This window comes from Streptomyces huiliensis (genome assembly GCF_020037025.1).
In the GTDB taxonomy this organism is placed as follows: Bacteria; Actinomycetota; Actinomycetes; order Streptomycetales; family Streptomycetaceae; genus Streptomyces; species Streptomyces huiliensis.
Genome location: NZ_JAIQLH010000091.1, coordinates 1 through 53,823, shown reverse-complemented (window position 1 = coordinate 53,823; position 53,823 = coordinate 1). Strand labels below are relative to the sequence as shown.

The 53,823-nt window shown below is 73.8% G+C and carries 51 protein-coding genes and 5 pseudogenes; 18 read left to right on the top strand and 38 right to left on the bottom strand.

Features of this window, described 5'->3' with window-relative positions:
- Together arsB and JNW98_RS18185 are read left to right on the top strand one after the other, a co-directional pair.
- A partial coding sequence (gene arsB, locus JNW98_RS18190; RefSeq protein WP_223769301.1) for an ACR3 family arsenite efflux transporter occupies nucleotides 1-971 on the top strand: 971 nt, incomplete at its 5' end.
- Entirely contained in the window at nucleotides 964-1,383 is a 420-nt protein-coding gene (locus tag JNW98_RS18185; RefSeq protein WP_223769300.1) for an arsenate reductase ArsC, read from the top strand. The genes arsB and JNW98_RS18185, both read left to right, overlap by 8 nt.
- 157 nt (nucleotides 1,384-1,540) lie before the next feature.
- Here the strand turns inward: JNW98_RS18185 and JNW98_RS36900 are convergent.
- Nucleotides 1,541-1,891, bottom strand: a pseudogene (locus tag JNW98_RS36900) (hypothetical protein); the annotation flags it as partial.
- Between the two features lie 50 nt (nucleotides 1,892-1,941).
- Between JNW98_RS36900 and JNW98_RS18175 the strand changes: the two are divergent.
- Nucleotides 1,942-2,142, top strand: coding sequence for a hypothetical protein (locus JNW98_RS18175; protein ID WP_223769299.1), 201 nt, complete (start codon nucleotides 1,942-1,944; stop codon nucleotides 2,140-2,142).
- Nucleotides 2,143-2,243: 101 nt separating this feature from the next.
- Entirely contained in the window at nucleotides 2,244-3,242 is a 999-nt protein-coding gene (locus JNW98_RS18170) for a PLL family lectin (protein WP_223769298.1), read from the top strand.
- Between the two features lie 104 nt (nucleotides 3,243-3,346).
- Here JNW98_RS18170 and JNW98_RS18165 read toward each other — a convergent pair whose 3' ends face one another.
- Complete coding sequence (locus JNW98_RS18165; protein ID WP_223769297.1) at nucleotides 3,347-3,532, bottom strand: hypothetical protein; 186 nt, start codon at nucleotides 3,530-3,532, stop codon at nucleotides 3,347-3,349.
- Between the two features lie 256 nt (nucleotides 3,533-3,788).
- Here JNW98_RS18165 and JNW98_RS36630 point away from each other — a divergent pair, with 256 nt between their 5' ends.
- From JNW98_RS36630 to JNW98_RS18150, 3 genes are all read left to right on the top strand, one after another.
- Nucleotides 3,789-3,992 (top strand): methyltransferase, encoded by a 204-nt coding sequence (locus JNW98_RS36630; RefSeq protein WP_308015625.1) that lies wholly within the window; start codon nucleotides 3,789-3,791, stop codon nucleotides 3,990-3,992.
- 68 nt (nucleotides 3,993-4,060) lie between these two features.
- On the top strand, nucleotides 4,061-4,957 hold the full coding sequence (locus JNW98_RS18155) for a LysR family transcriptional regulator (RefSeq protein ID WP_223769296.1): 897 nt from the start codon (nucleotides 4,061-4,063) through the stop codon (nucleotides 4,955-4,957).
- 162 nt (nucleotides 4,958-5,119) lie between these two features.
- The gene (locus JNW98_RS18150; RefSeq protein ID WP_223769295.1) at nucleotides 5,120-6,178 is read left to right on the top strand and encodes a tartrate dehydrogenase; all 1,059 of its coding nucleotides are present in this window, start codon (nucleotides 5,120-5,122) and stop codon (nucleotides 6,176-6,178) included.
- Nucleotides 6,179-6,211: 33 nt separating this feature from the next.
- Here JNW98_RS18150 and JNW98_RS18145 read toward each other — a convergent pair whose 3' ends face one another.
- Nucleotides 6,212-7,147, bottom strand: a complete 936-nt coding sequence (locus JNW98_RS18145) for an alpha/beta hydrolase (protein WP_223769294.1) — start codon at nucleotides 7,145-7,147, stop codon at nucleotides 6,212-6,214.
- Between the two features lie 109 nt (nucleotides 7,148-7,256).
- On the opposite strand from JNW98_RS18145, the gene JNW98_RS18140 reads away from it, so the two are divergent.
- Both JNW98_RS18140 and JNW98_RS18135 read left to right on the top strand, forming a co-directional pair.
- Entirely contained in the window at nucleotides 7,257-7,697 is a 441-nt protein-coding gene (locus JNW98_RS18140; RefSeq protein WP_223769293.1) for a hypothetical protein, read from the top strand.
- Entirely contained in the window at nucleotides 7,694-8,167 is a 474-nt protein-coding gene (locus tag JNW98_RS18135) for a hypothetical protein (RefSeq protein ID WP_223769292.1), read from the top strand. Before JNW98_RS18140 ends, JNW98_RS18135 begins: the two co-directional genes overlap by 4 nt.
- A 55-nt stretch (nucleotides 8,168-8,222) precedes the next feature.
- Here JNW98_RS18135 and JNW98_RS18130 read toward each other — a convergent pair whose 3' ends face one another.
- The 4 genes and pseudogenes from JNW98_RS18130 to JNW98_RS18115 form a co-directional block, all read right to left on the bottom strand.
- Nucleotides 8,223-10,151: an Ig-like domain-containing protein gene (locus JNW98_RS18130; RefSeq protein WP_223769291.1), complete on the bottom strand. Its 1,929-nt coding sequence runs from the start codon at nucleotides 10,149-10,151 to the stop codon at nucleotides 8,223-8,225.
- Between the two features lie 53 nt (nucleotides 10,152-10,204).
- Nucleotides 10,205-11,260 (bottom strand): glycosyltransferase family 4 protein, encoded by a 1,056-nt coding sequence (locus tag JNW98_RS18125; protein ID WP_223769290.1) that lies wholly within the window; start codon nucleotides 11,258-11,260, stop codon nucleotides 10,205-10,207.
- A 1,166-nt stretch (nucleotides 11,261-12,426) separates the two neighbouring features.
- Nucleotides 12,427-13,275: an IS5 family transposase gene (locus JNW98_RS18120; RefSeq protein WP_308015624.1), complete on the bottom strand. Its 849-nt coding sequence runs from the start codon at nucleotides 13,273-13,275 to the stop codon at nucleotides 12,427-12,429.
- A gap of 24 nt (nucleotides 13,276-13,299) precedes the next feature.
- Nucleotides 13,300-14,231: pseudogene (locus tag JNW98_RS18115) on the bottom strand (DUF6192 family protein); the annotation flags it as partial.
- A gap of 524 nt (nucleotides 14,232-14,755) precedes the next feature.
- Between JNW98_RS18115 and JNW98_RS18110 the strand changes: the two are divergent.
- A pseudogene (locus JNW98_RS18110) lies at nucleotides 14,756-15,019 on the top strand (sensor histidine kinase); the annotation flags it as partial.
- Nucleotides 15,007-15,659 (top strand): annotated as a pseudogene (locus JNW98_RS18105) (response regulator). The pseudogenes JNW98_RS18110 and JNW98_RS18105, both read left to right, overlap by 13 nt.
- Before the next feature lie 126 nt (nucleotides 15,660-15,785).
- On the opposite strand, the gene JNW98_RS18100 reads toward JNW98_RS18105, so the two are convergent.
- From JNW98_RS18100 to JNW98_RS18085, 4 genes are all read right to left on the bottom strand, one after another.
- Nucleotides 15,786-16,223 carry an SMI1/KNR4 family protein gene (locus tag JNW98_RS18100; RefSeq protein WP_223769289.1) on the bottom strand — a complete coding sequence of 146 codons (438 nt, stop codon included), beginning with the start codon at nucleotides 16,221-16,223 and terminating at the stop codon, nucleotides 15,786-15,788.
- Nucleotides 16,224-16,573: 350 nt separating this feature from the next.
- A complete protein-coding gene (locus JNW98_RS18095; RefSeq protein ID WP_223769288.1) occupies nucleotides 16,574-17,593 on the bottom strand; it encodes a hypothetical protein in 1,020 nt (339 codons plus the stop codon).
- A 76-nt stretch (nucleotides 17,594-17,669) separates the two neighbouring features.
- Entirely contained in the window at nucleotides 17,670-18,272 is a 603-nt protein-coding gene (locus JNW98_RS18090) for an isochorismatase family protein (protein WP_223769287.1), read from the bottom strand.
- 97 nt (nucleotides 18,273-18,369) lie between these two features.
- Nucleotides 18,370-19,359 (bottom strand): GlxA family transcriptional regulator, encoded by a 990-nt coding sequence (locus JNW98_RS18085; protein ID WP_223769286.1) that lies wholly within the window; start codon nucleotides 19,357-19,359, stop codon nucleotides 18,370-18,372.
- A 184-nt stretch (nucleotides 19,360-19,543) separates the two neighbouring features.
- On the opposite strand from JNW98_RS18085, the gene JNW98_RS18080 reads away from it, so the two are divergent.
- The 3 genes from JNW98_RS18080 (at nucleotide 19,544) to JNW98_RS18070 (ending at nucleotide 23,347) form a co-directional block, all read left to right on the top strand.
- A complete protein-coding gene (locus JNW98_RS18080; RefSeq protein ID WP_223769285.1) occupies nucleotides 19,544-19,918 on the top strand; it encodes a nuclear transport factor 2 family protein in 375 nt (124 codons plus the stop codon).
- 97 nt (nucleotides 19,919-20,015) lie between these two features.
- Nucleotides 20,016-21,824: a hydroxysqualene dehydroxylase gene (locus JNW98_RS18075; RefSeq protein ID WP_372459270.1), complete on the top strand. Its 1,809-nt coding sequence runs from the start codon at nucleotides 20,016-20,018 to the stop codon at nucleotides 21,822-21,824.
- Between the two features lie 170 nt (nucleotides 21,825-21,994).
- Nucleotides 21,995-23,347, top strand: coding sequence for an NAD(P)/FAD-dependent oxidoreductase (locus JNW98_RS18070; protein WP_223769283.1), 1,353 nt, complete (start codon nucleotides 21,995-21,997; stop codon nucleotides 23,345-23,347).
- Between the two features lie 33 nt (nucleotides 23,348-23,380).
- Here the strand turns inward: JNW98_RS18070 and JNW98_RS18065 are convergent, their stop codons facing one another.
- On the bottom strand, nucleotides 23,381-24,046 hold the full coding sequence (locus tag JNW98_RS18065; protein WP_223769282.1) for a DUF1345 domain-containing protein: 666 nt from the start codon (nucleotides 24,044-24,046) through the stop codon (nucleotides 23,381-23,383).
- Between the two features lie 178 nt (nucleotides 24,047-24,224).
- Between JNW98_RS18065 and JNW98_RS18060 the strand changes: the two genes are divergently transcribed.
- Nucleotides 24,225-24,896: a TetR/AcrR family transcriptional regulator gene (locus JNW98_RS18060; RefSeq protein ID WP_223769281.1), complete on the top strand. Its 672-nt coding sequence runs from the start codon at nucleotides 24,225-24,227 to the stop codon at nucleotides 24,894-24,896.
- 114 nt (nucleotides 24,897-25,010) lie between these two features.
- Here JNW98_RS18060 and JNW98_RS18055 read toward each other — a convergent pair whose 3' ends face one another.
- The 6 genes from JNW98_RS18055 to JNW98_RS18030 all read right to left on the bottom strand — a co-directional run bounded on the left by JNW98_RS18055 (nucleotide 25,011) and on the right by JNW98_RS18030 (nucleotide 33,819).
- Nucleotides 25,011-26,231 carry a cytochrome P450 gene (locus tag JNW98_RS18055; RefSeq protein WP_223769280.1) on the bottom strand — a complete coding sequence of 407 codons (1,221 nt, stop codon included), beginning with the start codon at nucleotides 26,229-26,231 and terminating at the stop codon, nucleotides 25,011-25,013.
- Nucleotides 26,232-26,287: 56 nt separating this feature from the next.
- Nucleotides 26,288-27,532, bottom strand: coding sequence for a cytochrome P450 family protein (locus JNW98_RS18050; RefSeq protein ID WP_223769279.1), 1,245 nt, complete (start codon nucleotides 27,530-27,532; stop codon nucleotides 26,288-26,290).
- On the bottom strand, nucleotides 27,529-30,639 hold the full coding sequence (locus tag JNW98_RS18045; RefSeq protein WP_223769278.1) for an amino acid adenylation domain-containing protein: 3,111 nt from the start codon (nucleotides 30,637-30,639) through the stop codon (nucleotides 27,529-27,531). Before JNW98_RS18045 ends, JNW98_RS18050 begins: the two co-directional genes overlap by 4 nt.
- A 63-nt stretch (nucleotides 30,640-30,702) precedes the next feature.
- Complete coding sequence (locus JNW98_RS18040; RefSeq protein ID WP_223769277.1) at nucleotides 30,703-31,215, bottom strand: pyridoxamine 5'-phosphate oxidase family protein; 513 nt, start codon at nucleotides 31,213-31,215, stop codon at nucleotides 30,703-30,705.
- A gap of 333 nt (nucleotides 31,216-31,548) precedes the next feature.
- Nucleotides 31,549-32,130, bottom strand: a complete 582-nt coding sequence (locus JNW98_RS18035; RefSeq protein ID WP_223769276.1) for a DUF6417 family protein — start codon at nucleotides 32,128-32,130, stop codon at nucleotides 31,549-31,551.
- A 363-nt stretch (nucleotides 32,131-32,493) separates the two neighbouring features.
- Nucleotides 32,494-33,819, bottom strand: coding sequence for a DUF2252 domain-containing protein (locus JNW98_RS18030; RefSeq protein WP_223769275.1), 1,326 nt, complete (start codon nucleotides 33,817-33,819; stop codon nucleotides 32,494-32,496).
- A gap of 203 nt (nucleotides 33,820-34,022) precedes the next feature.
- Between JNW98_RS18030 and JNW98_RS18025 the strand changes: the two genes are divergently transcribed.
- A complete protein-coding gene (locus tag JNW98_RS18025) occupies nucleotides 34,023-34,613 on the top strand; it encodes a hypothetical protein (RefSeq protein ID WP_223769274.1) in 591 nt (196 codons plus the stop codon).
- Nucleotides 34,614-34,646: 33 nt separating this feature from the next.
- Here the strand turns inward: JNW98_RS18025 and JNW98_RS18020 are convergent, their stop codons facing one another.
- Complete coding sequence (locus tag JNW98_RS18020; RefSeq protein ID WP_263420914.1) at nucleotides 34,647-35,057, bottom strand: cupin domain-containing protein; 411 nt, start codon at nucleotides 35,055-35,057, stop codon at nucleotides 34,647-34,649.
- 70 nt (nucleotides 35,058-35,127) lie between these two features.
- On the opposite strand from JNW98_RS18020, the gene JNW98_RS18015 reads away from it, so the two are divergent.
- On the top strand, nucleotides 35,128-36,099 hold the full coding sequence (locus tag JNW98_RS18015; protein ID WP_223769273.1) for a GlxA family transcriptional regulator: 972 nt from the start codon (nucleotides 35,128-35,130) through the stop codon (nucleotides 36,097-36,099).
- Nucleotides 36,100-36,111: 12 nt separating this feature from the next.
- Here the strand turns inward: JNW98_RS18015 and JNW98_RS18010 are convergent, their stop codons facing one another.
- The 19 genes and pseudogenes from JNW98_RS18010 to JNW98_RS17915 form a co-directional block, all read right to left on the bottom strand.
- Nucleotides 36,112-36,327 carry a hypothetical protein gene (locus tag JNW98_RS18010; protein ID WP_223769272.1) on the bottom strand — a complete coding sequence of 72 codons (216 nt, stop codon included), beginning with the start codon at nucleotides 36,325-36,327 and terminating at the stop codon, nucleotides 36,112-36,114.
- A 32-nt stretch (nucleotides 36,328-36,359) separates the two neighbouring features.
- Nucleotides 36,360-36,986 (bottom strand): hypothetical protein, encoded by a 627-nt coding sequence (locus JNW98_RS18005; RefSeq protein ID WP_223769271.1) that lies wholly within the window; start codon nucleotides 36,984-36,986, stop codon nucleotides 36,360-36,362.
- A gap of 132 nt (nucleotides 36,987-37,118) precedes the next feature.
- Nucleotides 37,119-38,018, bottom strand: a complete 900-nt coding sequence (locus tag JNW98_RS18000) for a TIGR03621 family F420-dependent LLM class oxidoreductase (protein WP_223769270.1) — start codon at nucleotides 38,016-38,018, stop codon at nucleotides 37,119-37,121.
- Nucleotides 38,019-38,191: 173 nt separating this feature from the next.
- Nucleotides 38,192-38,851: pseudogene (locus JNW98_RS17995) on the bottom strand (dioxygenase family protein); the annotation flags it as partial.
- Nucleotides 38,852-38,989: 138 nt separating this feature from the next.
- Entirely contained in the window at nucleotides 38,990-39,892 is a 903-nt protein-coding gene (locus JNW98_RS17990) for a helix-turn-helix domain-containing protein (RefSeq protein ID WP_223769269.1), read from the bottom strand.
- 193 nt (nucleotides 39,893-40,085) lie between these two features.
- Complete coding sequence (locus tag JNW98_RS17985; protein ID WP_223769268.1) at nucleotides 40,086-40,895, bottom strand: alpha/beta fold hydrolase; 810 nt, start codon at nucleotides 40,893-40,895, stop codon at nucleotides 40,086-40,088.
- A 100-nt stretch (nucleotides 40,896-40,995) separates the two neighbouring features.
- Nucleotides 40,996-42,582, bottom strand: a complete 1,587-nt coding sequence (locus tag JNW98_RS17980) for an alpha/beta hydrolase (protein ID WP_223769267.1) — start codon at nucleotides 42,580-42,582, stop codon at nucleotides 40,996-40,998.
- 537 nt (nucleotides 42,583-43,119) lie between these two features.
- Nucleotides 43,120-43,578, bottom strand: a complete 459-nt coding sequence (locus tag JNW98_RS17975; RefSeq protein WP_223769266.1) for a MarR family winged helix-turn-helix transcriptional regulator — start codon at nucleotides 43,576-43,578, stop codon at nucleotides 43,120-43,122.
- A gap of 49 nt (nucleotides 43,579-43,627) precedes the next feature.
- A complete protein-coding gene (locus tag JNW98_RS17970) occupies nucleotides 43,628-44,014 on the bottom strand; it encodes a 6TM ABC transporter family protein (protein WP_223769304.1) in 387 nt (128 codons plus the stop codon).
- A gap of 105 nt (nucleotides 44,015-44,119) precedes the next feature.
- Nucleotides 44,120-45,928 (bottom strand): ABC transporter ATP-binding protein, encoded by a 1,809-nt coding sequence (locus JNW98_RS17965; protein WP_223769265.1) that lies wholly within the window; start codon nucleotides 45,926-45,928, stop codon nucleotides 44,120-44,122.
- Between the two features lie 4 nt (nucleotides 45,929-45,932).
- The gene (locus JNW98_RS17960) at nucleotides 45,933-46,349 is read right to left on the bottom strand and encodes a lasso peptide biosynthesis B2 protein (protein ID WP_223769264.1); all 417 of its coding nucleotides are present in this window, start codon (nucleotides 46,347-46,349) and stop codon (nucleotides 45,933-45,935) included.
- A 52-nt stretch (nucleotides 46,350-46,401) separates the two neighbouring features.
- A complete protein-coding gene (locus JNW98_RS17955) occupies nucleotides 46,402-46,659 on the bottom strand; it encodes a lasso peptide biosynthesis PqqD family chaperone (RefSeq protein WP_223769263.1) in 258 nt (85 codons plus the stop codon).
- Between the two features lie 4 nt (nucleotides 46,660-46,663).
- Nucleotides 46,664-48,526, bottom strand: coding sequence for a lasso peptide isopeptide bond-forming cyclase (locus JNW98_RS17950; RefSeq protein WP_223769262.1), 1,863 nt, complete (start codon nucleotides 48,524-48,526; stop codon nucleotides 46,664-46,666).
- Nucleotides 48,527-48,602: 76 nt separating this feature from the next.
- Nucleotides 48,603-48,710, bottom strand: coding sequence for a keywimysin-related RiPP (locus JNW98_RS17945; protein ID WP_223769261.1), 108 nt, complete (start codon nucleotides 48,708-48,710; stop codon nucleotides 48,603-48,605).
- A gap of 493 nt (nucleotides 48,711-49,203) precedes the next feature.
- The gene (locus tag JNW98_RS17935; RefSeq protein WP_223769260.1) at nucleotides 49,204-50,016 is read right to left on the bottom strand and encodes a M15 family metallopeptidase; all 813 of its coding nucleotides are present in this window, start codon (nucleotides 50,014-50,016) and stop codon (nucleotides 49,204-49,206) included.
- Nucleotides 50,017-50,165: 149 nt separating this feature from the next.
- The gene (locus JNW98_RS17930; protein ID WP_223769259.1) at nucleotides 50,166-50,999 is read right to left on the bottom strand and encodes an SAM-dependent methyltransferase; all 834 of its coding nucleotides are present in this window, start codon (nucleotides 50,997-50,999) and stop codon (nucleotides 50,166-50,168) included.
- A 10-nt stretch (nucleotides 51,000-51,009) separates the two neighbouring features.
- A complete protein-coding gene (locus JNW98_RS17925; protein WP_223769258.1) occupies nucleotides 51,010-51,468 on the bottom strand; it encodes a hypothetical protein in 459 nt (152 codons plus the stop codon).
- Nucleotides 51,469-51,552: 84 nt separating this feature from the next.
- Nucleotides 51,553-52,101, bottom strand: coding sequence for a hypothetical protein (locus tag JNW98_RS17920; RefSeq protein ID WP_223769257.1), 549 nt, complete (start codon nucleotides 52,099-52,101; stop codon nucleotides 51,553-51,555).
- Between the two features lie 33 nt (nucleotides 52,102-52,134).
- A complete protein-coding gene (locus tag JNW98_RS17915; RefSeq protein WP_223769256.1) occupies nucleotides 52,135-53,052 on the bottom strand; it encodes an RNA polymerase sigma-70 factor in 918 nt (305 codons plus the stop codon).
- A gap of 196 nt (nucleotides 53,053-53,248) precedes the next feature.
- Between JNW98_RS17915 and JNW98_RS17910 the strand changes: the two genes are divergently transcribed.
- Nucleotides 53,249-53,731, top strand: a complete 483-nt coding sequence (locus JNW98_RS17910; protein ID WP_223769255.1) for a carboxymuconolactone decarboxylase family protein — start codon at nucleotides 53,249-53,251, stop codon at nucleotides 53,729-53,731.
- Nucleotides 53,732-53,823: the final 92 nt, after the last annotated feature.

Here is a 53,823-nt window from a genome sequence, read left to right as displayed (position 1 = left end):
TGGCGAGGGTGACCGTCACCGGCGTCTCGCTGCCGATCGCCCTCGGGCTGCTGGTGATGATGTACCCGGTGCTGGCCAAGGTCCGCTACGACCGCCTCGACACGGTCGCTCGCGACCGCCGCCTCCTCGTACCGTCGCTGCTGCTGAACTGGGTGCTCGGCCCCGCCGTGATGTTCACCCTGGCCTGGCTGTTCCTGCCGGACCTGCCCGAATACCGCACCGGCCTGATCATCGTCGGGCTGGCCCGCTGCATCGCGATGGTGATCATCTGGAACGACCTCGCCTGCGGCGACCGCGAGGCCGCCGCCGTCCTCGTCGCCCTCAACAGCGTCTTCCAGGTGATCGCCTTCGCGGGCCTGGGCTGGTTCTACCTGTCCGTCCTGCCCGGCCGGCTCGGCCTGGAGACCACAGCGCTCGACGCCTCGGTGTGGGAGATCGCCCGCAGCGTGCTGATCTTCCTGGGCATCCCCCTCGCCGCCGGCTACCTCACCCGCCGCCTCGGGGAGAAGGCCAGGGGCCGCACCTGGTACGAGACGCGGCTGATCCCCCGCATCAGCCCGTTCGCCCTCTACGGACTGCTGTTCACCATCGTCGTGCTCTTCGCCCTCCAAGGCGACGCCATCACCTCCCGGCCGCTCGACGTGGCCCGCATCGCGCTGCCCCTGCTCGTCTACTTCGCTGTCATGTGGACCGGGTCCATGGCACTGGGCCTCGTGGCCGGCCTGGACCACCCGCGCGCGACCACCCTGGCGTTCACCGCCGCGGGCAACAACTTCGAGCTGGCCATCGCGGTGGCCGTCGCCACTTTCGGCGCGTCCTCCGGCCAGGCCCTCGCCGGGGTCGTCGGCCCGCTGATCGAGGTGCCCGTGCTGATCGGCCTGGTGTACGTCGCCCTGGCCGCCCGCCGCTTCTTCCCGCCGTCCCCCGCCGGCCGCCCGGCCGCCGCCCCGGAAGGTTCCGCCCGTGTCTGAGTCCCCCAAGCCCTCGGTCCTCTTCGTGTGCGTCCACAATGCCGGCCGCTCCCAGATGGGCGCCGCCTTCCTCACCCACCTCGGCGCGGGCCGCGTCGAGGTCCGCTCCGCAGGCTCGGCTCCCGCCGAGACGGTCAATCCGGCCGTCGTCGAGGCGATGCGCGAGGTCGGCGTCGACATCTCCGCCCGGACCCCGAAGCTGCTGACCACCGACGCCGTCCGGGCGTCCGACGTCGTCGTCACCATGGGCTGCGGCGACGCCTGCCCCGTCTTCCCCGGCAAGCGGTACCTCGACTGGAAGCTCGCCGACCCCGCCGGCCAAGGCGTCGACGCCGTCCGCCCGATCCGTGACGAGATCGAACGCCGCGTCCGCGCGCTGCTCTCGGAACTCGGTGTCGAGGCGCGGGGGTGACGGGGCTTCCGGCCGGGGAGCCCCCGGCCGTGACCGCTCGGCGGGCGCGGCGGTGCCGGCGGGCCCTTCCGGCCGGGCCCCGAACCGTGTCCTGACGGCGCCGCTCCGCCCCCGCCCGCCCGGCGCCGCGCCGGGGCTGTGACCGGCGTACGGTCACCGCGCGGCGGATGCCGTACGCGGTGGCGCCGGAAGCGAGCACCGCGACCCCCAGAGCACCGGGGCCGGCGGGAGGGCGAAGGCCGACGCCCGGCAGCCGGCCAGTCCCAGGGCCGGGACGATCCGAGCCGGGCGGCCCCCCTCCGGGGTGAGCGGCCCTCCTCCGGGGTGAGCGGCCCCCCTCCGGGGTGAGCGGCCCCCCTCCGGGGTGAGCGGCCCCCCTCCGGGGTGAGGGGCCCTCCTCCGGGGTGAGGGGCCAGGCAGGGGTGCCGGCGATCGCGTAGTACGCCGGCACGCCGAAGGAGGAGAAGCCGACCGCCCCGCGCACGTCGGCCGTCGCGGCCACCGACGCGCCGCCGGTGCAACGCGTCCGGCGCCCCGGCGGGGGTCGGCGGTTCGCTCATGACCCGCTCCTTCGGCGGTCCACCGCGGGTGGACGGGCTCGCCACCGGCAGACGGTACGCGAACGGCGAGCGGCCCGTGCCGCACTGCCGGCCGGCCACCGGCGGCATGCGCCGCGGCGGCCCCGTCGTCGCCGTATCCGGCCGGAAAGCGCTCCGGCAGGGGGCGGGGTGCTGGGCGGGGGCGCGGGGCCGGCTGTAGCGTGCGCAGCGTTTCACACCGGAACGACCATGTCCCCAACTCCGTTATTTCGCAGCGCTGTTGATCGGCTCCGTTTCCCGACAGGAAGGGACAGTCGAGCAATGAGACCACTGAGAAGGCCGGAACGGCCGCGAAGACGGCGCGGGCGCCTCGGGCGGCTGCTCGGCGCCATGGTGGCAGCCGTCGCGGCCCTGGCCGCCGTGGGCGCCGCGCCGGACCCCGCGGCCGCGGACCGGCAGGTCCGCGCCACCGTCTTCGGCTCCTCCATCGCCGCCGCCCGCAACTACGACGGGCGCCTCGAGCTCTTCGGCACCAACAGCGGGGACGCCGTCTTCCACCGCTACCAGGGCCGCCCCGGGACCGCGTGGACGCCGTGGTACCAGTTCGACGGCGGACTGCGCGCGGTGGCCGCCGAGACCAACGCCGACGGCCGCATGGAGCTGTTCGGCGTGAACGGCGCCGGCAACATCTACCACCGCTGGCAGACCCCGGCCACCGGCACGCCGTGGTCGAACTGGGAGCAGTTCGACGGCAACCTCACGTCGATCGCCGCCGCCCGCAACGCGGACGGCCGGCTGGAGATCTTCGGCAGCAACGCCGCCGGCAACGTCTACCACCGCTGGCAGACCGCCATCGGCGGCCCCTGGTCGGCCTGGGAGCAACTGGACGGCCTGGTGACGCAGGTCGCCGCCGAGACCAACGCCGACGGCCGCATCGAGCTGTTCGGCGTCAACAGCAACGGCGCGGTCTTCCACAAGTGGCAGACGGTGCTGGGCGGACTGTGGTCCCCCTGGGAGCAGTTGGACGGCACTCTCACCTCCATCGCCGCCGCCCGCAACGCCAACGGCCGGCTGGAGATCTTCGGCACCAACGGCGCCGACCAGATCTTCCACCGGGCGCAGACCGCGATCGGCGGCCCGTGGTCGGGCTGGCAGCAGATGGACGGCCTGCTCACCCAGGTCGCCGCCGAGACCAACGCCGACGGCCGCGTCGAACTCTTCGGCGTCAACCGCGGCGGCGCCCCGTACCACCGCTGGCAGACGGCTCTCGGCGGCCCGTGGTCGGGCTGGGAGCAGTTCGACGGCCTACTGAGGCCCTGACGCACCGTCACATCCGCACTGTGTGCCGCCGGGGCGAGGGCCTCGGCGGCACCTGTCCGCCGGCGCCGTGGAGTACGCGTTCCCTTGGCCGTTCACCCCCGCGCTCACGCACCGTCGGCCGCACGGTCTCCGGCCGCGAGCAGGCGCCGGAGGCGGCGGACCTCCTCGACGAGCCGGGGGACGTCCTGGCGTGCGTGGGAGATGAAGTCGGCGTTCTCGTCCCACCGTTCGTCCGCCACATCGACGTACCGAGGTCGCTGGACGGACGCGCCGGTGTCCGTACGGTCCACGGTGCCGATGCTCTCCGATCCGACGATGCGCCGGCCCGGAGGACGGCGGCTCGGTATTCGGCCACATCGTCGGCATGCCGTATCTTCGGCCACTTCACGCGTGACACGGAGGGTGTGCCCATCGCCGACGCGTACGCGTACCCGCCGGGGGCGACCGTCGTCGACATGGGCGGGGGAAGGGAGGGGCGGGCCGCTGCCGGCCGTTCCGGAGACGGCGGGGCGCCGGCTGCTCGCGGACGGCGGCTTCTTCGCCTCCGTGCCCGCCGGAGACCTCCGCTTCCTCAAGCGGACCCTGCACGACTGGGACGACGGGCGGTGCGTCGCCATCCTGCGCGACTGCCGTGCCGCCCTGCGGCCCGGCGGCCGCGTCCTCTTCGAGGCGGCCGGTCTGCGGCTGTCCCGGGTGGTGCCCACGCCGTCCGTGCTGTCGATCGTGGAGGGTGTGCCGGCCGGGGCGTGACGGCCTTGTGAGAGGCTGCCCGCGCGCGGGGTGTTCCGAGGGGGCTCGGGCCGCGGGGAGGAGGGGGCGTGGACGTCCGGCGGCTGGAGTACTTCCTGGCGGTCGTCGACCGCGGCGGGTTCCACCGGGCCGCCGCGGCCCTGTACGTGGCGCAGCCGTCGTTGTCGCAGGCGGTGCGGGCGCTGGAGCGGGAGCTGGGGACGGAGCTGTTCCACCGGATCGGGCGGCGGGTCGTGCTGACGGAGGCGGGCCGCGCGCTGGTCGGGCCGGCGCGGGCGGCGGTGCGGAGCCTGGAGGTCGCCCGCGCGAGCGTGGCCTCCGTGCGCGAACTCCGCACCGGACGCCTGGACGTGGCGGCCATGCCGTCCCAGGCCGTGGAACCACTTACCTCGCTGATCCGTGCGTTCACCCGACGGCATCCCGGCGTGACGGTGGCGGTGAGGGCGGTCCCCACCGCCCGCGGCGTCGTCGAGGCGGTACGGACGGGGGCCGCGGAACTGGGCCTGCTGGCGTCCGCCGATCCCCTGTCCGGCGACGAGGTGGCGGCGTACGAGCTGGGCGAGCAGCGGTTCGTGCTGGTCGTCCCGCCGGACGGGCCCTTCGAAGGGCGGCGGTCCGTCAGGTGCGAGGAGCTGGCGGGCCGGCGTCTGGTCCTGGGGCAGCCGGGCACTGGAATGCGGGCCTACACCGACTCGCTGCGCGAGCGCGGCGTCGACTTCACCGCGGCCGCCGAGACCGAGCACCGGGCCGCCCTGCTGCCCATGGTCCTGGCCGGGGTCGGGCTCGCCGTGGTGACGGAGGCATGGCGGGAGTTCGCGCTGCGGACGGGGGCCCGCGTGCTGGACATCGAGCCGGCGGCCGCCCTGCGCGTCGCCCTGGTCGCCCGCCGGGGTCCCCTCTCCCCCGCGGCGGCCGCGTTCATGGCGACGGCCGTCCCGCCCCCGCCCCCGGATCCGGAGCCGTAACCGTAACCGTAACCGTAGCCGTAGCCGTAGCCGTAGCCGTAGCCGTAGCCGTAGCCGTAGCCGTAGCCGTAGCCGTAGCCCGCGATCGATAGGCCGCGCCTATCCGGCAGATCCGGTCCCCGTCTTGGACGCCTCCCGGCGCGCCCTGCTGGAATCGCCCGCATGACGGATCACCGCATCGCCCTCATCCCCGGCGACGGCATCGGCACCGAGGTACTCCCCGCCGCCCGGCAGGTCCTGGACGCGGTCGGCCGTCGGCACGGCTTCGGCCTGTCCTACACGTCGTACGACGACTGGTCGTGCGAGCGGTACCTCCGCGAGGGCGCCATGATGCCCGAGGACGGCCTCGACCGGCTGCGCGACCAGGACGCCATCCTGCTGGGCGCGGTGGGGCACCCGAAGGTGCCCGACCACGTCTCGCTGTGGGGGCTGCTGATCCCGATCCGGCGCGGCTTCCGGCAGTACGTCAACCTCCGGCCCGTCCGCGTCTTCGAGGGCGTCGAGAGCCCGGTGCGGGGCGCCCGGCCGGGCGCGGTCGACCTCGTCGTGGTCCGCGAGAACGTGGAGGGCGAGTACAGCCGGGCCGGCGGGCGGCTGCACAGCGGCTCCCCCGAGGAACTCGCCCTGCAGACCGCCGTGTTCACGCGGGCCGGGGTCACGCGGGTGGTCGACTACGCCTTCGGGCTGGCCGCCCGGCGCGGGGGCCGGCTGACCTCCGCGACGAAGTCGAACGGCATCGTGCACACCATGCCGTTCTGGGACGAGCTCGTCGCGGAGCGGTCCGCCGCGTTCCCGACGGTCGGCTGGGACCGGGAGCACGTCGACGCGCTCGCGGCGAAGTTCGTCCTCCACCCCGAGCGGTTTGACGTGGTGGTCGCCTCCAACCTCTTCGGCGACATCCTCAGCGACCTCGCCGCCGCCGTGGCCGGTTCCATCGGCATCGCCCCGGCAGCCAACCTCAACCCGGAGCGGGAGTTCCCCTCGATGTTCGAGCCGGTGCACGGGTCGGCTCCCGACATCGCCGGGCGGGGCGTCGCCAACCCGCTGGGGGCGATCTGGTCGGCGGCCATGATGCTCGACCACCTCGGCCGGCCGGAGGCGGCTCGGGACGTCACCGGCGCGATTGCCGCGGTCCTGGCCCGGACGGACGTCCGGACGCCCGACCTGGGCGGCACGGCCACGACCGCCGAGTTCACCGACCGGCTCCTGCGGTTCCTCTGAGCCGCCGGCAGCCGCGGCAGCCGCCCCCGCCCGTCAGTCCGCCGCGGGGCAGGTCGCGTACGCCGGCTGCTCGTCCGGGCGGCGCAGGTAGCGCAGGATCGCCTCGCTCGCGCACCGCGAGGTGTACGCGGCGCCGTGGCCGTCGGCGTCGGCCAGCAGGACGGGGGTCGTGACGGGCAGCCGCCGCAGGACGGCGAGGCCGCCGGGCAGCGGGGTGGCCGGGTCGTGGAGGTTGTTGGCGACCAGGATCCGGGAGCGCGCGGACACCCGCGGCAGGCGGGGCGGATTGGTGACCGGCAGCGGGCTGCCGACGCAGTCCCCGACGACCGCCCAGAACACCGAGGCGCCGAAGCGGGGTGCCGTCCGGCGAACCCGGTCCGTGTGCGCGGCCAGGGCGCGATACCCGGGCGGCACGGGGAAGTCCGAGCACAGCACGGCCCGCGTCAGCCCTTCCGTTCCCGTGTCCGCCGCGTCGCGGGGCGGGGGCGCGAAGGCCGACGCGTCGCCGTCGGCGGCGGCGCGCAGCGAGCGGGCGAGGCGGGGCCAGCCGAGGTCCTCGTGGCGTCCGCCGCTCATGTGACGTGCCGTCATCCGCCGTACGTCGTCGCCCGTGACCCGTGTACGGGTGCCGGGGGCGGGCAGCGTGGCGGCCGCGGCGAGCCGGTCGAAGACGGCGCCGGCGTCCCGGCCGTGCAGGGCGCACGCGCTGCTCTCGGTGCACCAGCGGGTGAACCGGGTGAAGGCGTTCTCCACGCCGGCGGCGTTGCGGGCGGCGAACGCGGGCAGGTCCACCGAGTGGTCGAGCACGCCGTCCAGGGCGAGTGCCCGCGGCGGCCGCTGTCGGTAGCGGTCGAGGTAGGCGGCGGCGTAGGCGACGAGGCCGTCGCGCTGTCCGACGGCCGTGCGGACGGCCTCGATGTCCTGGGCGGTGTCGTCGGCGGACAGGTGCCGTACCCGGGCGCTGGCCAACCGTTCCACACTCGGTTACGCAGCCAGTGACACCGCCTGGGCCCAGCACCTCCAGTCAGCTCTCGACGCGGCGAAGTTCGGCCGCATCAAGGACCTCTACGGAGCCCACGTGGCGGGACAGCCCATCGGCTTCGGACCAGGGGCCGGCCGCCTCCGAGATACCTTCAACGAGATCCAGGCGACAGCCACCGCACGGGGCGGGAACGCCCGCGTCGAAGAGAGCCTCCTGCGCAAGGCACGGATCACCATCCGCTTCGGCACCCTGAACCACTGCCTGTTCGACGAGGCGAACCCGGCCGGCGCTGTCTGCCTCGACGGAACCCTCGTTCCCGAAGACCACACCGGACCGCTGGACTGGCGCTGCCGCCCCGACCGCTGCCACAACAGTGTGATCGGAACCGAGCACGTCGCCATCTACGACTCCCACCGGCGCACCCAGCTCAAGCTCCTCGACGCCCCTGCCCTGTCCCCCTGCCGCAAGGAGCTGATCATTCGCGAGCTGGAGCGGACCGAAGCCGTCCTGGACAAGATCCGCAAGGAGACACCGTGACAACCAGCCGCGCCATCACCGAGGACGGCGTCACCGCCAAGACCGCCGCCGCCCTGCGGGCCGCGATGCACCGGCTCTTCGACGGCAAACCGCAGCGTACTGACGGGCGCCTCACCAAGGAGAACCTGTGGCGGGAAGCCCAGGTCAGCCGAGCCACCATGAACCGGGCCACAGCCGTCCTCGCCGAATGGGACAGCCACGTCGCCGCGCATGGGACCACAACATCCGGCGAGACCCGACGCGACGAAGAGATCGCCAAGCTCCACAGGAAGGTCGCGGACAAGACCCGCGAGTGCACGCTCCTCAAGCAGCGACTGACCGCCGCGGCTACCGCGATTGCCGCCCTGCACCACGACAACACCCAGCTCCGCCAGGAACTCGCAGCCGCCGGAGCGACCGTCATCTCCCTCCGGCCCACCCCCCAGCACGAGCAGGTGAGAGCACGTGGGTGCCGTCGTCCGTTGTGGTAGGTCGCAGGGCTCGCGTCCCCTGCCTCAGCAGGGGACGCGAGGTCGCTCGCGTTCGTCAGACGACGTCGATGGACGTGGACCGGGAGACCTGGTCGCCGACGGAGAACTCCACGCTGGTGGGGCCCGGCGGGGAGTCGTCGCCGGCACTCACGCAGACCCACAGGTCAGCGACCGAGCCGTCCGTCGGGATGGCCAGGTCGACATCGGAGAAGGTCAGGGACTGCCCATCGGCGGAGAGGGTACCCGGGTACGCGACGGCGGGGTGGTCGCCGTCCCAGACGGTCAGCTGGTGGTCGGGGTTGTCCGGCGTACCGAAGCGCAGGCCAGCGCCGTCCGGCAGAGTCACGGTGACGGTTTGCGGCGGGATGTCCCGTGCTCCGCCGTTGCGCACCTCCACCCCGGGGTAGACGGGCGGTCCTCCCCGCTGGGCTGCCTTGGGGGTGCCGCCCGGCGCCATGGTGAAGGCCGGCATGACGACGGTCGTCGTGCAGGGGGAGTTCTTACCTCCCACGGTGAAGTCCAGGCTGGTGGTGCCCAGGGGGGCGTCGTGGCCGGCGCTCGCGGCGACCCACATCACCGTTGTCCCGGGCAGTGCCAGGTCCACGTCCGTAAAGGTGAGGGTCGTACCGTCCGGCGAGAGCGTTCCCGTGTACGGCGTCGTCTGCCCGTCGCCCGTCTGGACGGTCAGCTGGTGGTCGGGGAGCGTCTCCGTACCGAACCGCAGGTCCCCGCCCGCGGGCAGGGCCACCGTCACGGACACCGGGGGGCACGCCAGGCCGGACGTGACGTGCACCCCGGGATACCCGACTGCTCCGCCCCGGATCAGGTGCACGTCCGGTGGGCCGCCCGGCGACACCGAGAACGCCGGCGTCACCTCCAGCGGGAACACCACCTCGGCACTGCCCGACTTCGCGGTCACCGTCACCGGGCCCGGAGTCGTCCCCGCTGTCAGTGCCGGGGTCGTGGCCTGCCCGTTGTTGTCCGTCGTCGCGGACGCGGACTGCGTGCCGTCGGCGAAGGACGCATCGCCCTGGGTGACCGTGAAGGTGACCACTTCGCCCGGGACGGGAGTCGTCCCGTCCGCTGACCACGCCTTCGCGGTCAGCGGCTGACCGAACTGCTCCGCCTGGTCCGCCGTCTGGCCGGCACCCGCCTCCGCCGTCAGCCGGGCCACCACCAGCTGCCACTGCAACACCACTTGGCCGGGCTGCCTGTTGTCGCCGATTCCGGCTTGGTAGAAGGGATCGGACTTGCCCGCGGAGTTCCTCCCCGCCCCCGCGACGGTCTGTCCGTTCGACACACCCGGGCCGGAGGCGTAGCCGGAACCGCCGCCGCCACCGGAGAGGTACGAGCCCCCGCCACCGCCCCAGCCGCCACCACCGCCACCACCGGCATAGCCGGCTCCACCGCCGCAGTGGTTGGCTGCCATACCGTTGCCGCCGCCACCGCCCATGCCGGGCAGCGGGATCTGCCCGCCGTTTCCGCCGCCGTTCTGGCCCAGGTCGCCTCCGTTGCCCGCGTCGGCTCCGGCGTTGCAGGTCATCCCGGCCCCGCCTTTGGGTCCTGCCGCGCCTCGCGCCGGGGTTCCGGTGTACGACCCACTGGATGTGGCCGTCCCGTCGCCTCCGCGGTCACCGCCACCCGCACCGCCGAGGGTGCCGTCCACGAACGCTGCACCACCGCCACCGGCGATGAGCAGGGGGCCGACGCCTGGGCGGTAGAGACCGCTCATGCCTCCGCCGAGCTTGACCACACCACCGAACGAGTCGCTTCCCACCACCACTTTGAGGACCTCGCCCGACGTGACCGCAACGGTCCCCGAGGAGAAGCCGCCCCCTCCACCGTTGTCGCCGCCGCCTCCGCTGCCCCAGACGCGGGCATCGAGCGAGGTCACCCCCTCAGGTACCCGGAACTCCTGGACCTGGCCCGTGGCGCTGAAGCGTTGCAGGCGGTTGTAAGGGGCGATGGGTGTTTCCTGAGCCATGACGTACCGTCCTTTCGTTGCAGGTGGACAGGGGTCGACCGAGACCGGCCGGATCAGTCGTGGGTGGCGTGGGTCACGCCGTTCCATGACGGGCACGGGCTCGGGCGCTTGATGGCCGTGCTCCTGGTGGTCAGCGATTCGACGGCGTCGCACCACAGGGCGAGGTCTGGGACCGCGCTCAGCTCAACCGACCGGGCTCTGGCCCGGCGGGAGGCGCGCGCCCAGGCGTCCGGGTCCTCGAGAGAGGTCAGGGCGTGGATCCAGGCGTTGAGGTCGTCGCGGTAGGCGAAGATGCCGGCGTCGCCCAGGGACTCGACGAGTCCGGGAGTCGGATGGGCGATCACCGGGATGCCCGAGGCGAACGCCTCGATGGCCACGCGCCCCCACGATTCGTACAGGCTCGGCATGAGCATCACGCGCGCCCGGCTGTAGACGTGTTCGCGCATCCGCTGCCCGGGCACCCCGTCGAGGACCTCGCAGTTGGGCAGCCGGGGCGGCGGCATGACCTGCTGGCCGTAGGCGCCGCGGACGCCGAGGAACTTCCACCGTGGTGTCCAGGCGGCGATCTGCCAGAACAACTCGCCGCCCTTGTCAGGGTTGAGGTTGACGAGCGTCGCGCAGTCGCCGGGCTCCGTGCGGTACTCCTCCGCGATCACTGGCGGCCGGACGACGATGCTGTGCCGGGGCAGGAACTCCTGGGGGTAGTGGGCGTAGAAGATCTCGCCCTCCCGCCTGATCCACTCGCTGTTGTAGACGAGGAGATCGGCGCCGGCCGCGTTGTGGAAGCTCGTGGAGAAGTCGTCGTGGCAGATCACGACCAGGGGTATCCGGCGCTCCCGCGCGAGCCCGGCCACCAAGGGGACGTTCTCGAAGTGGGACAGCAGCACATCCGACCGCTGAACATGTGCGGCGAAATCGGTACCCTCCTGGTACGGGATGGCCCGCACCCCGTCGATCTCGTAGCTCTTCTCGATGGCCCCCGGGTGCGAGAGCCAGACCGCCACGTCATGGCCGCGTTCGGCCAAGGGGCGGAGCATGGAGTGGAGCATCCACTCGGAGCCCGCGTTGTGGGCCGGCGGGTATCCGTACACCCGGGCCGCGATCGACATGCTCCGTACCGTGGGGGTGGTAACCAGTCGGGGCAGGTGGGGTGCCACCGTGTCCACGAGTGCGAACTCCCTCCTGTGAAGGCGATACCTCGAGATCAAGCGGACCTGGCGAATCGCAACCGCGTGCCCTTGCCGGCCGGTGCGATGGCCCCGTTCGGTGCTGAGCCAGGCGACACCGGCGGGCAAGGGCGGGCGGACGTCGGCACCAGGGCTGTGCACATCAGAGCTGCGGAGCTGGCGGTTCGAGCGGCCGGTACGGCCCCGTCGTGCTGCACGGATCAGTGCGGATGGGCAAGTCCGGCCGGCCACCGCTGGGTGACCGGTCCTTCGCCAACTGGGGTGCCCACGCGGGCCCAGCCCGCGCGTCGTCGCTGGCGATCAGAGATTCACCAGTGCTTTTCAGCCGAGTGGGCACGCGGCTCGCTCAACGCGAAGCCGCTGAAGATCTTCTCCACGCCACGCTGGAAGTGCGCGTTCCGTGATGGAACCCGCTCTCCAAGCTGCTGCGGCGGGGTGTGATCACAAGGGCTCCTGGTCAGAGGATCCGTTGAACCCGAACCACTCCATTGAGTCACAGTTCGACTATGCAGAGCTAGTTCTTGTAGGTTGAAACCACCTGTAAGTGCCTTGCTGCGGCACCGCAAGAACAAAGGGGTCGCAGGTCCCCAAAGCTCGCGCCGGTCGGATTCAGCCCAATGAGCCGCCTACCCACGGCTGCCGATGACCTCCAGGGACAAGATTGTTCGCGTCCGTCAGCCCCTTGCCCGATCGCCTGGCCTGCAGATCTCGGGCAGCGGCAAACCGCGCCCTGGAGCTCAGCTATCCGCAAGACCGGGGACGCCCGCCGGCAGACCGACTGCGCTCGGCCCAGCATGACGGAATCTCGCGCCTTGACATTGGTCGGCGCAGCCCGGATCGAGTGAACATGGCGAGCCGTACTGGGTCCACCACATCCGTCTCATGAGACACCCACTTCGCGAAGAACACGTTCACCTGCACGTCTTCCCCCGCTTCGCCGGTGACCCATTCCGCATTGATGCTGACTGGCGCGTGCAGGAGCGAGACCAGCTCGACAAGACGGCTGCTGCCGTCCGTCGGGACCTCGCTGCCCTCGACGCTGGTCCGCACTGACGACCATCGCTCCGCGAGACACGGTCTCACGTGGGTCAGATGAGGCCCGACGCCGGTCTTCTCGGCCAGCTTGGGGTGGCGCCTTTTCGGGCCAGGCGCCTGCTCATGAGGGTGATGGCGGCCCAGGTGATCAGAGTCTCGGAGTGTTGGACGAGCCGTTCGTAGTCGCGTGCGTGCCTGCGCGCGTACATCATCCATGCAAGGCTGCGTTCGACGACCCAGCGGCGGGGCAGCACGACGAAGCCGGAGGCGTCCTTGGGACGGCTGACCGGCTTGATCGTCAGGTTCAGGTGCTGCTTGGCCCAGTCGACGAGCTTGCCGGCGTAGGCGGAGTCGGCCCACACGATCGTGATCTCGGGGTGCATGAGGCGTAGGCGGAAGAGGACTTCCTTGGCTGCTGCGGAGTCGTGCAGGTCGGCGGGGGTGACCATGACCATGAGGGGCAGTCCGCGGGTGTCGACGACCATGTGGCGCTTGCGCCCGTTGATCTTCTTGCCCGCGTCGTAGCCGCGGGTGGCCCGGCTGACGGTCTCGGCCGCCTTCACGCTCTGGGAGTCGATCACCGTGGCCACCGCCCGGGGGCCCTTGCCCATGTCACGGCGGATCCGTCCGGAGAGGTGGTCGCGGATTTGGCCGACGATCCCGGCGGTGGCCCAGCGGGCCATGAATCCCCAGACCGTGCGCCAGGGCGGGAAGTCCGCGGGCAGGGCCCGCCATTTGCATCCGGTGTCGACGACATAGCGGATGGCGTCGACCACCTCGCGGCGGGGGTGCTTCTCCGGTCGGCCGCCGCGGCTGGTCTCGCAGGCCGGCTCCGGCAGCAGCGGCTCGAGCAGGGCCCATTCCGCGTTCGTGGTGTCGGAGGGATAGCGACGCTGACGCATGGCGGCGGCTTTTCTCCAAGTTCAGTCGAGGGTCGCCCGCACCTTCGCCACGTTCTCGTGCACGATCGTGCGTTCGTCCTCGCCGAGGGTGCGGTCCCGCAGGCCGGGGACGGCCCGGCCGGCCGCGGCCACGAACGAGTGGCAGGCGGTGACAGGTCCAGGAACTCCACCGTCCGGTCAATGTGCCGGACCGCTGGGGCGACCGGGCTGGTGTCCTCGAAGTGTTCGCGGGCCTGCCGGCCCCGCTCGACCTGGGCGTGGTTGACCTGGTGGCGGGCTGTGTCGTCGCTCATCGCCTTGAAGGCGACCTCCGGCCGACGCAGCAGACCGGTGGTCACCTGGGTGGCGACGTGCTCGTCCCGGGTGAACTCCTCCACCACCCGTTACCTTGTCGTGGTCGGGGACCTTGGCCGCCACCGTCGGACGCTTGAGGAAGTCGGTGGTCACCGCCGCGGCGACGTCCTCGTCCCGGGCAAGGGTATGGATCGCGGTGATCTTCTCCTGCGGAGAGGCCGGGCTCTCGACCCGGCGTCCCACCCGCCGGTTGGCGTCGTCGACCGTCCACCGGCTCTTGCCCTCGGGCGGCGTCTTGACCGCGGCGAACCGCTCTTCCTCGTCAGGAATGCTGCCCAGGACCCGGTGAACCGTGAACGACACCCCCGTCTGACGATGTTCCCGCGGCCAGCGCGACGCTGTCCACCGTGCGTTCTCCACGGTGCTTCGCTTCAGGCCGATATCCTCTGCGAGCCTGGTCAGGGCCTGGCGGACCGTGAACAGATCCTGACCCGGCAGAGCTTGACTGCCGTCCTCGGGCCGGCGCATCGGCTCGATCTCCAGCGCGCGGTCCCCGATCGTGAACTGGCCCTGGGTTGCTCGACCACTTTCCGCAGCTCGGCCACGATCTGCTCGTAGCGTTGCCGGCTGACGTTTCCGACCTTGTCGATCTCCTCCGGCACGGTGTCTCACCACCCATGCGGGCCGGGCACGGAGCTGGAGCCCGTGACGTGGACACGACCCGCTCTCACCGAGAGTCAGACCGCAAATATGCTGATCACAATAAACGACCGTAAATGACCGGGTTCTGACAGGAGTTGGACTCAGGATGCGTTCGCGATGCGGTCACTGTGCCCGTTCGCCGAACGTTTCCTTCCGGTGCCTCCAGGCCCTCACCACACACCGGCGCGAGCAGTAGACGGCATTCGAGCGCCGGTCGACGCCAGCCACCCAGCGAGCCCCGCACTCGGGGCACTCGGCCTCGTCCGCGCCGCCCCGGACAGCCGCCAGGCGTTTGCGCAACCGGCGCTCCGTACGCCACTGCCTGGCACGACATGCCGCGGAACAGAACACGGCGTCAGGCCGCGCACCGGGCCTCAGCCGTTCGCCGCAAACCCGACAGTTCCTCTCCCCGGCCCGCCCGGTGCCCTTGGACACCACGCCAGCGTAGGACCCAAAGCTACTCAGAACCGGGGATCAGAGACACGCACTGACCAACGTCGCCCGGCACAGCGGGGCTTCGCTGGCCGAGGTGACGGTGCGGCGTACGGGCGACGTGCTGCGCGTCCGCGTCCGCGACGACGGCCGCGGCGGCGCCCGCGAACAGGCGTCCGGCGGCACGGGACGGGCGGGTGGCACCGGCCTGGCGGGGGTGCGGCACCGCGTCGAGGCGCTGGACGGGACCATGACGCTCGGCAGTCCGGCCGGCGGACCGACCGTCGTGGAGGTGGAGCTCCCGTGCGCGTGGTGATCGCCGACGACGACACCCTGATCCGGGAGGGGCTGGCCGCGCTGCTGGCGGCCGAGGGCTGTGACGTCGTGGCGGCGGTGGCGCACCCGGACGAGCTGCCGGCCGCGGTGGCCGCCCACCGCCCGGACGTCGCCGTCGTGGACGTCCGCATGCCGCCGACCCACACCGACGAGGGCATCCGGGCCGCCGTCCGCATCCGGCGGTCCGCCCGGCCGCCCGCGGTGCTCATCCTGTCCGCCCACGCCGAGCCGTCGTTCGCCACCGACCTGCTCGCACCGGTACGACCGGCATCGGCTACCTGCTGAAGGAACGGGTGAGTCACGTCGGGCAGTTCCTCGACGCGCTGCACCGCGTGGCCGCCGGCGGTACGGCCATCGACCCCGAGGTGGCCTCCCGGCTGCTGACGCGCCGGCGGGCCGCGGAGGCCGTCGCCGCCCTGACCGGACGCGAGCGGGAGGTGCTGGCCCTCATGGCGCAGGGGCTGGGCAACGCGGCTCTCGCCCGCCGCCTCGACGTCACCGGCAACGCCGTGCAGAAGCACATCAGGAACATCTTCGCGAAACTCGGCCTGCCGCCGGACGCCGAGGCGGACCGCCGCGTCGCGGCCGTCCTGCGGCATCTGGAGGCTCTGGGCCGCTGACGCGGCCCGCGGGGTCCGGCGACGTCCGGCGACGTCCGGCGCTCGGGGCTGCCCGCGACGGCCGGAGTCCGCGCCGGCTTCCGGGGGCCGGCCCGGAACGGCAGGTGGCAGACGTCCGACTGCCGGTCACGCGTACCAGTCGTCCCCGCCGTCGTCCGCGAGGGCACGTGCGAGGTAGTCCCGCAGGTCACGGGCGACTGGTCGGCGGCTGTCGTCCTCGTGCCGCCATACGAGGACATCGGGCCGGAACGGCGGGCCGGCGAACGCGAACTGGTCGCCGCCGCCGTTGTCGCCGAAGAAGAGGAGTGCCTCGAACGGCTCGTAGAGGCCGGCGAGGACGCCGTCCGACCGGAAGCGCAGGTTGTCCTCGACGATCCGTTCCAGCGGCCAGACCGTGTCCACCCCGCAGGGCCCGACGATGCCGTCGGTCTCCCGCAGCAGACCGACGAGTTCGGCCGGCAGACGGCAGCCCAGCCGCCGCTCGGCGATGGCCGGCGCGGCCGTGCCGACAGGTTCCCTGAACTCGGCCTCGGAGAACGTCCGGACCGCTGCTTCCCGCCACATGGGGCAACCCTAGACCGGGCGGGGGTGGTGGCTCCCCCGGCCTCCGGCGGCGTTCCGGGTGAGGTCGGCGCCACGCGCCCGGTTTCCGGCGGGCGTGGCGGGACGGGTTCGGCACCGCGCCGGACGTCTCCTACCGGCAGGAACCGCTTGCCGTGGCGGGGCCTTGGGCGCCGCGCGGTCGGGCCGCGGCCACCGGCCCCGCCCGGCCGGCCGCCGGCGGTGTTGCCGCGGTCCCGGCGGGGGGCCGGATGTGCCGTACGGCGCCGTCGAGCGGGCGTACGCGGCTCCGTTCGCGGTCTGCCGGAGCGTGGTCTGCCTGGGCCCCGGCCCGTCGGTCCGCCGGCCGGCGCTCAGCGCACCGGCCCCGAGGCCGGAAGGGGTGCCGCCGCCCCGAGGCGGTGGGCGTCAGGAGCAGCCGGCGAGGCCGACCGGTCCTGATCCGCCGTCAGTTCCGTCAGGGCGAAGCACCCGACGCACAGGGTCAGCAGGCCGGCGATCAGGTCGGCCGTGTTGCCGACGCCCGTGAGGGCCGACGCGGCCGGGGAACGCCCGACGTCCATCCAGCCGCTGGCGCCGAAGACGACCCCCACGCCCGTCCAGGCCATCGCCAGCGGCACGCGCACGCGGACCCCGCCCCACCGGCGGAACACCAGTGCGTACAGGCCGGCCGCCCCGGTCAGTGCCGCCATGCCGTGGACGAGGTCGCCCGTGCGGCCGACGGCGTTCCGGCGGGCGATCCACTCCGCGTTCATGCCGAGGTTCGAGCCCAGCCCCCACGCCAGGTGCAGCACGCCCGAGAAGGCGAGGAACCCGAGGGCGAGGGCCGTGAGCAGCCGCTGCATGCCCTGGGTGCCGGCCGGGTCGGCCAACTCCCGTACGCGGGTGCGCAGCAGCATGCCCCAGCGTTCGTCGGCGTACAGCGCGAAGGCCGCGAGCAGGACCAGTCCTTCGGCGATGAGCCCGCCATAGACGACGGCGAACACCCAGGGCCGGAGCATGCCGTCGGCCGTGGCCGGGTTCTCGGCGCCGGTCGCCGTGATGACGCCCATGCCGACCGGCACCGCGACCGTCAGCGTGACGAGCATGCCCGTGGCGACCCACATCGGCCAGAGGATCAGCCACGCGCGCACGCGCCGGCCGCCGGGCCGGGTCAGCACGTGGGCGATCAGCGCCGCGATCGCGTCCATGCCGAAGGTCACGGCGTTGGCCGCGATCCATTGCCCCCGAGACACCTCCCCGAGGTCCTTCACCCCGACGTCGGCCCCGGCGATCCAGAGCAGCTTCAGTGACAGGTACGGCAGGCACGCGACGACGGCGAACCGGGCGAGGAGGCGGCGCCGGCGGGCGCGGCGTTCGGAGTGATCATGCATGCGCACGACTCTGGTACGGCGCCCGCGGCGGTACGTCATGCCACGGTGCCGGTCCCCTCCCCCGCGCGGCGGAGGTTCAGCGCGTGAGGTCGTCCACCGTGCGGGCCACGAGGCCGAAGAGGTCCCCGACGGTGGTGAGGGCCGCGTCGTGGAGGGTGGCGGCGGGGACGGTGGTGCCGTCGGGGGCGGCCAGGGAGCGGGTGGCGGTGGCCTCGGCGACGACGGTGGGGCGGTAGCCGAGGGTGAAGGCGCCCTGTGCGGTGAACGCGACGCACATGTGGGTCATAAAGCCGGCCAGCACCAGGTCGGGCCCGGCGTCCAGCGTGCGCAGCGTGGCCTCCAGGTCGGTGGCGTGGAAGGCATCGGGGAACTGCTTGACCACCACCGGTTCCCCGTCCAGGGGCGCCACTTCGCCGCTGATCGCGCCGATGTCGGCCCGGATGTCGTACGGGCTGCCGGGGCCGCCGTCGTTGACCACGTGCACCACCGGGACCCCGAGGGCGCGGGCGGCGCTCAGCAGCCGGGCGCCGGCGGCGAGGGCTTCCCCGGCGCCCTCCAGGGCCATGACGCCGGTGCGGTAGGTGTTCTGGAAGTCGATCATCACCAGCGTGGTGTCCTTCAGGTGCGGCAGCCGGTCGTCGAGGCCCATGACGGCGCGCAGGGTCGTCGAAGCGGACATAGGAGCTTTCCTCTCATACAGGGGTAAAAGGCGCTCGCCGTGGCGTGCGGGAGCACGCGGCGACGCGAGGGGTGGGTCGGATGGTGCGACGTGTGGGTCAGGTGGTGCGGAAGCGGCGGCGGTACGCCGCCGGGCTGGTGCTGATCTGCCGGCGGAACGCCCGGTGCAGGGTCTCCACCGACCGCAGGCCGCACGCGCGGGCGACCTGTTCCAGGGGCTGGTCGGTGGTCTCCAGCAGGCGGCGGGCGGCCTCCACCCGGGCCGCCTCGACGTACGCGGCGGGGGTGGCGCCGGTCTCCTGGGCGAACACGCGGGTGAAGTGCCGTTCGCTCAGGCACATCCGCGCCGCCAGGGCCGCCGCCGACAGGTCCTCGTCGAGGCGTTCGCCGATGTGGCGGCGCAGTTCGTCGATGTCCCTGCGGGACGAGGCCGGGCGGCTGATCGGCACGCTGAACTGGCTCTGCCCACCCGGGCGTTTGAGGTAGACGACGAGCTGCCGGGCCACGGCCAGCGCCAGCTCCTCGCCGTGGTCCTCGGCGACGAGGGCGAGCGCCAGGTCCAGGCAGGAGCTGATGCCCGCCCCGGTCCACACCCGACCCGAGCGGACGAAGATGGGGTCCGCGTCGACGTCCACCCGCGGATGGTCGGCGGCGAGCTGTGCGGCGGTGGACCAGTGCGTGGTCGCCCGCCGGCCGTCCAGCAGGCCGGCCGCGGCCAGCAGGTGCGCGCCCACGCACACGGAGGCGACGCGCCGCGCGTGCGGGGCGGTGGCCCTGATCCATGCCACGAGGCCGTCGTCGATCCGGACCCGCGGGCCCTCGGGCCCGGGGTCGACGGCTCCGGGGACGAGCAGCGTGTCCACCGCCGCGCCCACGTCGTCCAGGCCCAGGTCGGTCACCAGGCGCACCCCCGCCGACGTCGCCACGGCCTGCCCGGCCGGGCCGGGGCCGGCGAGCCGGACCCGGTAGGCGGCGCGGCCGGCGCTCTCCCGGTTGGCCAGGGCGAACACCTCGGCCGGGCCGGTGACGTCGAGGAGGTCGACGTCGGGGAAGACCGCGATGACCACGCGGTGGTGCGTCTGGGGCATGCCCTCATCCTCCGGGCAGCGCCACGGTGGCCGCAATGACGGGCTTCTGTCACATCCGGACATCCGCATCCGGACGTCCGGATCCGAACGTCCGCCCGCGCACCCCCGGCGGCCCCGGCAACCCCGGCCGTCCCCCCGCCCCGGTCCGGACCCGGGCGCGCGGCACCACTGGTATGACTGGTGCATGCAGGAAGAGATCGCACAGTCCGCCGTCGACACCTTCATCTCCGCCTTCAACGCCGCCGAGGACGTCCATGTGACCGGGCTGCTGGCCCAGGCCCTGACCTCCGACGTGGTGCTGTGGGGTCCCTTGGGACGCAGCGAGGGGATCGAGGCGGTCGAACGCTTCGTGCTGGACATCCGGCGTCATCCGGCAGGCGCCGGCACCATGGTCCGCTCCTCGGAGGTGGACATGCCGGACGAATGGGCCCGCTACCAGTGGCTGTTCACCACGCCGGGCGACGGCCCCCGCCTGGCGGGAACGGACGTCGTCCACTTCCGGCGCGCTCTCATCGATCAGATCATCGTCTTCGCCGGGGACGTCCGGCCGGTCTCCTGAGCCGCCCGTCTCCTGAACACGCCCGCGGGGCGCGCGGTCGCCGGTCACACCCCTGCGGCACCATGACCTGTCTGCGACCCCCGTCGTTGTCCCGGACATGGGGAACAAGGCGGGGTACGTGGGGAATTCGGCGGTCGGACGGACGCGGCGGGAGTTGCTCGGCGCTGCCGCCGCGGCGGGTGGGGCGGTGCTCGTGGGCGCGGGCCGTGCCGGGGCCCGCGGGCGGGCGGCGCCGGGCCGTACCGTGGCCGTCCTCGGCGGCGGCGTCGCGGGGCTGAGCGCGGCGCAGGAGCTCGCCGAGCGCGGCTACCGGGTCACCGTCTACGAACGCAACGCCGACCTGGGCGGGAAGGCCCGCAGCAAGGACGTCCCGGGGACCGGGAGCGGCGGCCGCCGCCCGCTGCCGGGCGAGCACGGCTTCCGCTTCTTCCCCGGCTTCTACCGCAACCTGCCCGACACCATGCGGCGCATCCCGCTGCCGGACGGCGCGGGGACGGTCCACGACAACCTGATGAACGCGACGGACGGCCTGGTGGTGCGCACCGGGGGCCGTCCCGACCTGACGGTCCCGTTCCGCACCCTGCTCGCCCCGCCGGACCCGGCGACCCTGCTGCCGGACGCCCTGCTGCGCAACCTGACCGCCGGGCTGGACACCGTCCTGCACCTGCCGCCCACCGAGGTCGCCTACTTCGCGAACCGGCTGCTGGTCCACCTCACCAGCTGTGAGCAGCGCCGCCTCGGGCAGTGGGAGCGGGTGCCCTGGTGGGACTTCATCCGGGCGGACCGGATGTCGCGGGACTACCGCCACCTCCTCGGCACCGGCATGACCCGCAACCTCGTCGCCATCAAGGCCGAGGTGGCCAGCACCCGCACGGTGGCCCGCATCATCCAGGCGTTCCTGTACAACGTGGTGTCCCGGGGCAACGACGGGGAGCCCGACCGCGTCCTCAACGCGCCGACCAACGAGGCGTGGATCACCCCGTGGGTGCGCCACCTGCGGGCCCTCGGCGTCCGCTTCGCGCCGGCCAGCGAGGTCCGCGAGGTGCTGTACGGGGGCGGGCGGGTCACGGGCGTCCGGCTGCGCTCCCCGCGCGGCGGGGCCGAACGCCACGTCACCGCCGACCACTACGTGAGCGCCCTGCCCGTCGAGTACGCCCGCGCCACCTGGGGCCCGGAGCTGCGGGCGGCGGACCCGCGGCTCGCGCGCTGCGACCGGCTCCAGACGGACTGGATGGTCGGCGTCCAGTACTACCTGCGGAAGCGGACGCCCATCGTCCATGGGCACACCGACCACATCGACTCACCCTGGGCGCTCACCACCATCGGCCAGGCGCAGTTCTGGCCGGGCCGCGACTTCCGTGCCGACTACGGCGACGGCCGGGTGGCCGACTGCCTGTCGGTGATCGTCTCGGAGTGGCAGAAGCCGGGCATCCTCTACCGGAAGCCCGCCATCCGCTGCACCCGCGAGGAGATCGCGCGCGAGGTGTGGGCGCAGATGAAGGCGGGATTCAATGACACCGGCCGGCGGGTCCTGGACGACGCGGACGTCCACTCCTGGTTCCTCGACCCCGCGGTGACGGGGCTGGGCGGCCCCTCCCCGGTCAACCGGGAGCAGCTCTTCATCCACCCGGTCGGCACCTGGTTCGACCGCCCGACCAGCCGGACGGCGGTGCCGAACCTGTTCCTGGCCGGCGACTACGTCGCCACGGACGTCGACCTGGCCACGATGGAGGGCGCGAACGAGTCGGCGCGCCGTGCGGTCAACGCCCTGCTGGAGGCGGACGGTTCCACGGCGCCGCCCTGCCGCGTCTGGCCGCTGTACCGCCCGCCGGAGCTGGAGCCGTTCCACCGCCGGGACGAGGCCCGGTACCGGGCCGGGCGGCCGAACGTGTTCGACGTCGGCTGAGAAGGCGCCGCCGAACCGCGCGGTGACCCTGTCGGTACGCCCTGTCGGTCTCGCCCTGTCGGTCTCGCCCTGGGAGCCGGCGCATTTTTCGTAACACTCGTTGCGAAAAATCGACGAGCTCGTTACGGTGCCACCAAGTGCCGCCATCAGGACGGGAGACCAAGGTCGACATGCACGACGTGACAGCGGACGGGGCCGGCGTCGCCGGCGTGTCGTATTCGGCGTTCTCCGGCTGGGCGGACCGGCCCACCGATTTCGCGCCGATGCCGGAGGGGGAGCTCACCTGCGACATCGCCGTCGTCGGGGGCGGTTACGCCGGCATGGCGACGGCACTGCGGCTGGCCGAGCGCGGCGCCGACGTCGTCCTGCTGGAGGCCGGGTTCTGCGGGTGGGGCGGCAGTTCGCGCAACGCCGGATACCTGTCGAACGCCTTGGCAGGTGATCCACGACTGCTGAACACGCTGTACGCGCGCCGGCTGCCGGATCTCGTCCGTTACGCCGACGAAGCGGCCCGCTTCACCGAGAAGCTGATCGGGCGGCTGGCCGTCGACTGCGACTACGAGCCCACGGGCAACGTCATCGCCGCCGTCTCCCCGGGGCAGCTGCGGCGTACCGAACGGAACGCCGGGATCCTCCGACGCGCGGGGGCGGACGTCGAGTTCGTCGAGGGCCGCGACTTCGGCCTGCCGCACACGTTCCTCGGCGGCGTCTTCGAGCGGGCCGGTGGACTGCTGAATCCCGGGAAGTTCGCGCTCGGCCTGCGCGACGCGCTCCTCGCGTCGGATGTGCGGACGTACGAACGAACCGCCGTGCGCGCCGTCGAGCCCCACGCCTCGGGCGTCGTCGTCAGCGTGGCCGGGGGCCGCGTTCACGCCGAGCGCGTGGTGCTGGCCACCAACGCCTACTCCCGCGACCTCGCGATCGCCCCGAGGCGGATGGTCACACCGGTCTGGACCAGCCTGGTCGAGACCGAACCGATCGCCCCCGAACGCCTGGTGGCCACCGGCTGGACGAGGCGCACCGGCGTCATCACCCCGCACGCGATCCTGGAGAACTACCGGCCCACACCACGCGGCACGATCATGTTCGGCACCCGGCGGCTCCGGACGACGCGTGGGGCGCCGACCAACCGCGAGCCGGACGACGCGGTCGTGGCGGACCTCCTCCGCGGCTTCCACGAGCGGTTCCCGTCGCTCGTCGACGTCGCACCGCGGCGCGCCTGGGGCGGGTGGATAGCGATGACGTCGTCGCTGTTGCCGGTCGCCGGAGAGGCGGCGAAGAACGTCTTCTACGCCATCGGCTGCAACGGCCACGGCCTCGCCCAGTCCCCCTACCTCGGAACACTGCTCGCCGACCGGCTCGCCGGCGACCGGCGGCACGAGGACCTCACCGCCGTATGGCGGACGCGGCCGCGGTTCGCCCCATCCGTCCTCAGCGCGCCGACGCTGCACGCCGCCTGGACGATCGACCGCGTCTCGGACCGCTTCCACCGCCGCCGGACGCTGTCGTCGCAGAAGCGCTGACAGCCGCGTCGACAACGCTCGTGACCAATACGGCTAGCGGCCGCCCAGCGCGGACACCAGGCTCGCGACCGTGACGGTGTTGAAGACGAAGGCGATGACCGTGTTCGCCGCCACGGTCCGCCGCATGTCCCGTGAGGTCACGTTGACGTCGGTGGTGCCGAACGTCGTCATCGCCGCCAGGGCGAAATAGACGTAGTCGGCCCAGGCCGGGGCCTCTTCCCCGGGAAAGTCGAGCGCCCGCTCGTTCTCCACGAGGTTGTCGGCCTGGAAGGTGACCGCGAAGGCCAGCACCACGCAGATCCAGGCGAGGACGACCAGCGCGAGCGCCACCAGCGTGCGGGGGACGGCGGTGAGGGTGGTGGTGAAGTGGCCGGGAAGCCACAGCACCGCCACCACCAGAGCGGCGGCCCCGATGAAGAGCGACGCCCCGGGTCCGGGTGCGGTTCCGAGGACGTAGCGCTGCGCGAACGTGCCGCGAGCCTCGCGATGCGCCCAGGACCGGACCTGTTCCGGGTCGACGCTCCAGAAGGCGGACAAGGTCAGCGCGAGATAGGGAAGCAGGTAGGCGAAGAGGACGAACACGCCGATGTCGGCCGTCGAGACGTCGGCCACGCTGTCGTTGGGGAGGACCACCGCCGTGCACACCGCGACGGCCAGGCTCACCGTCGATCGGCGCCGTTCGGATAGCCAGCGGTGCACGGACGAGCCTCTCCGGACGGTCGTCGACAGGATGGCACTGACGGGAAGTTCCCGGCCGATGCTATGAGGGCCGCGGCGCTCGGGCGGCGGCATCGAGGGCGTGTCTCGACGGTGATTCCGCCGGACCCCGCGATTTTGCACAACGACCGTTACGTCAGCCGTGTGGCAAAATCACGGGATGCCCGAGAACCCGACCCGCCCAGCGGCCGCCGATGACGGACGCGGGCCGGCCGGGCGGCGCGGGCGGCCGACTGGCGACCACGAAGCGAGGCGGGCCGCGCTCTTGGAGGCGGCGGCCTCGGTGATCGCTCGGGAGGGTTACGCCAACACCTCCCTGCGCAAGGTGGCCCAGCGCGCGGGGTGCACGACCGGGACGGTGACGTACTACTTCGCGAACAAGGAAGAGCTGGTCGCCGCGGTGACCCAGAGCCGGTTCGACGGCTTCGACGCCATGCTCGAGCCCGGCGGGGGCCGGCCCGGCATCAGGGCGGTCCTGGAACGGTGGCTGTCCCGCGCCGCGGGCGACCCCGAGTTCTGGCCCGTGATGTCCCAACTGCTGGCCCACGCACGGTACGAACCGGCCTTCGCCACCGTCATCGCGCGGCGCTACGCCCGCCACCGCGAGATACTCGCCTCGCTCCTGACTGCCGGGCAGGCACAGGGCACCGTCCGCGACGACATCCCCGCCGACCTGCTCGCCGACCAGCTGGCCGCCATCGCCGACGGCTGGATGATGATGTTCCCCATCGAACCCGAGAGGTTCACGGCGAGCCGGGTCCAGGCCCTCCTCGATGCCGCGATCACCTTGGTCAGCCCGCCGCCGGGCGGGGCCCGCACGGCCGGTACCTGAGTCAGGCACCCGCGCCCCCCGCGCTCCGCGTCGTCGACGGCCCGACCCACGGGAGCTCGCGGCCCGGGCCGGTGTCCTGGCGCCCGGCGGGGCGTGTGTCGGAACCCCGGTGACTCACCAGCTCACGGGCAGCTCCGCCGCCATGATGGCCATGCGGTGGGGGTGCCAGGGGACCTCCGCCGCCGGGACCGCCAGGGCGATGTCCGGCAGCTGGTCGAGGAGCACGCGGAACGCCGTCTCCGACTGGCGGCGGACCAGGTGGGCGCCGGGGCAGTGGTGGCGGCCGTAGCCGAACCGCAGGTGGGGGTTGGGTGAGCGGGCCGGGTCGAACGTCTCCGGGTCGGCGAAGGCGGCCGGGTCGAAGTTGACGGCGTCCAGTGACAGCAGCACGAGGTCGCCCCGCTTGAGGGACGCCGGGCCGAGCTCGGCGTCCCGGGTGACGTAGCGCGGGATCGCGTTGCCCAGGACGACGCTGCAGCGCAGCAGTTCCTCCACGCAGCGCGGCATCGTCTCCGGGTGCTCCCGCAGCGTCCGGATGGCGTCCGGCCGCCGGAGGAGGTTGAAGGCCGCGACGCCCAGGAAGCTCGCGAAGTCCTCGTAGCCGCTGACGAAGAGGACGGCGACGATGTTCGACAGCTGACGGTCCGTCAGCCCCTGGCCGCGGGCGTTGAGGTCGGCGAGGCGGTCGGCGAGGCCACGCGGCTCCCCGGGGCGGCGGGCCGCCATGTGCGCGTGCATGTGGCGGCGGATCTCCTCCCAGTTGCGGGCGAGCTCCTCGTCCGAGTACGTCACCATCGTCAGGTCGACGTCCGCACGGTGGGCCAGCCAGGCACGGTCCTCGAAGGGCAGGCCGAGCAGGCGCAGCATGCACCAGGCGGCGACGTGCTCCGCGAAGTGGTGTTGGAGGTCGCCGGGCGCGCCCTGCCGGACCATGGCGTCCAGGCCCTCCCGGGTGGCCGCCGCGACCAGGTCGGCGGGCAGGTCGGGCTGGTCGCGGCCGAGGGCCCGGAGCACCTCGTCGCGCAGTCCGGCCTTCTGGAGGTGGTTCATGGCGTCCAGCAGTTCGGGCGCCAGGATCGGGGCGTCCTGCGTCGGGCTGTCGGTCTCGCCCAGTACGGAGCGTGCGAACGTCCGGTCGCGGAGTACGTGCCGGGTGAGTTCGTAGCCGGTGACGAGCCATGCCTCGCCGCCGGAGTTGGTGCCGACCCGGGCCACCGGGCAGCGGCCGCGCAGCTCGGTGAGCTCGGGGGCGAGCCGGTCGCCCTGGGTGCTGAAGGGGTAGCGCGGCAGCGGCTCGTCGTGCGGGGTGGCGTCGGTCGTGTGGGGTGTGGTCACGGTGGTGCGGGCCTCTTTCATCAGGTCGCGTTCTTTCACATCGCGGGGTACGGGCGTCACCAGCGCACCGGCAGCCGGGCCGGCGCGCGCAGCGGGGTCGTCTCGTCCCAGGGGATGCCGGCGGCCGGCTCCGCGAGCTCGATGCCGGGCAGCTTCTCCAGCAGCACCTCGATCGCGGTGGCGAGCTGGAGGCGGGTCAGGTGCCCGCCGGTGCAGGCGTGCGGCCCGTGCCCGAAGGCCACATGCGCGTTGGGTGTGCGCGCCGGGTCGAACCGGTCGGGGTCGGCGAACGCCGCCGGGTCGCGGTTGGCGGCGGCAGGGACGGGCACGACCGCGTCGCCGGCCCGGATGCGCTGCCCGTGCAGCGTGAAGTCCTCGCGGGCGACGAGGATGTTGATGGCGTTCATCAGCGGCACGTACCGCAGCAGCTCCTCCACGGCGGTGCCGATCCGCGCGGGCTCCTCCCGCAGCCGCCGCAGCTCGTCGGGGCGGCCGAGGAGCACGAGCAGGGCGTTGGCGGTGTGCTGGATGTTGGTCTTGTAGCCGGCCATCAGCATGGTGACGACGAAGCTGACGACGTCGTCGCGCGTCAGGGCGCCGCCGGGCCGCCGGCTCTCCGCGAGCAGCAGGCCGATGTAGTCGCCCCCGTCGGCGTCCCTGTCCCGGGCACCGTCCCCCTCCCGCTCCTTCCGCGCGATGAGCTCGGACGCGTAGTCCTGGAGCGCGTACAGCGCGGCCAGCACCTCGTCCATCGTCAGCCCGGAGGCGCTGAGCAGGGCGAGGGTGTGCGGCAGGTAGACGTCGCGGTCCTCGTACGGCAGGCCGACGGTCTCGCACAGCACGCGCAGCGGCAGCGATTCGACGAACGCGGGGACGAGGTCCGCCGTGCCGTCCGGCGACCCGGCCGTCATCGCGTCGAGGAGCTCCTCGGCGATGGCCCGGACGCGCGGGACCATGAACTCCAGGCGCCGGCGGCCGAAGAGCGGCAGGACGGTGCGGCGGACGCGCTCGTGGTGCTCCCCGGTCATCTCCAGGAACGTCGGCAGGCACGGCGGCGGCGCGTCGTCGCCCTCGCGGGGCGGCCAGGCCGACAGCAGCGGCCGGACGAGCCGGGGGTCGGCGAAGGCCGCGCGTACGTCCTCGTGGCGGCTGAGCAGCCAGCCGGTCTCGCCGTTGGGCAACTGGGCCTTGACGACTGGGTGTTCGGCGCGCAGCCGGGCGTAGGCGCAGGGAGACCCGGCGCTGCCGGGCTCGGGGGCGGGGACCTCGATGACGGTGTCCACGGCTTCCGTGTCGCTCATGCGGTCCCCTCCGAAGGGCTGGTCGTGGGACGGGTGAGGTAGCCGGAGGTGAAGAAGTACTCCAGGTAGCGGTCGAGGAGGGCGGCGTCGACGGGCGGGCAGTCGAGCCCGCTGTCCGCCAGCGCCGCCTCGGCGTTGCGCCGCCCGAGCACGGGGAAGGTGTCCTGGAGGTACATCTCCTTGACGGACGTGTCCACGGTCCTGCCGCGGTCGACGCAGAGGGAGACGAACGGGGCGGTGGCGGCGGTGGGATGCGCGGCGACATGGCGGACCAGGGCGGCGACCCACTCGTCGTACGGCAGGGTCCGCAGCGCGTACCCGGCGGCGCGCATCCGCTCCAGGACGTCGGAGAGCATCGCCGGGCGCGGGTTGGTGAGGTGGTGGACGCGGCCGTCGGCCGGCCGGCGGGTGGCGATGTGGACGACGGCGGCGGCGAGGTGGTCCACGGGGACAAAGTCCATGGGCAGGGCGATGTCCGGGGCCAGTCCGGTGTCGGCGATCATCTTGAGGAGGGAGCAGATGGCGGTCTCGGTGTTGCACACGCCGTGCGCCGTGTCGCCCGTCACCTCGTACGGCCGGTGGACGGCCACCGGCAGGCCCTGCTCGGCCGCCTGCCGCAGCACGCCCTCGGCGACCCACTTGCTCTCCGCGTAGCCCATGGTGAGGGCGTCGGCGTGGTCCAGCGGCAGGTCCTCGTCCACCTCGCGCACGCCCGCCGCACCGAAGCCGGCGACGACGGCGACGGTGGAGACGAAGTGCACCGGGACCCGGCGGGGCGCGGCGAGGCGTATGACCTCCCGGGTGCCGTCGACGTTCGACGCGCGTAGCTCCTCGTACGGATAGAGGAAGTTGACGTGCGCTCCGTTGTGGACGACGAGGTCCAGGGTGCGGGCGAGATCCGCCGCGTGGTCGGCGGGCAGGCCGAGGGCGGGCTCGGTCAGGTCGCCGGGGAAGCACTCCACCCGGCGCCAGGCGGCCTCGCTGGGGCGCAGGCCGTAGCGGGCGAGGGCGGTGCGCACCCGCCGTTCGGCGTGCGCCCGGCCCGAGGCCCGGACCGGGCAGTGGACGCGGGCGTCCGTCGAGCGCAGCAGCCGGTCGAGGAGGAACGCGCCGACGAACCCGGAGGCGCCGGTGAGCAGGACGTGCCGCGGGGCGTGCGGGCGCGGCGCGGGTCCGGCGGCGGGTGGGAGGTCGAAGCCGAGCTCGGCCTCCTTGGCGAAGTCGACGGTCGGTCCGGCCGTCTTCCCGGCGGCACCGCCGCGCGCGTCCCGGACGGCCGCCGCGAAGCCCTCCAGGGTGGGGGCGGCCAGCAGCGCCCGGATCAGGCCGGAGCCGTGGGCGGCGTCCAGACCGAGGACGGCGAGGGTGCGGGTGACGGTCTCGGAGGCGAGCAGGGAGTCGCCGCCGAGGTGGAAGAAGTGGTCGTGGGGGGCGGGCCGGACGCGGAGGACCTGCTGCCACACCTCGGCGAGGACGCCGAGCAGGCCCTCGGCCGCGGGCTCCGCCGTCGCCCGGGCCGGGGCCGCGGCCTTCAGCCGGGCGCGGTCCACCTTGCCGCCGCTGGTGACGGGCAGCCGGTCCATCGGCACGAGCGCCGGGACGGCCTGTGCGGGCAGCCACTGCGCGCAGTACGCGCGCAGGTCGGGTACGGGGAGCGGCCGGCCCGGTTCGGCGGCGGTGACGTACGCGGTCAGGGCGCCGTCCTCGGCCTCGACGGCGGCCTCGCCGACCGCCGGGTGGGCCCGCAGCCGCGCCTCCACCTCGTCGAGTTCCACGCGCGCGCCGCGCAGCTTCACCTGCCGGTCCAGCCGCCCGCGGTACTCCAGCAGTCCCTCGGCCGTGCGGACGGCCCGGTCGCCGGTCCGGTAGAGCCGGCCGTCCGGCTCCACCGCGGGCAGGGTGACGAACCGTTCGGCGGTCAGCGCCGCGTCCCCGAGGTAGCCGAGGGCCAGCCCGTCCCCGCCGACGTACAGCTCGCCCTCCTCGCCGGGCGCGGCGGGCGTGCCGTCCGGGCGCAGGACGTGGCAGGTGGACGCGCCGAAGGGGCGGCCCAGGGGCACGTGCCCGGCGTCGTCGGGCAGCGGGCGCAGCACGTGGGCGGTGGAGACCACCGAGTTCTCGGTCGGCCCGTAGAAGTTGACCACGGTGGTGCCGGGGCAGGCCGCGAGGACGGCGCCGGCCAGGCGCGGGTCCATGGCCTCGCCGCCGGCGGACACGAACCGCAGCCCCGACAGCGCCTCGGGCCGGGTCCGGGCGAGGAGGTGGAAGACGCTCGTCGTCAGGTACGCGACCGTGACCCGGTGCGCGCGCAGCAGCTCTTCCAGGGCGGTGGGCGAGAGGAGCTCCGCGCGGTCGGCGATGACCAGGCACGCCCCGGTGAGGAGGGCGCTCCAGATCTCGATCGTGGAGGCGTCGGAGGACAGCCCGTAGCCGTGCAGGATCCGGTCGCCCGGTCCCGGGGGCGTCAGTTCGGGGTCGGACAGCACGAGGCGGACGACGCCGCGGTGCGGTACGGCGACCGGCTTGGGGCGGCCCGTGGTGCCGGAGGTGAAGGCGACGTAGGCGGGGTCGGTGGCGGAGGGGACGGCGGGGACGGCGGGGACGGCGGGGACGGCGGGGACGGCGGGGGCGGTCCCGGCCTCGTCTTCGGCCTCGTCTCCGTCTTCGTCCGCGTCAAGGTCGACGGTCACGGGCAGCCCGCGGACCGGGCGTTCGCTGCCCGGCAGGGTCACCGCGGCGCGCAGACCCGCGTCCTCCGCCATGGCGCGCAGCCGGGCCGGCGGCAGGTCCTCGTCCAGCGGGACGTAGGCGCAGCCGGCCTTGAGTATGCCGAGCAGCGCGACGAGTGCTTCCAGGGAGCGACCGCCGCACACGCCCACCAGGTCGCCGGGCTCGACGCCGCGTGCGCGCAGGCGGGCCGCGAGGGCGTCGGAGCGGGCGTCGAGCCGGCCGTAGGTCAGGGTGCGTTCGCCGTGCCGGGCGGCGGGGGCGTCCGGGCGGGCGGCGGCCCGGGCGGTGAACAGCTCGTGGACGAGGCGGTCGCGCGGGTAGCCGGCGGCGGGTTCGGGGCGCGGGGACGGGCGTAACGAAACGTGGGTGTCGGTCATGTTTCCTTCCGGCTCGGGGTGGAGTGCGTGCGGCCGCGGTGCGGCGGGATGCGGCGGTGGCGGTCAGCCGGCGTCGCCCGGCGCGTCGTCCGGCACGTCGCCCGGCGCGCCCTCCGAGGCGCCCTCGAAGTCGGCCGCGAAGGCGGCGAAGTCGGCGGTGCGCCAGCGCTGCGGGCGCATGCGGAAGACGACGTCGTCGTGCAACTGGGCCGCCGTGGCCGCCAGGTAGTCGCGGGCCTCGTCGGGGTCGAGGTAGCGGTGGGCCAGGGCCTCGCGCACGGCCGGGTCGACGGGGTCCTGGACCGCGGTGACCGGCCCTTCGACGCTGACGTAGCGGTACGGCCGCCGCTCGTCCTGCACGCAGAGGCTGAACCGCCCGGCGGCGTGCAGCAGTCGGGCCTTGGCGGTCTCGCGCCCCGTCTCGACGACGACCTCACCGCCCGGCTCGTACCCGTACCAGACGGGCACCACCAGCGGCGCCCGGTCGCCGCCCCGGGGGTCGGCGACCCCCAGGACGCCGACGCGCGGTTCGGCGAGGAATCGTTCACGGACGTCGTGCGGCATGGCGGGCAGCATGCGGAGGCTCCTGTTCGACGCGGCGGGAAAGCGCTGTTTCACGGGTGGCTCCCCCGTGAAGGATCTTGAAGCGAACGCATCATTCCCTGCGCCGATTGCCCCACAAACTGATGTTTTGAGCCGAACTGGCATGCGACATCGCGGGCGCGAACGGCACGTCAGAACCCCGTCGTGACCCGGTGTTACCTACGGTTGACCAGGCAGAAGCCCCGTCCCCGGGCACCCGGCACGCCCCCACTCCCCCGGGGCCGAAAGCAGACCCCGGACAGCGTCACAGGACACTGCCCGGGGCCGGGACGGAAGCGGGCGCCGCCCGCCGCTCGTGGGTAGGCGTCAGTTCGTCGCGCCGTTCGACGGCTTGTGGCAGGCGTCGTGTTCGCGGGCGAGCCGGTTCGCGGGGGCGACGGTGTGCGCGCGGGCCTCCAGCCACATCGCGTACGCGATCGAGGCCAGTTGGGCATCGGTGACGTGCAGGGTCCAGGCACTGCCCTTGTCGGCCCGCCGCGCCGTACGGACCGCTTCCTCCAGGCCGGGTGCGGGGGGCCGGCGGAGGCGGGGGCCCAGGCCCAGGTAGAGGCGCAGCACTTCCATGGCCTGGGGCCGCAGCCTCACCTCGCGGGTCCCCGCGGGCAGGCCGGGATCCGGGGCCGCCCCGCCGTCACCCCACCGGCGGGCGGGAAGGTAGACGAGCGCGTCGTGGCCCTCCGGCGTGAGCCGGGCGGCCCACCGCGGCGGCCCCGGCAGGGCGGCGAGGGCGGAACGGCCGGCCGTCTCGCACAGACCGGCCGCCCGGAGGCGCTCCACGGCCTGCGGGGCGACACCGCAGCCGTCGGTCGCCCAGCCGTGCCGCTGCTGCCCCTCCAGGTCGCGCAGGGTCAACAGGGCCTCGTACTCCGCGTCTTTCAGGCCGCCCACGGATGTCCTCCCCGCACGTGTGGTCGCTCGCGGACATCATGGCGGACGCCGCCGTACCGTACGGGGCTGTCGGCGGAATGTCCGCCGGGTGTGTGTCCCCGGGGGACGGAGGAGAGTTCCCGGCGGCGGCCTCGTGCGCCGGGAAGGACCCGCGCGAGCCGGTCCGGCCCGCGGTGGGGCCGGGCCGGAACCGGTCGCTCACGCCGCACGGCGGCGGGGCTCGGGATCAGCAGTTCAGGAAGTCACCGCGGACCCGGTACGCCTTGCCGTTGCCGCCCCAGAAGGCCCGGCGCCTCGGTCTGCTGCCGCCCACCGACCGCGGCGGTGGGCGCGCGTGACGGCCCGGGCCGGGCCGCCGTCACGTTACAGGCCCGGGATGCGGCCGTTGCGGAACAGGTCGACGAAGATCTGGTGGTCCTCGCGGGCCCGGGCGCCGTAGGTGTGGGCGAAGTCGGTGAGCAGGTCGGCGAAGCCCTCCTCGTCGGCGGTGATGGCGGCGTCGATGGCGCGCTCGGTGGAGAACGGGACCAGGGAGTGGCCGCTGGTGTCGTCGGCGGCGGCGTGCATGGCGGCGGTGGCGCGGCCGAGGTCGGCGACGACGGCCGCGATCTGCTCGGGGTCGTCGATGTCGGACCAGTCGAGGTCGACGGCGTACGGCGAGACCTCGGCGACCAGCTGCCCGGCGCCGTCGAGCTCCGTCCAGCCCAGCCACGGGTCCGCGTGCGCCTGCAGGGCGCGCTGGGAGATCACCGTGCGGTGGCCCTCGTGCCGGAAGTAGCCGCGCACCTCGGGGTCGGTGACGTGCCGGGAGACCGCGGGGGTCTGCGCCTGCTTCATGTAGATGACGACGTCGTTCTCCAGGGCGTCGCTGTTGCCCTCCAGGAGGATGTTGTACGAGGGCAGGCCGGCGCTGCCGATGCCGATGCCGCGGCGGCCGACGACGTCCTTGACGCGGTGGGAGTCGGGGCGGACCCGGCTGCTGTCGGGCAGGGTCTCCAGGTAGCCGTCGAAGGCGTCGAGGACCTTGGCGCGGGTGGCGGCGTCCAGTGGTATCGAGCCGCCGCCGTCGAGGAAGCGCCGGTCGTGGTCGCGGATCTCGGTCATGGTCGCGAGGAGGCCGAAGCGGGTGCGGGCGCGGGCCTCGCGGAGGGCGTCGAGGAGCGGGCCCTGCGCGGTGTCGAGGGTGAAGGGCGGGATCTCGTCCTCCTTGGCGCCGGTGGCCAGGGCGTGGACGCGCTCGCGGTAGGCGGCGGCGTAGATCCGTACCAGTTCCGTGATGGTGGCGTCGCTGAGCGCCTTGGCGTGGCCCAGCAGGGCCACGGAGGCGGCGAAGCGCTTGAGGTCCCAGAGGAACGGGCCGACGTACGCCTCGTCGAAGTCGTTGACGTTGAAGACCAGTCGGCCGCCGGCGTCCATGTAGGTGCCGAAGTTCTCGGCGTGCAGGTCGCCGTGGATCCACACCCGGGAGGTCTGCTGGTCCAGGTAGGGGCCGGCGTCCCGCTCGTGGGCGAGGTCGTGGTAGAAGAGGCAGGCCGTGCCCCGGTAGAAGGCGAAGGCGGAGGCGGCCATCTTCCGGAACTTGACCCGGAAGGCGGCCGGGTCGGCCGCCAGCAGCTGCGCGAACGCGGTGTCGAAAACGGCGAGGATCTCCTCGCCGCGCTGGGCGGCCCGGTCGTGCTCGAGCGCCATCGCTGGTCCTCCTGGGTGGCTCGTGCGCGGGCGCGTGTGCGCCCGCCGTTCTCCGCGCGAGGCTACCGCCACGCGCCCCCGGCCGACGCACCGCGCCCCGGCCCCCGGCGGTACGGCCCCGGCCCCGGGGGGTACGCATCGCCGGGCGGTGCCGGGGCAAGCGGTGGGGCAGGACACCGGCGAGCGGGCGGGGAGGGATCGCCATGACGGTGCACGAGCGGTCGGCCGGGGGGCACGGCACGGAGAACAACGGGCCGGCCGGAGGGCACGGCGCGGAGGACGAGCGGCGGCGGGCCGAGGGCTCGGCCCAAGGGCGGCTGGCGGCGGAGCGCCTCGCGGGCGAGGAACCCGACGACCGGTTCGCCAACCCGCACACCACCCGCGCGGAGCTCTCCCTGAGCGGGGCCGAGGAGGGCGTCGCCACGCTCACGATGCGCGGGGGCAACGGGATACCGAAGGGCATCCGCGTCGTCGACGGGTCCGGCACCCTGATCGCCGCCTACATCGGCTTCGCCCTGGACGACGTGAGCGTGGCCAAGTCGCCCCGGTCCGCGGTCGCGGGCGCCCTGGCGCGTTCCCTCGACGGCACCGACGCGCGGGACGAGGCGAAGGCGGAGTCGCCGTCGGGGGTCATCGTGGGCCGGGTCGGCGCGGACGTCCCGGTGCGGCTGACGCCGGAGGAGTTCCGGAACAGCGCCGTGGACCTCTTCGCTAGCGAACTCATCGATCTTTCACAGGAGTTGCGGGGCGGAATCCTCCGGGAGTCGGACGGAGCGGAGGGCGGCGAGTCCTGAGGGCAGGACGCGCGCCCGCCGCCCGCGGCCGCCCTACCCCTCCGGGTAGAAGACGAAGAGGGTGCAGCCCGTGGTCGTCTGCGGAACGTGGGAGGAACCGGCGGGGGCGTGGATGAAGGAGCCCGCGGGGTAGTCGCGTTCGCCGTCGTTGAAGACGCCGGAGACGACGAACACCTCCTCCGGGCCCGGGTCGTGGACGTCGAGGCCCTCCCAGCACGAGCCGGGGTCCATCTCCAGTACGTGGGCGGTCGCGCCGTTGTCGCCGCTCCACAGGGACCTCAGCCGGATGCCGGGGAAGAGGGTGCGGGCGGGCGCGTCCTGGGCGGCGGCCCACACGTAGCCGGGCACTTGCCCGCCCGTCGGCTGCCCGCCTGTCGGCTGGCCGCCCTTCGCCGTCGCGGCATCCGTGACCTGTGGTGTCGTGTTCGTGTTCGTGTTCGTCATGCGGCAAGCCTCGCCGTCCACGGGCGCCCCGCCCAGTGTCTCGTTTGACGTCCTGAGGTACTTTCCTGCCATGCACCGCGTCACGGCACTCGTCCATCCGCCCCAGTCGACCTTCGAACTCGGCTGCGCCGCCGATGTATTCGGCGTCGAACGGGCCGGGCTACCCGCCCGGTACCGCTTCGGCGTGTGCACCGAGCACCCCGGGCCGGTCGCCACGCTCGCCGGGTACGACATGCTCGTCACGGAGGGGCTCGACGCCCTCGACCGGGCCGACACCGTGGTGGTCCCCGGCCGGCTGCCCGTCGGCGAGCCCCCGTCGGCCGACGTCGTCCGGGCTTTGCGCCGGGCGCACGCGCGGGGCGCGCGCCTGGTGAGCATCTGCTCCGGCGCCTTCGTCCTGGCGTACGCGGGCCTCCTCGACGGCCGCTCGGCGACCACCCACTGGGCGCAGGCCGACGAGTTCGCCCGGCGCTTCCCGGCCGTCCGCCTCGACCCCGACGTGCTGTACGTGGACCACGGCGACGTCGCCACCAGCGCGGGCTCCGGCGCGGGGATCGACCTGTGCCTGCATCTGGTGCGTGCCGACCACGGCGCGGACTACGCCGCGCGCGTCGCCCGGAGCATGGTCATGCCGCCGCACCGGGAGGGCGGACAGCTGCAGTACGCCGCCCCGCCGCGGCCCGCGCAGATCGACAGCTCGCTCGGGCCGCTCCTGGAGTGGGCCGCCGGCCGGCTGCACGAACCGCTGGACCTCCCCCGGCTGGCCGCCCGGGCGGGCTGCTCCCCGCGCACCCTCGCGCGCCGGTTCACGGAGCAGCTCGGCACCAGCCCGGGGCAGTGGCTGCTCTCGCAGCGGATCGCCGCGGCCCGGGAGCTGCTGGAGACGTCCGACCTGGCGGTGGACGCCGTCGCCCGCCGCACGGGCCTCTCCTCCGCCACCAACCTCCGCCGGCGCTTCCTCGCCGCCCTGGGCACCACGCCCAGCGCGTACCGCCGGGCCTTTCACGGCACGCGGCGGCAGCCGGCCGCCGCCGCACCGTGATCCCGGGACCGGCTACGCGAACGGTGCCGCGGCCGCCCGCTCCGGCGCAGACGGCGCCCGCCCGCCCGTCTCCCGCCCGCCTGTTCCCCGTCCACCCGCGCCCCGCCCGCCCGTCACCCGGCGCGCCACCGCCCGCTGCCCCCGCGCCAGCCACCGCACCGGCCAGTGCAGGAGCAGGGCCAGGCACAGCAGCCGGCCGCCCGCGTGTACCGCCCAGACGCCGGCCATGGTCGGGCCGCCCTCCCGTGACACCGTCCCGGTCAGCGACGCGAGGCGCCGGCCTCCCGCACTGCACAGGCGAACGCGTCCGGGGCGTCCGCCGAGACGTAGACCGTGTCCACCTCCGTCGCCCCGGCCTTCCCGAGGTCGAGGACGACCGGCGGGTCGAGGCGCAGGCACAGGTCCACCGCGCTGCCCGCCGCGCAGGCCACGGCCCGCGGCTCGCCGGGAACCGGGCGTATGCCCAGACCGGCGACGGTCCGGGCGGCACGCGAGACGGACACGACCGCGGTGCCGGGCAGCGTCAGTCCGCCGAAGCAGCCCGTCCGCAGGACCAGTCGGGACGGGGAGACGAGGTGCGGGTGCCGTGCCATGGCGGCCACCGCCCCGAAGCCGGAGAGGACGAGGAGCGCCTCGAACGCCGCGTGCCAGGCCCTGAGCGCCGGGGGCAGCATCGCGGACACGCAGCAGGCGAGGACGGCCTCCAGCACCGCGAGCAGCGTCACGGTCTGCCGCGCCTCCGACGAATGCGCGAAACGGCTTACGCCGTCGGCCTGTTCGGGCAGCGGTCGCCGGGTCGCCCAGCCGGCGAGCGATGTGGCGAGGACGCGGAGGGCTTCGGCCTTCGACGGCCGGTGGAGACCGTGGCTCGCGGACGTTTCCGGCACAGGACACCCCTTTCCGGTGGCACTTGAGGCACTCAGGCGCTCGGGGACACCCCGAGCCTCCCGTGGCCCGCGGGCGGGCGGAAGTGAGGTTTGTCATGCCCAGTGCCCGGAAGGGACGCCGGGCGGGCGGAGTCACGCCCGCAGGTGCTTCAGCACCGGCGCGAACTCCTCCATGTACGGCTCCAGGATCGTGAAGTAGGTGAAGCCGTAGCGCACGCGGTGGGCGTGCAGGCGGTCGGCGATCTCCGTGACCGAGCCGGAGAGGAGGACGGGGTGGGACAGCAGCTCCTCCTCCGTCATGTGCGTCACGTCGCCGATCAGGCCGCCCGTCTTGGCGAGGGGATCGCCGTCGACGGCCACGATCTGGACCAGGAAGTTCAGCTCGGCGGGGGCGAGTCCGGCCGGCCGCTCCTCCGACTCGAAGCGGCGGTAGGCCGCGACGCGCTCCTCCAGGGCTGCGGGGTCCAGCAGTCGCGGCGTCCCGTCCGGGCCGGTGCCGCCGCCGGTGAAGGCCATGGTGGTGGCGTGCCGGGCGGCGATGCGCATGACCCGGTCGCCCGCTCCGCCGATCACCAACGGGACGCGCGGCTGCGCGGCCGCGGGGACGTGTCCGGGGTCCGCCAGCAGTCGGCCGACCTCGGCCGCGGTGTGCGCCAGGTGGTCGACGCGCTCGCGCGGTGAGCCGAAGGGCAGCCCCGCGCTCTCGTGCTCGGCCTGGGCGTAGCCGGTGCCGAGGCCCAGTTCCAGCCTGCCGCCGGTCAGTTGGTCGGTCGTGGCCACCTCGCGGGCGAGCAGCGTCGGGTTGGAGAAGCCGGAGTTGAGCACGTAGGTGCCGAGTCGGGCCCGTTCGGTGACCGCGCCGGCGGCCACGAGCGACGGGAACGGCGCCGGCATGCCCAGGTGGTCGGCCACCAGGATCACGTCGTAGCCGAGTTCCTCGGCCCGGCGGCACTTGGCGCGCCACTCGGCACCCGTGCCCGCGGTGAACATGTTGACGCCGAAGCGGAACGGCCGGTCGGTCTGGTCCGTCATCGGAACCATCGGAAACCCCCTTGGTGATCGTTGTGATCGTCGACCGACAACGTACCGGAGTGCGCCTCCGCCGACCGGCCGGGCCGACGGCCCGGGGAAAGCCGATGATCCCCCGGGCCGCCGCACCGTCCGCGCCGCTCCTACCGCCGGCGCCCCGCGCCGGGCACGCCGGGGTCGATGACGAAGTCGAACGCGGCCTGCTTGGCGGGACCCGCCTGACGGACCGTCATGAGCAGCCGGGGGTCGAAGAGGGAGTCGGTCTGGTTGCGGGGCTCGCCGGGGAAGTACAGCTGGGTCGTGAGTATGCGGCCGCCCGGGGCCTGGACCTTGACGTGGAGGTGGCGGGTGCGTCCGGGGTAGAGGCCGGGCACGATGGTCGTGAGGGTGAACGCCCCGCGGGCGTCGGTGTACTGGTGGCCGCGCAACCGGTAGCCGCGGTTGTCGTAGACACCGGCGTTGTCGGCCTGCCAGAAGTCCAGCAGGGCGTGCGCGACGGGCCGGCAGGTCGCTCCGAAGACGTAGCCGGAGACCGTGAGCCGGACGCCGGGCATGCCCGGTTCGAGCAGCGAGGCGCGCTCCGGTGAACTCGGTTTGAAGTAGGGGCCTTCCGTCTGCGGCGGGGTGGGCTCGTCGCCGTCGTCGCAGTACGGGGTGGTGGGCAGCGGCGCGTCCGTGGGCCGGTGGTCGCGGGCCAGCGCCACGCCGCCGCCGAGCAGGGCGGGCAGGGGTACGGCCAGGAGGGCCGCCTTGAGCACGGTCTTGCGGCTGATGTGCCGCCGTTCCGCCGCGTCGTCGCCGTCGATGGCCTCGCCGTTGATGGGGTCGCCGTTGATGGGGTCGCCGGTGGGCAGGGTATCGTCCGCCACGGTTCCTCCTCCTGGGGGTCGGCACAGGCGAACGCGCCTGCGCGTTGAGGAACCTAGAGCGGCGGAGGGGACGGATCGATGCACTCCGTTCGGTGAACGTGGTGTTTACTCCGGCAGGCTCCCGCCCGCCGTCCGGCGGAAGTCGCCGGGGCTGACGCCGGTCTCGCGCCGGAAGAAGCGGCTGAAGTAGGCGGGATCACCGAATCCCACGCGCCGGGCGATCTGGGCGACGCTCAGTCCGGAGCCGGTGAGCAATCGTTTCGCCTCCAGGGTGCGGGCGGCCCGCACCAGTTCGCCGGGGGTCCGGCCGGTGGCCTGCTTGACGGACTCGATGAGGTAGCCGACGGACACCCCGAGCCGGTCGGCGTAGGCGCGGACCGCGCCCTCGGCCCCCGCGGTCTCGGTGAGCAGCGCGCCGAAGTCCCGGGCGACCTCGGCGGACCGGCCCGCGTCCGCCTCGGGCCTGCGCTCCCCGGGCAGCCGCAGGGCGCGGACGAGCAGGATGTGCAGGTACGCCTCCAGGACGGAGACGTAGCCGTCGGCGCGGTCCGTGAACTCCCTTTCCATGGCCCGGATCAGGGCGCCGATGCCGGCCGTGTCGCCGCCGTCCGGGCCGGTGGGCAGCCGCGGCACCCGCCGCTCGCCGAGCTCGCGCAGCAGCCGCCGGTCGTCGGGGCGGGTCAGCAGGAAGTCCTCGGTGAACAGCAGGAGGACGCCGGCGAGGCCGGTGGCGCGGTCCCAGTGGTGCACCTGCCCGGGCAGGATGACGCACAGGTGGGGCGGGCGCAGCGGGTGGCGGACGGCGTCGACGACGTGGGTGCCGGTGCCGGCGGTGACGTAGGCGATCTCGTGGAAGGTGTGCCGGTGCGGGTATCCGGCGTGCGAGTCCGGGCCGAACACGTCGAAGGAGCCCATCAGGAAGGGCGGCAGGCGGGTGGCGGGAACGCCGAGCCGGTGCAGGGGCACGGGGTCGGCGGACGGCGGGGCGTCCTGGGTGCGGGTGGGCATGCCGGGCGTCCTTCCCCGGGGCGGTCCCGGTGGCGAGGGCGGGGGCGGGTCGCCAGGGTCCCCCATCGCCGGGGAGGCGGCAAGGCGCGGCGGACTCCCGGCAGGTCGGGGGCGGGCCCGGAGCCGGCCGCCGCCCCGGCTCCGTCCGGGGCGGCTCCCCGTCGAACGTTCCGGCCGCGCCCCTCCGCTTCGTTCAGCCGGCGAGAGCCCCCCGCAGCGCCACGGCGAACTCCGCCGCGTGCGTCAGGTAACCCACGTGGCCGCCCGGGAACTCCGTGACACGAGTGCCCAGTTGCTCCGCGAGGGCCGCCGTCGTGCGGTGCAGGAGCGCCGGGGACTCCTCGCCGGCCACCGGGAGGCACCGGCCCGCGCGGAGCGCCTCGGCATCGGGCCGGAAGCGGGTGAAGGAGCGGAGTTCGTACTCCAGGACCACGTCGCCGTTTGCCCGGACGCGGGCCAGCATCTCCCGTACGGGCGCGGGCAGCGCGTCGTCCGGCTCGGGCGCGACGTCCAGGCCGATCTCCTGGCCGAGCCTCCGGAGCGCCGGGCCCGGCCCCTCGCGACGGTAGGCGGCGTGGATCTCCCGGAAGAGGGCGTGCCAGCGGTCCGCGTCGGGCAGCAGGTCGACGACGAACGGTTCGTGGGCGACCAGGGCCCGTACCTGGCCGGGGTGGCGGGCCAGGAGGTCCATGCCGGTCATGGCGCCGTAGCTGGTGCCGAAGACGGCCGCCGGGCGCCCGGCGGCGAGTTCGGCCAGCAACAGGTGGGCGTCGTGGCCGCGCTCCTCGATGCTCTGCTCCCGGGGCGGGGCGGTGAGGCGGCTGCGGGAGTTGCCGCGCGGGTCGTAGGTGATGACGGTGTGGTGGTCGGCCAGCAGCCGGGCCAGCGGTCCGAACATGGCGGCGTCGCCGTCGCCGCCGTTGATCAGCAGGAGGGGCGGGCCCGCTCCGCGGATCTCGTAGTGGATCTCGGCGCCGGGAACGGTCAGCGTACCTGTCTCCATGGGTCCCTCAGGGTGCCGTGCGGAGCGGGCGGCGCGCAATGGCGTCCCGGCGCTTTCCCGGGAGCTCCCGTGCGGCCGCCCGCTCGCCCTCGGCGCCGGACTACTTCGGGCAGGTCGTGTCGGTCGCCGGGAGGCGGCCGGTGGCGAGGTAGGCGTTCACCCGTCCGTCCACGCACGCGTTGCCGTACTCGCCGAACTGGCCGTGGTGGTCGGCTCCTTGGAGGGTCAGGAGACGCGAGGACGGCAGGAGGCCGTGCAGGTGCCGGCTGGCGGCGTAGGTGGTGCGCGGGTCGCCCGTGGCGGCGACGATCAGGGCGCGGGCGTCGGTACGGACCTGGGTGGGCTCCTCGCGCGGCGTCGACGGCCAGAAAGCGCAGGGATTGGTGTTGTGGAAGAGCGGCCCGAAGAGGGGGTGCGCGGCGCGGGACTTCTCGACGGCGTCGCGGTACGTCTCGGGGTCGCGCGGCGCGGCGGCGTCGCCGCACAGGATCGCCGCCTGGGCACTGGCCGACGCGGAGTCCGCGCCGGTCAGGGCGGCGGCGAGGGCCTCGGCGAGCGGCTCGGGCGGTTCGACGGTCTCGCCGCGGGCGGCCCGGCGGAGCGCGGTGACCGAGTCCGCGAGGGCGGCCCGGGCGGGGTCCCGGTCGTCGGCCAGGTCGCCGAAGAGGAGCGACGGGACGACGGTGTCGTCCACCTCGTACGTCCGTTTCCCGGTGTCCAGGACGAGCGGGCGGCGGGCGGCCGTGCGGACGATGTCGTGGACCGCGGCGAGGACCCGCTCGCGGGTGCGGCCGAACCCGTACCGGGCGTCGCGGCGCGCCGCCCAGTCGGCCCAGTGCTCCAGGGCGCGCTCGTTGGCGTCGAGCATCGTGGACAGCATCCGGGGCCCGTAGTCGCGCGGACCGATGGCGCCGTCGAGGACTACCCGGTCGGTGCGGCCGGGGAACATCTGGGTGTACACGGTGCCGAGGTAGGTGCCGTAGGAGTAGCCCAGGTAGGAGATCCGCCGTTCGCCGAGGACCTCCCGGACGACGTCCATGTCGCGGGCGGTGTTGCGGGTGGTGACGTGCGGCAGGACGTCGCCCGCCGTGCGTCCGCAGCTCTCGGCCAGGCCGCGCTGGAACGCGGCCTGCCGGTCGAAGGCCTGCCGTCCGGTGCCGGCGGAGCGGATCCAGGTACCGGTGGGCCAGTGGCAGTCGAGCGGGCTGCTGCGGCCCACGAAGCGGGGGTCCATGCCGATGACGTCGTAGCGGGCGCCGACGCCCTTCATGGCCTCGCGGACGCCGACGGCGAGGTCGAGCGACGGGCCGCCGGGACCGCCGCTGTTGACGAGGAGCGCTCCGGCCCGGTGGGCGGTGTCGGTGGCCTTGATGCGGGAGAGGGCGAGGGTGAGGGTGCGGCCGCCGGGGTCGGAGTAGTCCAGCGGTACGGAGATGGTGGCACAGCGGGCGCCGGCCTTTTCCAGTGTCCGGCCGGTGTCGTCGTCCGGCCCCTGGACGCAGCTCCGCCAGTCCGGGCGCTGGTGGTGATAGCGGGCGAGCCCGGCGGACGTACCGGTGCCGGCGCCTGCGCCTGGGCCGGGGCCGGGACCGGTACCGCCGGGATCGGCTTCCGCGGCGGCGGGCAGGGCGGTCAGGCAGGCGGCGGCCGTCAGCACGGCGGCGGCGACCCTGCGCAAGGGTGTCATCGCGTCTCCTTCACCATGGGCGGGACGTTCCGGCACCGGGGGCCGCGACGGCCGCCCCGGCGGGTTCTCTCGTCCGGCCGCCCGCGGCGGGCGGGTCCTGGCCGGGCGTCACGGCATGGCCCCGGGCGGGCCGTTCCGGGGCGCGGTACGCCGGCTCGCGGGAGCGGGCACGGGCATGGGCACGGGCACGGGCATGGGCTCCGATGCGGCCGGCGGCTTCCGGGCGAACGGTCCCAGAGCGGACGCCCCCCGGACAGACGGCCCCAGGACAGACGCCCCCAGGACAGACAGCCGACGCGCCGCGAAGGCCGGCGCGGACGGCGCCCGCGCGGAACGCGGGGCGGCGGGTGCCGGCGGCCGGGGAGGCGTCCGGCGAGCCGAGGCCCGCCCGCGGCGAGCACCGGCCGCCCGCCGGGAGCGGGACGGGAACCATACGCCCGACGCTAGGCGCCCGCCCGGCCCTGATCACTGGTGGAGGCCCCCGAACGGCGGGTGGGGCCTCCCCCACCCGCCGCCGTCCGAGGGACCGTCACCCGCTCACTCGTGCCAGGCCCGTCCGCCGGTGTTGTGGATGAACCGCTGCAGCACCTTCAGGGTGGTCAGGTACTCCTCGTCGGAGATGCCCCGGTGCCGTTCCTCCCACAGTTCGCGTTGCAGCACAGCGGTCTTCTCACGGAACGCCCGCCCCTCGGCGGTGAGGCGCAGAAGTCCCTCCGCGTCCTCGGTGACCCAGCCGCGGGCCACCGTCTCGTCGATCTCGGAGGTGATGGCCGCCGCCCCGGTGTCGAGGTAGCCCTCCAGGGTCCGGCAGACCTCGGCGCGGGACGGGGCGGTGTCCGCGCGGGCTATCTGTTCGAGCACCCAGCATTGGGGCTGCGTCGTGCCGATCCCGGCGAGGGCGGCGCGCGTCCGGCCGACGGTGGCCTTGTAGGCCGCCCAGCTCCAGTAGCCCACCGGCTGCCGGAGGAGGCCCGTGTCGTCGTGCGAGTACTCCATGGCGGAATGACCCCAGTTTCTGTCGTGCGGACAGTTCGACGAACGCACGCTAGCGCCAATGCCGTTGTCTTGGGCCTCGGGTGTGGGTTCCTGGGAGGTGACCCCAGGGGGGTGGTTCGGGTGTTCGCGCGCGTGTCGGAACTGTCGGTCCGGGGCTGTTGGCCTGGATGTATCCACCGGAATTGGTGGATCGGGTGGCCGCGGCTTGTGCTCCCGGCTCCAGCCGGCCGGGCGGCGCGGAGAAGCCGCCGAGGCCGTAGACGAGACCCAGGGCCGGCGCGGAGACGAGGGTGAGGGCCGTGACGAACGGCGACTGGGCCACGGCCGTGCGGACGCCGATGTCCCACACCGCGCGGGCGCGGGCGGCGAACTCGGCGGACTCGACGACGTGCCCGGCCAGGATCGGCGTCGCCGCCGCGAGCAGCGCCACGGCCACGCTCGGCAGCAGGAACTGCCCCGGTTTCCGCCGGTGCGGCCGCGCGCACGCGGCGGTGCGGCGCGGGGTGGCCCGGGAGAGGGGGCCCTGTTCGGAACCCCCGGCCTAGCCGTCCAGCAGCTGTGTCCTCGCCAGGTCGCGGTAGAGCGCGTCGTGCGTCATCAGCTCGGCGTGGCTGCCGACGGCCCGGACGCGGCCCGCCTCCATGACCACGATCCGGTCCGCGGTGGTCACGGTCGACAGCCGGTGGGCGACCACCAGGACGGTCGTGTGCCGGGCGGTGTCGGCGATCGTGTCGCGCAGCGCGGCCTCGTTGGCGGCGTCCAGCTGGGACGTGGCCTCGTCCAGGAGGAGCAGGCCAGGGCGGCGCAGCAGGGCGCGGGCGATCGCCACGCGCTGCCGCTCGCCGCCGGAGAGGCGGCTGCCGCGGTGGCCGACGTCGGTGTCCAGGCCGTGGGGCAGGCGGTGCGCGAGCAGGTCCAGGCGGGCCAGGCGCAGGACGCGGGCGACCTCCTCGTCGCCGGCTCCGGGGAGGCCCAGGGTGAGGTTGTCCCGCAGGGTGCCGGCGAGGACGGGGACGTCCTGCTCGACGTAGCCGATGGAAGCGCGGAGCCGGGTCAGCGGCCACTGCCGTACGTCTTCGCCGTCCAGGAGCACGCGGCCGGAGTCCTGTTCGTAGAAGCGCTCGATGAGGGAGAAGACGGTGGTCTTGCCCGCGCCGGACGGGCCGACGAAGGCGGTCAGGCCGCGGGCGGGGACGGCGAAGGAGACCTCGTGGTGGACGCGGGGCAGCCCGGGCCGGTAGGCGAAGCTCACCCGGTCGAAGGACACGCTGAGGGGCGCCCGCGTGACGTCTTCCGCCGCGTCGCCCTCCTGCTCCTCCGTCTCCAGCTCTTCGGCCTGCGCGATGCGGGCCGCCGCCGCGGCCCCGATCTGGACCTGGCCGACGCCTTCGACCAGTTGCCCGATGCGCGGGGCGAGGGCGAAGAGGTAGAGCAGGAAGGCGACGAGGGTGGAGACGTCCGTCGCGCCGGAGGTGACGCGCGCGCCGCCCACGCCGAGCACCACGAGGAAGCAGACCTGGACGACCACCGCCGACGTCGTCGCCGACACGGCCTCCCAGGCCGCGGCCCGTATCCCGGTGCGCCGGGCGCGTTCGGCCTCCCGGAGCAGCGCCGCCGCCTCGTGCCGCTCGGCGCCGGACGCCTTGACGGTGCGGAAGGCGCCCAGCACCCGCTCCAGCGCCGCCCCGATGCGCCCCACCGCCTCCTGGGTGCCGTGCGTGGCACGGCCGATCCGCGGGGCCACGACCGCCACGACGACCCCGACGAAGGCGACCACGGCGAGGGTGACGCCCAGCAGGACGGCGTCGAGCAGCCCCATCATGACGACCGTCGCCGCGGTGACCAGGGTGCCGGTGACCGCCGCCGACACCGCCTGGGGCGCGGACTGGCGCAGCAGTGTCGTGTCGGACGTGACGCGGGCGATCAGGTCGCCCGGTTCGGAGCCCTCCACGACGGGCACGCGCAGCCGCAGGAGACGGTCGGTCAGCCGGCGCCTGGCGGTGCAGACGAGGGATTCGGCCGACCACTGCAGCACGTAGTACCCGAGCCCGGCGAGGGCCGCTCCGGCCACGACCAGCAGGCTGAGCACGAGCACGGGGCCGGTGGCCGGCGTGCCGTGGCCCATGTCGTCCATCACGCGCTTGGCCGCCAGGGGTTGGGCCAGGCCCATGACGCTGCCGACGAGCCCGAGGGCGACGCCCGCGGCCATGCGCCACCGCTGCGGGCGCAGGTGGCCCAGCAGGGCCCGCTGCCCCCGCCACGGCCGGTCCGGGCCGCTCGAAGGCGCGCTGTCCGGCGCGGGGGCGGGAGGGCCGGTCCGGGGCGTGTCCACGGAAGGCGCCGCGGTCATCGGCTCACTCCACGGTGAAGAAGCGCTGGAAGTAGTCGGCCGGGGCGCCTTCGCCGACGAGGACCCCTTCGGCCTCCACCCAGGCGTGCGCGGCGAACGGCGGGCGGTTGCGCACGCCGACGCACCAGGTCGGCCAGTGGCCGTACCAGCGGCAGAGCAGCACGGTGGCCAGGGAGCGGGGCAGGCATCCCTTGAGCCCTCCGGCGGCGAGGCTCACGGCGAGCACCGTCCGCCGCGCCGTGCTCGCCTCGGCGAGCGTCGCGGGCCGGGCACCGCGCCGCAGCCTCGTGAGGACGGCGCGGATCCGGGCGGGCGGCTGGGTCGCCAGCAGATGGGCGCAGCCCACGGCCAGCCGGGCCGCCCAGCGGCGGCCCAGGGGGATCGAGCGGGGGTGGTAGGGGATCGCTTCCGGCGTCGTCATGGCGTGCCTCTTCGGTCGGGAGGGCCTGCTGGAAGACGGGGTGCGGGGTGGGCTACGCCGTCAGCAGTCCCGCGGCGCGCAGCTCGGCGACGATGCGGACGACGTCCTCGCCGGCCTGCCGGGCGTCGACGCCGTCGTACCGCGCGATCAGGAGCTCGGCCGCCCGCTCGGGTCCGTGTCCGTCCAGCACCGTCTGCAGGACGAGGGCGGCCGTGGGGTTGAGCGTCCAGTATTCGGCGCTCTCCTGATCGAGCAGCGCCATGCCGTACTCGGTCTCGGTCAGCAGGACGCCGGGCTTGAGTGCTGGCACCGGTTCACGCCTTTCGGTCGGCGGCGGGCAGGGGCGCCATCTCCCGCGAGCGCAGCCACACTTCGCAGGCGATGGTGGGGTGGAGCCGGTAGCTCTCGGTCTCCGCGGAGAGGGCGCGGCGGCACCAGTCGCGCAGCACCTTCCCGTCGGCCAGGCCGAGCCGCACCAGCCGCGAGTCCTCGCACAGGGCCAGCAGGGACCGGCGGTGGCGGCGCAGCCCCGCCTCTTCCTCGAACGTCGCGTTGGCCTTGGTGCCGCGGGTGCGGCTGACCTCGGGCACGACGCCCCGCATGGCCTCGACGATGAGCGGCTTGTACCGCCAGGGGGTGATGCGTTCCTCGGCGCGGACGGCGAGGGCCGCCTCGATGACGGGGGCGTCGTAGTAGGGCGCGGAGACCGCGATGCCCAGGGGTGCGGACATCTGCCCGATGTGGCGGACCCATTGGGAGATGCCGTCCATGGCGACCAGTTCGCGGTGTTCGCCGCGGTTCCGGCCCCGGGCCCCGGTGGGGGTCCGGCGGGTGCGGATCACGTCCCGTGCCGCGGCGACCGCGTCGGGCGTGGCCCAGGGCGGCATCCGGGGCGGAACGGCCCAGTCGAGGAGCGGCTCCTCCACGGGGGCGGCCGGCCCGGTCAGGTCGCGGGCGAGGCGGTCGAGCCAGGCCCCGTAGGACCTGCGGTCCACGAGCCGGCTCAGCACCGCCCGCCGGGCCCAGCGGTATTTGGCGGCGTAGCCCCGTATCGCGTGCAGTGCGACGAAGGGGTGGTGGAGCAGCAGCGTGTGCAGCCGGGCGGGCGTGCCGGCCAGGAGTTCGTCGCCGCCCAGGCCGGTGAGGTGGAGGCCGGATCCGCGGGCGGCGGCCGTCTCGATGATGCCCATGCGGCGGTTGCGGTCGACCGTGATGATGCTGGGGGTGTCGAGGATGTCCCGGAGGGTGTCGATGCCGTCGAACGTCATCGCCACCTCGCGGGCGGGTACGACATGGTGTTCCACGCTGCCCAGCGCCCGCACGGTGCGTTCGGCCCAGTACACGTCGTCGCCGGCCTCGTCGTGGATGGCGGCGGTGTAGGCGACGACCTTGGCGCCGCCGCGGGCCGCCGTGCAGCACACCGCCGTCGAGTCCAGGCCGCCCAGGTCGGACGACACCAGGTCGCGCCCGCGGGTGCGCACGGCGACCGACTCGGCGAGGGCCTCCTTCAGACGGACGGCGCCCGCGGCGAGCGGGACGACGGGGTCGGGCGGTGACCACCACCGGGTGGTGCGGGCCCGCCCGGCGGCGTCGAGCGTCAGGCGGTGCCCGCCGGGCACGGGGTGCACACCCCGCCACAGCGGATCGCCGTGCCAGGGGTACGGCACGCCGGAGGCGAGCATTTCGAGGGCGACGCGGGGTTCGTCGAGGCCGGCGCCCACGAGTTCGGCGAGCACGTCGGCCCGGTCGGACGCCACGCTCACCGGTCCGCCGGGCGTCGTGGCCTCGGCGTGGAACACGCGCCGCAGGGTGACGACACCGCCCTGCACCCGGACCCGGCCGGGGCAGGAGGCGATCAGGTGGAAGCTGCCGGCCCGGCCGGCGAGGCGGTCCAGCTCCGGCGGGGAGGCGGTGCCGGCCGCGGCGGCGGCCGCCCGTTCGGCGTCGGCTTCCGGGACGGCGTGCTCCCCGATCACCACGACCCGCGCGTCGCGGTGCGCGCCCGTCACGGCCGTCTCCGGGTCCCACCGTCCCACGATCCAGGGCCGTCCGGAGGCGTGGAGCAGACGGCGGGTGGCGAAGGAGAGGGCCTTCGCGGCGGGGACGGCCGCCGCGGCGGTGTCGGGCAGGACGACGAACCAGGCGGGCACGGACTGGAGCGACAGGGACTGATCCACGGGGCACGGCCTTCCGTCGGCGGGGTCCGGGACAGAAGAAGCGGGTGGCGGCCGGAGACCGCCACCCGCTCTCAGGTCAGAGGACCTGCTTGCCGCCCAGAATGTCCTTCGGGCCGTGGTCCTTGAGGCCCGTCACCTTGCGGAAGCTGCCGGCCTTGGCGAGGGTGGGACGCTCGTACGTCATGACCATTCTCCTTCTTCTGGATGGGGACGATGGTGCGTACTCCAGGCGCCTGATACGGACTCCACTGATTTCCGTAGGAAACCCGAGCGGTGGGGCCGCGGCATCCACCGTAAGTACGACAAGCACATCGCCACAACGCCTCCGGCGCGGCGGTGGGGTTGCGCCGGGGGCGCTCGACTCCACATCGCTCCCGACGCACACCCTTTGCGCCATCCGCAAAAACGGGAAAATCCGTGAGGAGAATCATTAATTCTTCAGGGAAGGTCACGCCCTTTTACGTCGGTTCCGCCCCGTGCCACACCGTCGTCACGGTGCGGAATTCCTTGGTGCCGCGGCCCGAGAGCTCGCGTCCGTAACCAGAACGCTTGACTCCGCCGAACGACAGTGCGGGGTGGCCGACGATCCGGGTCCTTTGGGGAGAACTCCGGATCGCGGCTGGTGATCCAGGAACGGGTACGGCGCCGGCGCGCACCCTCGGCCGGCGGGGAGCCGGCTAGCAGGCCGGCCGGAGGGAGCGCCGGCTGACCGGGAAGTCGAAGTACGTGTCCGGGAACGTCTCCGGCTGGTAGGTGTAGTGCCACCACTCTTCCGGAAGGTTCCGGAAACCGGCCTTCTCCAGACCGTTCTTGAGCAGCAGGCGGTGGGCGCGCTGCCGGCCGACGACGCGTGGGTCGAGGGTGTGCGACAGGGTGTCGAAACAGTCGAACCCGGTGCCCATGTCCAGGGAGTTGTCCGGGAAGCGGTCCCGCTGCGGGCCGTAACACGGTTTCAGCGGCTCGCCGGGGTGGTACGGCCGGGTGGGCAGCGCGGGCAGCCGGACCAGGGTGATGTCGACCGTACTCCCCCTGCTGTGGCCGGACTTGGCGGCGATGTAGCCGTCGTCGAACAGCCGCGTCTTGTCGACGCGCGGGTAGAACTCCGCCTTCATCCGCTGGTCGTCGAGGTCCTTGGCCCACCGGACGAAGTGGTCGACGGCGCGCTGCGGCCGGTAGCAGTCGTAGACCTTGAGGGAGTAGCCCTGCCGGAGGAAGGACCGCTGCGCCCGACGGAGCGCGGCTGCCGCGTCGCGCGTCACGACGCACAGCGGCTGCCGGTAGCCGTCGATGCGCTCCCCGGTGAAGTTGTGGCGGGTGAGGTAGCGCATCTCCTGGAGGATGGTCGGGTCGACGTCCCGGAGGGCGACGAACTCCGGTGGCGCCTTGGGCTCCCGGTGTTCCTGTGCCGTCGCCGTGGTGGTGGCGGGCACGGCCGTCACCGCGAGGGCGGCGGCCGTTCCGGCGACCAGGCCGCGGAGAACTCTTCGCATCGGATCGAACCCCTTCGCGCGTGTCCGGGAGCGCCGCGGTGGTGCGTCTCTCCCCCGGCGGCATCCTGGCGGAGGCGCGCCGGGGCCGTCCAGCGGACGGGGGTGGCGGAATCGGTCACGCCGCGGGACCGGTCACGCCGCGGAATCGGTCACGCCGTCGAGCGCCGGGCGTGGAAGATCCCCCAGCGCAGCCGCCCGCTCCGGGCCGACTCCACCCACAGCGGCAGGTTGAGGAGGAGTCCCTGGAGGTAGTCGGGGCTGATGAGGTCGCGGAGGGTGTCCTTCCGGGACTCGGTCTCCTGCGTCAGCCGAACGTAGTGGCGCTCGAGTTGCTCGCTGTGGTCGTCGAAGCCGACGCCGTCCAGGCCGAGGGCCGTCAGCCGCTCCCGGTAGAACGACGGCGTGGCCAGCGCGTCGACGCCGAGCCGGGCCACCACCGGCCGCAGCTCGTCGTCGGGTGTGCCCTCGGCCGCCATGACGTCGGTGAACGCCAGCGCGCCGCCCGGCGCCAGGACGCGGGCCGCCTCCGCCAGCGCGCGGGCTCGGTCGTCGCTGTGACACAGCGCCTCCAGCGAGCACACGGCGTCGAACTCCCCGTCGCCGTAAGGCACGTCGTGGAACGAGCCGGTGACGACGTCGATGAGCCCGTCCAGTCCGCGTTCGGCGTTGGCCGCGCGGTGCCGCTCGTTCTGCGCCTCGCTGAGGTTCAGGGCGACGACCCGGCACCCGAACCGCCCGGCCAGGTAGCGGGCGGTGCCCCCGTACCCGGACCCGAGGTCCAGCACCCGCCTTCCCGGCCCGAGCCGCTCGGCGAGGTACGCCGCCAGCCGCTCCACGGTGCGCCGCGACGCGTCGGCGACCGGCTCCCCCTCCCGCTCGTAACTGCCGGTGTGAATGTCCTCGCCACCCCAGACGGCGTCATAGAACGCGTCCACGTCCCGCGTCTCGTAGTACCGCCGCGTCGCCTCGTCGTGTCGCTGCACTCCGCTCACCTCACCATGGGTGCTGATCGTTTCCCGGCCGTCCCCAATCTGCCGCCGCGGGCGCCTGGTGAACAGAGGGCGTGGCCGGAGGGGCGGGGGCGACGGGCCCACCGGCCGGCGGTTCCCCCGGCGGGGTGGCGATCTCCCGGACGTTCTCCCCCAGCGCGAGGCCGATGACGGACTCGGGGGATTCCCGGTACTCCCACGCGGCCGGGTCCGCGAGCAGCCGGTCGAGTTCGGCGCCGGAGATTCGCCGGCCGCCCCACCAGGCGGGCATCTCCGGCCCCTCGAACACGTCGATGTAGCCCTTCCGGCACCACCGGGAGACGATTCCGGCGAAGAGCGGGACGTGCCGCTTCCACTCCTCCTCGTCCTCGCTGTCCGACCAGTCGGCGAGGAGCGACCAAAGGGGCGAACCTTCCCGGGAATTGACGTAGACGTACTCTTCCTCTTCGGTGATCCAGTACATGCGGTGCTCGGAATTCCTGTGCGGTGGGAGACGCGGTGTTCGTCACCGCTTTCCGTCATCCTAGTCCGGCCGGATTCCGCCCGGTCAGTCGGGATTCCTCCGGGTGGCGACGTAGCTGAACGGCGCCGAGACCCCGGCGCTGTGGTGGTCGGCGGCCGAGAGGGCCAGTTCCAGGCGTTTGCGGGGTTTCAGGCCGAGGTCCGCCGTGGCGTGGAGGGCGCCCAGAGCGAATTCGTCCCCGCAGCCCACGGCTGCGTATCCGTCGGCGGGTTCGGCTATCTGGTAATCGCCGTAGACGGCGAAGAGGCGGCCGTTTATGCCGACGAGGAAAGTTCCCGCCGATTCCTGCTCCGCGTCCTTGCGCGCCCAGCCGCCGTCCTTCAGGCACTTGCGCAGTTTGTCGACGAAGACGGTGGTCATGAAGCGGTCCAGGTCTCCGGCGGGCTTGGGGGCACGGAACGCGTGGTGCAGCAGTTGCCCCATGCGGAAGCTGGTGGTGAAGCCCATGACGTAGGGGCCGTTGCGGAATATCTTCGGATCCCGGCGGACGGTGATCCGGAGGCCCGCGACCCCGGCCGAGTCCCCGCCCAGGTGCACGCGCCCGCCGTACACGAGCCCGGCGATCACCGTCATGCCGTCCTCCCCCTCCGCCGTACCCTCTCTCGATTACTGCGCCCGGGGCGGCAGCGGGAAACCGCGGCTCACGGCGGTCTCCCGTTCGAGGCGGGAGAGCTTGTCGGGGTTGCGCACGGCGTAGAGGCCGGTGACGAGTCCGTCGTCGATCCGTACCGCGAGGACCGTGTCGATCGTGCCGTCGAGCAGGACGACCAGCGCCGGGAAGCCGTTGACCCGCACCGGACGCAGCTCCGCCGCGGCGGGGATCCGCCCCAGCACCGCGGCCACCGTCCCGGCGCCGGCGACGGGGGCCGTCGCGGCCCGTACGACGCCGCCACCGTCCGTGAGCAGGACGACGTCCGGGGCGAGGACGCCGAGCAGGCCGCTCACGTCGCCGGTCTCGACGGCCCGCCGGAACGCCGCGAGGACGCCGTGGGTCTCGCCCGGGGAGACGGCGCCGCGCGGCCGGCGGGCGGAGACGTGCGCGCGGGCCCGGTGGGCGATCTGGCGGACGGCGTCCGGCCGTTTGCCGACCGCCGCGGCGATCTCGTCGTACGCGAGGTCGAACACCTCGCGCAGCACGAACACCGCCCGTTCCGTCGGCGCGAGGGTCTCCATGACCAGCAGCATCGCCATCGAGACGCTCTCGGCGAGCTCGACGTCGTCGGCCACGTCCGGCGCCGTGAGCAGGGGCTCGGGCAGCCAGGGGCCGACGTAGGACTCGCGGCGCCGGCGCAGGGTCCGGAGCCGGCTCAGCGCCTGGCGGGTGGTGATCCGTACGAGGTACGCGCGCCGTTCGCGCACGGTGGCGAGGTCGACGTCCGCCCAGCGCAGCCAGGTCTCCTGAAGGACGTCCTCGGCGTCGGCGGCGGAGCCGAGCAGCTCGTAGGCGACGGTGAACAGCAGGTTGCGGTGGGCGAGGAACGTCTCGGTGGCGGGGTCGGTGGTGGGCCGGCTGGGCTCGCGCATGGTGGGTTCCCGTCTGTCCGTTCTCGGCCGTGTCACGCGCACAGGACGCCGGTCGCCGCCGCCGTGTGACAGCCGGGGCCGGTGGCGCCCGTCACATCGCCGCGCCGTCACGCGCACCCGTCGGGCGGCGTCTGGTGGGCACATGGACGCCGCGCCGATGCCGCGCGGTACCCGTCACCACGAGGAGGACGCTCTCATGGAACCCCGTTTAGACCTGTTCGCCACCGAGACCGGCACCCGGATCGGCAAGCGGACGGCGGCGATCACCGCGGTGATCGAGCCGGCGCTGCCCAAGTCCCTCCGGGAACTGCTCTGCCTCCGCGTCAGCCAGATCAACGGCTGCGGCTTCTGCGTCGACGTCCACACCAAGGAGGCCGCGGCCGCCGGTGAGACCCCGCTCCGGATCGGCCTGGTCGCCGCCTGGCGCGAGTCCACCGTGTTCACGGAGGCCGAGCGGGCCGCGCTGGCGCTCGCGGAGGAGGGCACCCGGCTCGCCGACGCCCACCAGGGCGTGTCCGACGGGACGTGGACGCGGGTGCGCGAGCACTACGACGACGAACGGATCGCGGCGCTGGTCGGGCTCATCGCCACGATCAACGCGGCCAACCGGTTCGGCGTGATCCTGCGCAGGCCGGGCGGCTCGTACGAGCCCGGCGTGTTCGCCGGTCTGCGGAGCTGACGACGACGGCCGTGGGCGGCGTCCGGAGAGGACGCCGCCCACGGCCGTCGGATGGTTCCGCCGGTCAGTAGGCGGAGTTGACGTTGTCCATC

Excerpts from the sequence above, each read along its gene's own strand:
- JNW98_RS18095 (WP_223769288.1), bottom strand. The coding sequence starts at position 17,593 with ATGCATGATCACTCCGAACGCCGCGCCCGCCGGCGCCGCCTCCTCGCC.
- JNW98_RS17935 (WP_223769260.1), bottom strand. The coding sequence starts at position 50,016 with ATGCGAAGAGTTCTCCGCGGCCTGGTCGCCGGAACGGCCGCCGCCCTC.
- JNW98_RS18130 (WP_223769291.1), bottom strand. The coding sequence starts at position 10,151 with ATGGCTCAGGAAACACCCATCGCCCCTTACAACCGCCTGCAACGCTTC.
- JNW98_RS18170 (WP_223769298.1), top strand. The coding sequence starts at position 2,244 with ATGAGACCACTGAGAAGGCCGGAACGGCCGCGAAGACGGCGCGGGCGC.
- JNW98_RS17945 (WP_223769261.1), bottom strand. The coding sequence starts at position 48,710 with ATGACGTACGAGCGTCCCACCCTCGCCAAGGCCGGCAGCTTCCGCAAG.
- JNW98_RS18175 (WP_223769299.1), top strand. The coding sequence starts at position 1,942 with ATGACCCGCTCCTTCGGCGGTCCACCGCGGGTGGACGGGCTCGCCACC.
- JNW98_RS18125 (WP_223769290.1), bottom strand. The coding sequence starts at position 11,260 with ATGTCGATCGCGGCCCGGGTGTACGGATACCCGCCGGCCCACAACGCG.
- JNW98_RS17960 (WP_223769264.1), bottom strand. The coding sequence starts at position 46,349 with ATGACGACGCCGGAAGCGATCCCCTACCACCCCCGCTCGATCCCCCTG.
- JNW98_RS18080 (WP_223769285.1), top strand. The coding sequence starts at position 19,544 with ATGCAGGAAGAGATCGCACAGTCCGCCGTCGACACCTTCATCTCCGCC.
- JNW98_RS18000 (WP_223769270.1), bottom strand. The coding sequence starts at position 38,018 with ATGACGGACCAGACCGACCGGCCGTTCCGCTTCGGCGTCAACATGTTC.
- JNW98_RS17965 (WP_223769265.1), bottom strand. The coding sequence starts at position 45,928 with ATGACCGCGGCGCCTTCCGTGGACACGCCCCGGACCGGCCCTCCCGCC.
- JNW98_RS18025 (WP_223769274.1), top strand. The coding sequence starts at position 34,023 with ATGACGGTGCACGAGCGGTCGGCCGGGGGGCACGGCACGGAGAACAAC.
- JNW98_RS18085 (WP_223769286.1), bottom strand. The coding sequence starts at position 19,359 with ATGCCCCAGACGCACCACCGCGTGGTCATCGCGGTCTTCCCCGACGTC.
- JNW98_RS17915 (WP_223769256.1), bottom strand. The coding sequence starts at position 53,052 with ATGCGCGAGCCCAGCCGGCCCACCACCGACCCCGCCACCGAGACGTTC.
- JNW98_RS18120 (WP_308015624.1), bottom strand. The coding sequence starts at position 13,275 with ATGCGTCAGCGTCGCTATCCCTCCGACACCACGAACGCGGAATGGGCC.
- JNW98_RS18020 (WP_263420914.1), bottom strand. The coding sequence starts at position 35,057 with ATGACGAACACGAACACGAACACGACACCACAGGTCACGGATGCCGCG.
- JNW98_RS18050 (WP_223769279.1), bottom strand. The coding sequence starts at position 27,532 with ATGAGCGACACGGAAGCCGTGGACACCGTCATCGAGGTCCCCGCCCCC.
- JNW98_RS18100 (WP_223769289.1), bottom strand. The coding sequence starts at position 16,223 with ATGTGGCGGGAAGCAGCGGTCCGGACGTTCTCCGAGGCCGAGTTCAGG.
- JNW98_RS17920 (WP_223769257.1), bottom strand. The coding sequence starts at position 52,101 with ATGACGGTGATCGCCGGGCTCGTGTACGGCGGGCGCGTGCACCTGGGC.
- JNW98_RS18030 (WP_223769275.1), bottom strand. The coding sequence starts at position 33,819 with ATGGCGCTCGAGCACGACCGGGCCGCCCAGCGCGGCGAGGAGATCCTC.
- JNW98_RS18010 (WP_223769272.1), bottom strand. The coding sequence starts at position 36,327 with ATGGCCGGCGTCTGGGCGGTACACGCGGGCGGCCGGCTGCTGTGCCTG.
- JNW98_RS18045 (WP_223769278.1), bottom strand. The coding sequence starts at position 30,639 with ATGACCGACACCCACGTTTCGTTACGCCCGTCCCCGCGCCCCGAACCC.
- JNW98_RS17975 (WP_223769266.1), bottom strand. The coding sequence starts at position 43,578 with ATGGAGTACTCGCACGACGACACGGGCCTCCTCCGGCAGCCGGTGGGC.
- JNW98_RS18150 (WP_223769295.1), top strand. The coding sequence starts at position 5,120 with ATGACGGATCACCGCATCGCCCTCATCCCCGGCGACGGCATCGGCACC.
- JNW98_RS17980 (WP_223769267.1), bottom strand. The coding sequence starts at position 42,582 with ATGACACCCTTGCGCAGGGTCGCCGCCGCCGTGCTGACGGCCGCCGCC.
- JNW98_RS17985 (WP_223769268.1), bottom strand. The coding sequence starts at position 40,895 with ATGGAGACAGGTACGCTGACCGTTCCCGGCGCCGAGATCCACTACGAG.
- JNW98_RS17990 (WP_223769269.1), bottom strand. The coding sequence starts at position 39,892 with ATGCCCACCCGCACCCAGGACGCCCCGCCGTCCGCCGACCCCGTGCCC.
- JNW98_RS18060 (WP_223769281.1), top strand. The coding sequence starts at position 24,225 with ATGCCCGAGAACCCGACCCGCCCAGCGGCCGCCGATGACGGACGCGGG.
- JNW98_RS18040 (WP_223769277.1), bottom strand. The coding sequence starts at position 31,215 with ATGCTGCCCGCCATGCCGCACGACGTCCGTGAACGATTCCTCGCCGAA.
- JNW98_RS18070 (WP_223769283.1), top strand. The coding sequence starts at position 21,995 with ATGCACGACGTGACAGCGGACGGGGCCGGCGTCGCCGGCGTGTCGTAT.
- JNW98_RS17925 (WP_223769258.1), bottom strand. The coding sequence starts at position 51,468 with ATGTACTGGATCACCGAAGAGGAAGAGTACGTCTACGTCAATTCCCGG.
- JNW98_RS18015 (WP_223769273.1), top strand. The coding sequence starts at position 35,128 with ATGCACCGCGTCACGGCACTCGTCCATCCGCCCCAGTCGACCTTCGAA.
- JNW98_RS18090 (WP_223769287.1), bottom strand. The coding sequence starts at position 18,272 with ATGTCCGCTTCGACGACCCTGCGCGCCGTCATGGGCCTCGACGACCGG.
- JNW98_RS18075 (WP_372459270.1), top strand. The coding sequence starts at position 20,016 with ATGGGGAACAAGGCGGGGTACGTGGGGAATTCGGCGGTCGGACGGACG.
- JNW98_RS17910 (WP_223769255.1), top strand. The coding sequence starts at position 53,249 with ATGGAACCCCGTTTAGACCTGTTCGCCACCGAGACCGGCACCCGGATC.